The following is a 57,671-nucleotide window of genomic DNA, read 5'->3' on the forward strand; positions in this document are numbered from 1 at the left end:
CCAACATTAATTATGGCGCATAATAAAACGCTGGCGGCGCAGCTGTACGGCGAGATGAAAGAGTTTTTTCCGCATAATTCGGTTGAGTACTTTGTGTCGTACTACGACTATTACCAGCCTGAGGCCTATGTGCCCTCAACCGATACCTTTATTGAAAAAGATGCCTCTATTAATGAGCATATTGAACAAATGCGGTTGTCGGCCACTAAAGCACTGATGGAACGACGCGACGTCGTAATTATCGCCTCGGTATCTGCTATTTATGGTTTGGGCGATCCCGAATCGTATATGAAGATGCTGTTGCATCTTAAAGTTGGCGATATTATTGACCAGCGCGCTATTTTGCGCCGTTTAGCTGAGTTGCAATATAGCCGCAACGATATTGATTTTTCCCGTGCTACCTATCGGGTGCGCGGTGATGTGATTGATATCTTTCCGGCTGAATCGGACGATATTGCACTACGTGTTGAACTGTTTGACGAAGAGATAGAGCGCCTTAGTCTGTTTGACCCGCTTACCGGCACAGTGGAAAAAGTACTGACACGCTACACTATTTACCCGAAAACCCACTATGTGACACCGCGGGAAAAAATCCTGGCCGCTACCGAACACATCAAGCAGGAGCTAAAGCTGCGCCGCGAGCAGCTGCTTAGTGCCAATAAATTGGTAGAAGAGCAACGTTTAAGCCAGCGCACCTTGTTTGACATTGAGATGATGGTAGAACTGGGCTATTGCTCGGGTATTGAAAACTACTCGCGTTATTTATCCGGCCGTGCCAATGGCGAGCCACCGCCAACGTTATTAGATTATTTCCCTGCAGATGGGCTGATGTTTATCGATGAATCGCATGTGACCATTTCACAAATTGGCGCTATGTATAAGGGCGACCGTTCACGCAAAGAAAACCTGGTTAACTATGGTTTTCGCTTGCCATCTGCGCTGGATAACCGGCCACTAAAATTTGACGAGTTTGAAGCCATAGCACCGCAGCGTATTTATGTTTCAGCTACACCGGCTGCTTATGAACTGGAGCATTCTGCCGGCGAAGTAGTCGAGCAGGTCGTCCGCCCCACGGGCCTGGTTGATCCGGTAATTGAAATTCGCCCGGTAGCAAGCCAGGTTGATGACTTAATGTCGGAAGCGCTGCAAAAAGCCCGGCTGGGTGAGCGGGTACTGGTTACCACGCTAACCAAAAAAATGGCAGAAGATTTAAGCGAGTATCTGAACGAGCACGGTGTAAAAGTGCGGTATCTACACTCTGATATTGATACTGTCGAGCGGATGGAAATTATCCGTGACTTACGTCTGGGGGTATTTGATGTGCTGGTCGGCATTAACCTGTTGCGTGAAGGCCTGGATATACCGGAAGTATCGCTGGTGGCTATTCTGGATGCTGACAAAGAAGGTTTCTTACGCTCTGAGCGCTCGCTTATTCAAACCATTGGCCGGGCGGCGCGTAACCTGAGTGGTAAAGCCATCTTGTATGCCGACCGCATTACCGGCTCTATGCAACGGGCTATTGATGAAACCGACCGTCGCCGGGCGAAACAACAAGCCTTTAATACGTTGCATGGCATAGCGCCGCAGGCGATTAAGAAAAAAATAGCTGATGTAATGGACTTGGGCCAGGATGCCAGCCCGGCCTTGCCGATGGTGGCAGAGCGCGTGCGGTTGATAAAAGGTAAAACCGCCTATCAGGTTGAGGCTGAGATTAAACAGTTAGAGCAAAAAATGCTGCAGCATGCCCGTGATTTGGAGTTTGAGCAGGCGGCTAAATTACGTGATCAGGTGCATGCGCTGAAACAAGCGCTACTGGAAATTTAATAAAATCCGCCGCTTGCGGTGGATTTTTACCAGATGTCAGCAAAACTAACTGTCAGTAAGGCGGTTTTTAAGGTTAAATACTCTTACTGGTTATATGCGGCGCTGCTGCAGTGCGCATAAGTTTAATTGTTTCAGGATGAACCCTATGTTAGCTTTCCCGCCACGTGTTCTTATACCTATTGTTGCTGTTTTCTGTATTGCTGCCTGTTCTGATAGTAAACCAGAAGCGCTTTCTGAGCCTGAGCGGCCGGTTAAATTGCATACTGTCAGCGACAGCAGTGTCGGGGCGGTGCGGCAGTTTCCGGCGGTAGTCGAGCCGACAGAGCGTGCCAGCCTGACGTTTCGTGTCAGCGGCAAGTTGGTGCAGTTGTTGGCCAGGCCGGGGCAGATGGTACAAAAAGGCGACTTACTGGCCGCGTTGGATGACACCGATTTTCGCCTGAGGCTGGATCAGTCTGCCGCCCGCTATGAGCTGGCACAAACCCAGTTTGTCCGTGCTGAGCAACTTATTGCGCAAAAATTGGTATCGCAAGCCGCCTTCGATGAAGCCAAAGCCCAACTGCAGGTGGCACAGGCCGATTTATCCACCGCTGAGACCGCGCTGAGCTACACCCGGCTGCAGGCGCCGTTTGCCGGCAATATTTCCCGCCTGCTGGTTGAGAACCACGAAAATATTGCTGCCCAGCAACCCATTATGGAACTGCAGGTGCGCGATCAGGTCGATGTGGTTATTCAGGTGCCGGAAGATGTAATCTCCAATGTACGCAAAGACTTTGATTATCAACCTGAAGTGGTATTTGACTCGCATCCGCAGTATCGCTATCGCGCCCGTATCCGTGAGTGGGACACCCGCGCTGATCCTGCCACCAATAGCTTTAAAGTGGTGTTTAGTATGGCCACGCCGCAAGAATTTAATGTACTGGCCGGTATGACAGCCAATGTTATTGCTGAAGTCAGTAAAATCAGCATGGTGCACTCTAGCGCGGTGTTTATTCCGTCAACGGCCTTGTTTATGCCCGGTGAGCAGGCGCTTGCCAGCCAGCAAAGTTATGTCTGGGTATACCAGCCTGACAGCGGTACTGTGACTAAAAGAGCGATCAGTGTCAGCAGTTTAACCAGTGCCGGTGCAGCGGTTACCGCCGGGCTTAAAAGTGGTGAGCAAATTGTCACTGCCGGCGTACAGCAATTAACAGAAGGGCAAAAGGTCCGGCCCTGGGTGCGTGAGCGGGGGCTGTAAGCATGGATTTTGCCCGTTATTTTATCCAATATCGCACCTCTTCGTGGCTATTTGCCGCTATTTTGTTGCTGGGCGGCATTGTTTCCTATCTTGGGCTTGGCCGGCTCGAGGATCCACAGTTTACCCTGAAACAGGCGCTGGTAATAACCCAGTACCCAGGCGCATCACCTACCCAGGTCGAAGAAGAAGTGACCTATCCGCTGGAAAATGTAATCCAGCAGTTACCTTACGTTAAACACGTTACCTCGGTCTCGACCGCCGGTTTGTCACAGCTGATGGTAGAAATGCATGATACCTATCGCGCCAAAGAGTTAAAGCAAATCTGGGATGAGCTGCGGCATAAAATTACCGACTTGCAGCCGCAGTTGCCGCCAGGTGTGCAAGCGCCGCAGGTAAAAGATGATTTTGGTGATGTGTACGGCATTTTATATGCGGTAACCGGCGAAGGCTATGGTGATGATGAACTGCGCGATTACGTCGATTTTTTACGTCGCGAATTAGTCATGGTTTCCAGTGTTGGAAAAGTGACCGTCGGTGGCGTGCAGCAAGAGCAGGTGATCGTTGAAATTTCACGGCCGCGTTTAACTGCGCTGGGTATTGCACCACAAACGCTGGCAGCGTTGCTGCAAAGCCAAAACATGGTTGCCAATGCCGGGTCCATTAAAGTTGGGCCAGACCGGCTGCGAATCTACCCCACGGGTGAATTTCAGTCGGTGTCTGAACTTGAAAGCCTGATCATTTCCAGCCCGGATTCAAAAGAGCTGATTTATCTGGGCGATGTGGCGCGGGTGTACCGTGCTAACGCTGAAACCCCGGCACAGTTACTGCGTTTTGGCGGTGAGAATGCGCTGACACTGGGCGTGTCTTTTGGCAGTGGCGTTAACGTAGTTGAAGCCGGTGAGCAAATTGCCCAGCGTTTAGCCGAGCTGGAATACAACCGGCCGGTGGGTATTGAGCTGCACACTATTTATAACCAGCCTGATGAAGTTGCTCGTTCAGTTAGTGGTTTTATTATTAATCTGGCTGAAGCGGTCGCTATTGTAATAGTGGTGTTACTGATTTTTATGGGGCTGCGCAGCGGTATCTTAATTGGCCTTATTCTGCTGCTCACGGTGCTGGGCAGCTTTATTTTTATGCGCTACATGCAAATCGAGTTGCAGCGCGTGTCGCTTGGCGCCTTAATCATTGCTTTAGGTATGTTGGTAGACAATGCCATAGTCATTACAGAAGGTATTTTAATCGGTATGCAGCGCCGGCTAAAACTAGCTGATGCGGCCAGTTTAATCGTCAAACAAACGCAGTGGCCGTTACTGGGTGCCACTATTATTGCCATTGCAGCCTTCGCGCCTATCGGGCTATCCAGCGATGCCACCGGCGAGTTTGCCGGCAGTTTATTTTGGGTGTTGCTGGTGTCATTGTTACTCAGCTGGGTTACCGCTATCACCTTAACGCCGTTTTTTGCCAGCATCTTATTTAAAGACGCCGTGCAAACGGGTAACGGGCAAACCGCCAACGAACCAGCACAAAATGATGTTGCCTTGTATCAAGGTATTATTTTTACGCTGTATCGCAAACTGTTAAGTGCTGCGCTGCGTTATCGTATGGCAACCTATAGCATTACGTTACTGCTATTGGTGTGTGCTGTAGTGGGTTTTGCTAAGGTAAAACAGGTGTTTTTCCCGCCATCTAATACACCGATGTTTTTGGTGGATTTATGGCAGCCTGAGGGCTCGGATATTCGCCAGTCCGCAGAAGATGCAGTACAGCTGATGAATTTTTTGCTAGCGCAAGACGGCGTTAGCCATGTTACCAGCACCAGTGGCCGTGGTGCTGAGCGTTTTATGCTGACCTATCAGCCAGAGAAAAGTTTTAGCGCATACAGCCAGCTTATTGTGCGTGCCGACAGCCTGCAGCAGTTGCCAGGCATCATGCAGCTAACTCGCAGTTATGTAAACGAACAGTTACCGCGTTTGCAATACAAGTTGTTACGGCTGGAGGTTGGGCCCTCAACACCGGCTAAAATTGAAGCGCGTTTTAGTGGCGCAGATCCCGATGTGTTACGAAACCTGGCTGCACAGGCCAAAGCGATATTATTGGCCGATGGCCAGGCCGTGAGTATTCGCGATAACTGGCGTGAGCGCACTAAAGTCATCCGCCCGCATTTTAACGAAGCCATGGCACGCCGGGCAGGTATTAGTAAACAAGATATCGACGATGTGCTGTTAACCGCGATGTCAGGCCGTACTGTGGGCATTTACCGTGATGGCACCCATTTACTGCCGATCGTGGCCCGATCACCACTGGCTGAGCGTGACAACCTCGATGCGTTGTATGATCTACAAGTGTACAGTAACAAACTGCAGCGTTATGTGCCGATTACACAGGTGGTGACCGGTTTTGATCTGGTGTGGGAAGATGCGCAAATTCAGCGTCGCGACCGTAAACGTACCGTTACGGTAATGGCAGATCATGATAATTTGTCTGACGATACCGCCGCGGCGTTGTTAGCAAGGGTGAAAACCGATATTGAAGCGATAGAATTACCCACTGGCTATTTTCTTAACTGGGGTGGTGAGTTTGAGGCGCAGCAAAAGGCCCAAAGCGCACTGTTTAGCTCGTTACCTTTGGGTTATTTGTTTATGTTTATTATTACGGTATTGCTGTTTAACTCGCTACGCAGCGCCTTGGTTATTTGGGCTTGCGTGCCACTGGCCATTATTGGCGTAAGCTTTGGTTTGTTGCTGCTGGGCGCGCCCTTTGGCTTTATTGCGCTGCTTGGTTTTTTAAGTTTGTCGGGTATGCTGGTAAAAAACTGCATTGTACTGCTGGAGCAAATTAATCTGGAGTTGTCAGAGGGCAAAGCGGCTTTTAATGCGGTGTTTGACAGTGCGGTAAGCCGGGTGCGCCCGGTTTCGATGGCGGCGATTACCACCATTTTAGGTATGATACCGCTATTGAGTGACGTGTTTTTTGCCAGCCTGGCAGTGGTTGTTATGTTTGGCCTGGGCTTTGCTACCGTACTCACATTGGTATTTATGCCCGTGTTGTATTGCAGCGTTTTTAATATTAAAACTATGATAACAAAGGAATAAGCATGAAAGCGTTGCGTACCGCTTTGCTATTGGGCTGCAGCCTGTCAGTATTAGAGCTGCTTGCTAACGATCATCTGCCACCTTTGCCAGCCTGGCAGGGCAGTAGCGAAGCGCTGATGCAAACAAAAACCCAGCCCTGGGTCACGCCCGCTGAGTTAACCGGTCTTACCGATAGCCCGGATTACGCTGCAACGCTTAGCTATATCAGCAAATTGGTCGATAGCTCTGAGCTATTGGAATTAGAGCAATTTGGTGTCAGCGCGCAGGGCAGGTCATTAATGCTGGTTAAAGCCAGCAAAGCATTGCACAAAATTGCCCAAAACCCGGCGCGGCCGTTATTATTGGTACAGGCAGGTATTCATAGCGGTGAAATTGACGGTAAAGATGCCGGTTTAATGTTGCTGCGCGATATTGCTCATGGCGATAAAGCAGCGCTGCTGGCAAATGTCGATTTGCTGTTTATTCCGGTGTTGTCACCCGATGGCCACGAGCGTCGCTCACGTTTTAACCGGATGAACCAGCGCGGCCCTGTGCAGCAGGGCTGGCGTGCTACAGCCCAAAACCTGAATTTAAATCGTGATTATACCAAAGCCGATGCGCCGGAAATGCAAGCGCTGTTGGCGGTTATTAACCGTTATCAACCCGATTTATATATCGACGTGCATGTAACCGATGGCGAAAACTATCAGTACGACATTACCTATGGTTTTAACGAGCCCTTTGCTGCTGTCAGTGTGAACTCAGCCAGCTGGCTCAGCAAGTTGTACCGTCCTGCTATAAATGCCGCACTGGAGCATGCCGGCCATATTCCGGGGCCGCTGGTATTTGGCGTTGACCGCAGCGATTTTAGTAAAGGCATTAGTGGCTGGACAGCCAGTCCGCGTTTTTCTAACGGCTACGGCGATGTGCGGCATTTACCCACCATCCTGGTAGAAAACCATAGCCTTAAACCATACCGCCAGCGTGTGCTGGGCACCTATGTGCTGCTGGAACACAGCCTTAAACTGCTAAACGAGCAGGGTAAGGCGCTTATCATGGCGCGCCAGGCGGATATGAATGCCCGGCCGCAGCATATGGTATTAAGTTACAAAGCCAATGAGCAGCCAGACCATATTGATTTTAAAGGCATGCGCTATGAGGTAAAGCAGTCTGATATCAGCGGGGCAAGTTATGTGCACTGGACAGGCGAGCCAAAATTGTACCCTCAGTTGCCATTATATTGGGACAATGTAGCTGATAAAGACGTGGCTATCCCAACAGCATACTGGCTTGGGCCAGAACAACAGGCGGTATTGGCCCGGTTAAAGTTGCATGGCATCGAGTTTACTGCGCTGGACAAGCCGCAAAAACTCAATCTGCAGCAACTGAGTGTCACAGCTTATCAATTTGCCGATAAGCTGTTTGAAGGCCGTTTTATGCTGCGCTCTGCCAGCTTTAACCGCAGTAATCTAAGCCGTACTTTGCCTGCTGGCTGGGTTAAAGTTAGCACCGATCAACCTTTAGGCCGCTTGGCCGTTGCGTTATTAGAGCCCACTGCACCCGACTCGTTCTTTAGCTGGGGCTTTTTTCCCGGCATGTTTGAACGCACCGAATACTTTGAGCCCTATGCCATCGAGCCGTTAATTGCGCAAATGCTATCTCAGCAGCCAGAGTTACAACAGCAATTTGAGCAGGCCTTAGCGAAAGATGAAGCGCTGCGGAATAACCCGCGCGAGCGCTACAATTGGTTTTACCGCCAGATGCCGTATTATGACCAGCACTACCTGAAATATCCGGTACTGCTGCAGCCGTAATACGTTTAAAAGCGTTATAGTTTTAGCCCCCAGTCATGCCAGGCTTGTTCGCACAGGCTGGCGCGAAACTGCGGTGCAGAAATGTCTATCAGCGCGCGGGCACGCTCGGTCAGGCTTTTGGCGCGCAAGTTGGCAATACCGTACTCGGTAACAATATAGTGAACATGGGCGCGCGTGGTTACCACGCCGGCGCCGGGACTTAATAGCGAGCTGATACGTGACATCTTACCTGCCGCTGCCGTTGCGGGCAGGGCGATAATGGCACGCCCGCCTTCTGATAGCGCCGCGCCACGCACGAAGTCCATCTGGCCGCCAACACCAGAATAAATTTTCGTTCCCAACGAGTCGGCACAAACCTGACCACTTAAATCAACTTGTAGTGCACTGTTAATTGAGACTACCTGTGGGTTTTGCCGGATCACCGCAGTGTCGTTAGTGTATTCGACATCCAGAAATACCACTTGTGGGTTATCATCGACAAAGTCATAGAGCTTTTGGCTGCCCATGGCAAAGGTAGTGACAATTTTACCGCGGTGTTTGCGTTTATTCTGGTTGGTTATTACACCTTGTTCAATCAGCGGCAGCACACCATCAGAGAACATTTCGGTGTGGATCCCGAGATTTTTTCTGTCTTTAAGATAACCCAGGGTGGCATCCGGGATTGCACCGATACCCATTTGCAGGCAGTCACCATCGCGGATCAAACTGGCTACATTGCGACCGATCTGATCGGTTATCGCATCTTGTAAGGCCGCCCGGTGTTGCGGTAATGGCGCAGCATATTCGACATAACGGTCTATCTGGCTTAAATGAATAAAAGAGTCACCATGGGTGCGGGGCAGGAGTGGGTTAACCCAGGCTATCACTTTCTTTGCCATCTGTAGTGCTGCACGGGTCGCCTCTACTGATACGCCGAGGCTGCAAAAACCGTGTTTGTCAGGTGGCGATACCTGAATTAAGGCCGCATCTAATCTTTGTTCACCGCTGCGGAATAATTTAGGAATTTCCGATAAAAACATCGGTACGTAGTCGGCACTGCCGTTGTTAACCGCGGCACGGGTGGTACTGCCAACAAAGAAACAACGTTGGCGCAGATGTCCTTCAAGTGCAGGGTCGCTCAGCACGTCACAGTGTTCGGTATGCAATTGCAATAACGTCAGATTACGTCGTTCAACTGCGACGCTTGCTAGCGCTTGCAGCAGGTAGTAAGGCGTGGCAGCCATTGAATGGCACCATATAGTGTCGTTGTCCTGAATAATACTCAGAGCCTGAGCTGCGCTGTTCACTTGCATTTAAATACACGGCCTTTATTCGTTATGGTGTGAGCATAGCCTAGCAGGGTCGGTGGATGAAAATATGACGAAGATCAAGTTGCAGTTGTAGACGCGGAGATATTAGACAAAAGCGTAAAGTATAAAAAAGCCCCGCAGGTAAACCGGCGGGGCTTTTTATCAGCTGATTACTGCTTAGTTTTTAGCAGCAGCGGCTTTCTTTTCTTTTTCTTTAGCAATAACGGCTTCAGATACGTTTGACGGACATGGTGAGTAGTGCGAGAACTCCATAGAGAACTGACCACGGCCTGACGTCATAGTACGCAGAGTACTGATGTAACCGAACATTTCTGACAGTGGTACGTCAGCTTTGATACGTACGCCAGTAACGCCAGCTTCCTGACCAGAGATCATGCCGCGACGACGGTTTAAGTCACCGATAACATCACCTACGTGATCTTCTGGGGTGAACACGTCAACTTTCATGATTGGCTCAAGTAACTGGGCGCCAGCTTTTGGAATTGACTGACGGAAAGCGCCTTTAGCAGCGATTTCGAACGCGATGGCTGATGAGTCAACGGCGTGGAAACCACCGTCGAATACTTCAACTTCAACGTCTAATACCGGGAAGCCAGCCAAAGTACCGGTTGACATCATAGACTCGAAGCCTTTCTCGATAGCAGGCATAAACTCTTTTGGTACGCTACCACCAACTACCGTTGATTTGAACGTGAAACCAGAGTTTTGCTCGCCCGGACGAATGCGGTAATCAATTTTACCGTACTGGCCTGAACCACCAGATTGTTTCTTGTGCGTGTAGCTGTCTTCAACTTCACGGGTAATGGTTTCGCGGTAAGCAACCTGTGGCTGGCCTACAACTAATTCTACGCCGTAAGTACGCTTTAAGATGTCTACTTTGATATCTAAGTGCAATTCACCCATACCACGCAGGATGGTTTCGCCTGAGTCAACGTCAGTTTCAACACGGAACGTTGGATCTTCGGCAACCATCTTACCGATAGCGATACCCATTTTTTCCACTGAACCTTTATCTTTTGGTGTAACAGAGATAGAGATTACCGGCTCTGGGAATACCATTGGCTCAAGTGTACAAGGGTGCTTAGGATCACACAGGGTGTGGCCTGTTTGCGTGTTGTTCTTCATACCTACCAGGGCAATGATGTCACCGGCCTGTGCAGTAGTAAGATCGATACGGTCGTTAGCATACATTTCAACCATACGGCCGATACGTTCGGTTTTGCCAGTGAACGAGTTCAGGATGGTATCACCCTTGTTCAGTACACCAGAGTAGATACGCACGAACGTCAGGGCGCCGAAACGGTCATCCATGATTTTAAACGCTAAGGCGCGGAATGGCTCATCAGCAGAAACTACTGCGAACTGACCGTTTTCGTTACCTTCTTCGTCAGTTAATGGCTGCGGAAGAACTTCAGTTGGGCTTGGCAGATAATCTACAACCGCATCTAACAGTAATTGCATACCTTTGTTTTTAAAGGCTGAACCACAGTAAGTTGGGAAGAATGCCAGGTCACGGGTACCTTTACGGATACAACGCTTGATGTCTTCGATTGAAGGCTCTTCACCTTCCATGTATGCCATTAACAGGTCGTCATCTTGCTCTACAGCAGTTTCGATCATCTGTTGACGGTACATTTCAACATCGTCAGCCATATCGGCAGGGATATCAGTTACGGTGTAGTTTTCTGGCTGGCCAGTTTCGTCCCAGATGTAAGCTTTCTGGGTTAACAGGTCAACTACGCCAGAGAAAGTATCTTCACGGCCGATTGGTAACGTCATGATCAATGGGTTAGCGCCCAGAACTTTCTTCACCTGCTCAGTTACGCGGATAAAGTCAGCACCGATACGGTCCAGCTTGTTAACGAAGATCAGACGTGATACTTCAGCGTCGTTCGCATAGCGCCAGTTAGTTTCTGACTGAGGTTCAACACCGCCAGAACCACAGAATACGCCGATACCGCCGTCTAATACTTTCAGTGAACGGTAAACTTCAACAGTGAAGTCAACGTGGCCCGGGGTATCGATAACGTTGAAACGGTAGCCTTTCCAAAAACAGCTAACCGCTGCTGACTGGATAGTAATACCGCGCTCGGCTTCCTGTTCCATGAAGTCGGTAGTTGATTCACCTTCGTGAACTTCACCCAACTTATGGATTTTACCCGTCAGTTTCAGGATACGCTCTGTTGTAGTGGTTTTACCGGCATCAACGTGCGCGAAGATACCAATGTTTCTGTATAAGGATAAATCTGCTGACATAGTAGTCTCTATAAGCTAGGGTTTGAAAATAGTGCCGTAATATACAGGATTTCAAAACGTTTTGCAGGAAAAAAAATGTTGTCGACGGCTAATTTTTTATTCATGCTGTCAAAGCAGACATACAAACTGCAGCAACAACTTGGTTGGCGCTGCTCTACCCATATATTCTGACAACAGCGAATGTAACTAACCATGAAAATTATTCCCGGCCGGCTAGACTCGGCGGCAGTCAGGCAGTTATTGCAAGGCCATTTAGACGATATGTATGCCACCTCACCGCCAGAGAGTGTGCATGCGCTGGACATCAGTAAACTACAGGCGCCGGATATCCGCTTCTGGGGCGCCTGGCAGGGCGATACCTTACTGGGCTGCGTGGCGCTTAAACAACATAGCAACGACGTGGCTGAAATTAAATCGATGCGTGCCGCGCCCGAAGCACGTGGGCAAGGTATAGGCCGCGCTTTGTTGCAGTTTTTACTAACAGAGGCCAGCCACAGCGGCATTAAGCAGCTTTATCTGGAAACCGGCTCGATGGATTTTTTCCTGCCGGCCCGCACATTGTACCAAAGCGCCGGCTTTAACTACTGCGGCCCTTTTGCTGATTACCCGGAAGACCCGAATAGTATGTTTATGTGCAAAACGCTGGAATAAGGCTGTCACTTTATGGCTAACGATATGAATAACGAACAAACGCTACTGCCGGTACAACGCCAGCTGGATGCATACAATGCTAAAGATCTCGCTGTTTTTATCGCTTGCTACCATGCGGATATTGCCATTTACCGCATGCCTGCAACAGAACCTGCTTTAAAAGGCCGCGAAGCACTGGAAGCGTTTTACAAAACCGAACGCTTTACCATCGCCGCACTGCGCGCCGAAGTGTTGCAGCGAATGGTGGTAGGTAATAAGGTTATCGACCACGAAAAAGTATACGGCATGGCCGAACAGCCATATGAAGTAGTAGTGGTGTATGAAGTACAAGACGGCTTAATAACAAACGCCTGGTTTTATCCGGTTGGGTGAATAGCGTTGTAAACGGCAGCTTCACTTTCGGTATCTTGAAGCGCAACGTCTTTGACTGCATTAAGTGCATCTCTAAGTATATTAATCCATACATCGTTTCCTAATGCATTCAGATGTAAGCCGTCCCCAATGTGATATTGATCAGCTAGGTTGCCTGATGAGTCTATAAGTTTAGAACCCGCATCTACAAAGTAAATGTGGTCATTGATTTTGGCAAACGCCTTTAAGCCTGAGTTTACTTCTTTAATACGTAACAGCCGCATCCCTTGCCATTGATCTCTCGCTTCTTCGTCAATAGGAAGAATGGCACTAATAACAATTGGAACAGCCTTTGGAATCTGGCCAATAATAGCTCGGTAATTTTCAAGGATCTCCTCGTTTGAACGCTGTTTCATGTCATTTATACCAATAGCTAACACAACAGCACTGGCACTATTAATGGAACTGTAAGCAGCAAGACGATGCCGAACACCTTCAGTCGTATCACCACCTATTCCATAATTAACTGAAGGGTAAGCAATCACCGAAACATATAATCCTTGTATAAGGCTATCACCGATAAAAATTACCGCTCCTTGCGGCACATTGCCGTCCATTCGCTGGTGGTATCGCAGCATACGTTTAAAGTGTGCGCTTCTTTCCGACGACTGCTCGAAACTTGGGTATTTATTTCCCGATGAAGTCATCTCGGTACCATCGAAGCATTCAGCAAACTCAACCCAACTTAACGCTAAAAAAAAACTAGCGGCAAATTTATTCATAATGTAAGGGGCTCAGTTGTCACTATGATGAGGTTAAAACGTGAAAAGTGTAACCAGTTATTCATGTTGACTAACCTTTTGTTCAGCTTCTCTATGAATAAAATCGTGAGCAACAGCCAAAAATGGCATGTCACTGGCTTCGGTAAGCTCGCCGTCAAAATCTAAATCTGACCAGTGAAAAGCGATCTGTAGCGTTTGTTCAAGTTGACTAATATCAATCTCTTTGAAAATATGACTGGCGATTTCTTCCTCAATTACTTGATTAAGTCTGTAGAGCTCTTGCTGTGCCTGCGATAGAGCATATGAATGCGCTATATCATCGTCTGTTTTACCTCTAAGCAACTGAGCAACATCTTGATATTCTTTGCTGTGCAGAGTAATAGATTCGTTTTCAATGGGAATAAATTTATTAGCTAAAAATATCAAAAATGGTGCTTCATGCTCAGAGATGACTTTATCGTTATTGGTGTCAAAGATGTCTAATGCTGACTTGGCAACCTCATAAATATCTCTCTCTAAGGTGATATCTGAAAAACGTACAATAAATTCAATTTGTTTTTCATTGATATTATGTGAAGGCTTAATAGTCAACTCTTGTTCGAGCATTGAAGGAAGACTTGATGAACTTTCAGGCTCGACACGGGATGGTTTTACGGCGGTTTCATTTAACTGACTAATATTTACCTTGTCATCATGAACAGCGCTCTGCTGCCAGAGATCAAATAAAACCATAAAAAAAGCAATGGATATGAATAGTAAAACACACTTTATAAAATTTTTCATGATGTTAGCGCTCTATGTTAAAAACAGCTTAACTCAGTGGTTAAGCTGTTTATTTAAGGAGTGGTGTTATTTTTTTGTAAAGTACTGCTGTATTTGAGAACGACCTTTTATTGTGTTTAAGATGTAGTAAGTTCTATCATCTTTCTTCGTCAAGTTCTTATAACTATTCGCCCAAACATTTGCTTCCCGTCTGCTCTTAAGAAACGTAAGTACTATAGACTTGTTATTACCGCATAATAACTCAACCTCTCGAGCCTCATCCCAGTCAACGTTGCCGTTACGTAAATAAGCATCGACAATAATATAGTCAAAATCTGGATTATTAGCATAGGCGTTTCGTTCAGAGTATATATCTGATGTGTAGAAACTTATTCTTCCTGAATCATCACCTTTATAGTTATACATAAAACAGCGTTCTTCACTCTGAGTGTTAGATGCCTCACCCCTCGCGGTATATAACTTTCTATCATCAGGTCGGGAACCAATGGAAATTAGTTTTTTTCCATTTCGGTTAGCGTTAAACCACGTCAATTGACGATTCAATGTATTGTTTATGGCAGTTCGGTAGGAAACAGATGTATCAGGATAAATAGGCGGCGCACTCAAAGCTACACCCGCTACGTGCTGGATCTGCATGATTTTTTTTCTGAAATCAGCTATTTTAACAATTTTAGATGCACTGCCATCGCTTAGTTTTAAATCGCAGTCAATAAAACCATTGTTGCAGGTGCTGGTATTAAAAGCTCCATTATTAAATTGAAAATATATATCAAACCTGTTTGTACGGTTATTGTAGTAATTCACAACAGCCTGCGGAATATTCTCAGCAGTAGTTGCACTATTAATAATGCTCGCAGGAACCGTTTGGTGTACAAATAATTTTAACGAAACTCGAGAGGAGTACTTTAGTTGGCTAGATCCTATTTTGGGGCATAAATTGTTCCCAACAATATTTGCTGCTACATTCGCAACGTCAACACTTTGAACATCTAAAATTATTTTTGGGCCACTTTGATACTTGCATATTGTCTCAAGAAGAAACTGATTTAATAGCAAAGGCTTGTCATTTGTTGAGTTCTGATCTCCGTTTCCGGCATTTCTTTTTAGTGTAAGCGCATTAAAAGTAGCGCTTGTTATATTGGTTGTAAGTTTATTAGTGGTAAGATTCTCTGCGACAAACTGCTTATGTCCCCAGTTACCTCCATTGCTATTGTAATTAGCTGCTCTGTTCCAATAATTATCGTGAAAAACGACCACTTGATTTACATTGTTAATTCTAGCCATGCGCAGATCTATTTCAATAAATTCAACGCCTTTATCTTTTGCACGTATATAGCTACTTACACTGTTTTCCGCAACGTCATTCCCACTGTAGTTCTTCCAAAGACCTCTATGCGGAATAATAATTTGCGAGGCAAAAGCTTGCCCGATTAAACAGGCAATTGCTAGCGAAGCTGCAGTCACTGACCATCCTAATTTATATAATTTCATAACATTACCTTATCTTAATTATGCCAACTTACGTCACCCGGAGGTTTACAGGATTGATTAAAACCAGCAACGCTGGTTAAATTTCAGCTCACTAAATTCTTTACATCTCGAACAAAGTTCGCACTTGCGCTAAGTTTTACATTCAGGCAGCTAGGATAGTGACTTGATATCATCCACTAAAGATTCAGAAATCAGGAAACAACAACTGGCTATACACTTCAGCGCACTACTATATTATTTAATTACATTACGTAAGTAAATTTCAGGCGCGTTAAACTTTTATGAACTATGCTGATATTGAAATTAAAAAAGGGATTGACGCTATGCGACAATCCCTTCAGTCAATCGGTACATTGTTAAAATTTTGCGCGCACACCAAGTGAGAATTGACGGCCCGGCTTTATATAGCTATTAAGGCGTGAGGGCTCTCCATCGAAAATAAACTCAGCTTCGTTGGTAAGATTAATAGCCTCAAAGGTTAATTTGATATTTTCTGTCAGGTTGTAATAAGCAGACGCATCCAACAAACCCGCAGAGTCACGCTGTTCCAAAAAGCCGGTATTATCAGTTACGGCACTGCTTTGCACATAGTCACTGCGCCAGTTGTATGCTAAGCGACCACCAAATAGGTCGTTTTCATAATAAACAACCAGGTTATAGGTGTTTTGTGACAAACCAGGAATATTGCCATCCAGCACGCTTTTACCATTTGCAAACGTAGTACCATCAGTTCTTGAAGCAAATTCGGTTTTTGAATTAGCATAAGTATAGTTAGCAATAACGCCTAAACCGTCTAACAGGTAATCCATAGGTTGTTGATAACTCAACTCTACACCACGCAAGTCGGCTCCCTTACCGTTAATGGGGCGGCGGAATGTGAAAGATGTATTATTGTTCACGCCATTATCAAGAGCTGTCTGATCTAATACTTCAAGCGGTATACCTAAACTACCATATGGCACTTGAGAGTTTTCAGTGACAATAAAAGACTTAATATCTTTATAAAAAAATGTTAGTGATAACAGAGCATCCTCATCAAAGTACCATTCAGCCGCAACATCTAACTGATCAGCTTCAAATGGTTTCAGTTTAGGGTTTCCGCCGCTAGCTGAACGATTATTGCCGTTTACACTGATGGCAGGCAACAAATTTCCTAAAGAAGGTCTTGTAATAGACCTAGACGCCGAGGCTCTCAACTTAAGGTCATAATTCACATTGATATCAAAATTAATTGATGGTAAAAAATTGTCATACTTATTGTCAAAATCAACGGTAATTCCCGCCACGGAGCCTTGCGAAATTTGCTCAGTACTGACAAAACGCCCTCCTAGATTTAATAATGCAGGTAGATCTCCGGCGTTAAATTTAATGTCAGTTTCGACATAAAAACCTGATGTATTTTCAGAAATAGTGCCACTGGATCCGGTTACCACCCGCCCAGAGGATGCACGAGCAATTGAACCGAATATACTTTCCGCTTTGTCAAAATCAGCGACTAAAAACTGGCTAGGAAACCCCTTAGGAGCCTTAATATTATCGAAGTTTGTTATCATTTTACTGTATGCAGATACTGGTATTAGCCTTTGGCTCGGATCGTTGAAACCATCATTGTTCTTAAATATCCGTTCTTTTTCGTATTGGTTGATGAACATACCTGTCTTCAACGTAACACTATCTAAGGCTTGGTAAGAGATATCGAACTTTGCTGTAATTGCTGTATCTTGGATATTTTCGGCACGAATACGTGGGCTTAAGGTTACACAATTAGCCGGATCGATTAAATCCACAGGTGTTTTAATAGAAGGTAGGATATCGGTGTAATCGAAACTGATTCTGGAGTTTTCCACCTGAAAAAGGTGGCTAATTGTAAATGGATTATCGAATTCCGACATTGAACTACCCAGTACACCAGATACGGTGAGTTTTTCGCTGGGTTGCCACTCAACATTTAATGCCATTTGGATCAAGTCAGTTTCATCATACATAATACGGTTTTCTGAAATGCGCTCCACGCCATCCAATGTGCCTTTAACCAGATTTCCTGCCGCATCAATTTGCCACTCCGCCTCAGGCACGGCAATGATGGCATTTTTACCTTTTTGCCCTCGGATAACCGTATTGAGATTATAGCGTTTTCCATCATTTTTCAGCTTGGCATGCAGTCCATCAAGCGTGATATCAAGGCTATCGGAAGGTTGCCACTGTAAAGTCATGCTCATAGCAATGCGTTGACGCTCAGTTTCTGCAAAATCTGGACGAGCTAAACGTGGCAAAAAAGCGTCATTTAATTGCGCTTCAGAAAACCCCTCAGGCGCTCCATTTGGAAAAGAGAATTCAAAACCATTACTTGGTGCACTTGCACGAGTCCAGCCAACAGTGGATGCACCCTCTACATGTGCAGTGCGCTCAGACAACGCAAGTTGAAAGTTAGCACCAAAATCGCCAAAGGTATTACTGACAATAAGATGCGCGCGGGGATTTGTATCACCAGCTAAGTCACTGTAATTCGCTTGTACTGACGCTGAAGCATGAAAACCGGCATTGCTAAAGGGTCTAGGTAAACTGAGGCCCACAGTTCCGCCCATCCCTCCTTCTTCTAAACTAGCCTTAGAGGTTTTATAAGCATCAAGCCTAGAAAATAGCTCTGAAGGCAATAAATCGAAATTAAATTCTCGGCCACGGTTTGCAGTTGAAATAACCATGCCATTGAGGGTTGTCAGAGTGAATTCCGGTGCTAAACCTCTGATTGACACGCGAGAGCCTTCGCCATTATTTCGGCTAATAGCAACGCCCGTGATCCTCTGAAGTGCTTCAGCTAGGTTGAGATCTGGGAATTTACCGATATCTTCGGCCACAATGGAATCTTGAATACCGATCGCATTTCTTTTTTCATCCACATTTTTAGCTAAAGATGCTTTATAGCTACCAGTAACCACGATCCTTTCAATTGAATTTTCCGCGACCGCGTGTGTTGATAACAGCGCGAAAGCTATACCGTATGTGAAACGACTGGTTTTAAATGAGTTTAGAGTTAATGATTTTTGACGCGATAGCATGTTTTTATCCTATGTCCTTGTTTGTGTCACCACCTACGTTGGGAATAAGCGGCATTTGTAATCAAAACGCAGTCTTAATTTAGAGCAAAGACATCTTATTTAGTTACATGGTGTAAGTAAATTACAGGAGGGTGAACCTTTTGTGAAAGGGGAGCCGCTATGACGTTTGCCCATGACAGTCATGGGAAATAGAAATACGGTATAAAGCCATAAAAATGGCTAGAATGAGGTCGCAATGCCTTCATAATAGTGATTAAATTAAATAGAGAGGCTGAGGCCTGCATTTTGCAATGCGTTATGCATGGCAATAGGTTGATTGGAGACGATAGCGTTAATCGCTTTATTTTTGAGGTCTAGTAAAATATCTCGTGTTGAGCCTAGTTCTATTTTTGCATCCAGTGGATCGTCGCCTAAATAGCTACCTACTGTAATGCAGTGCTGAGCAAGCTCTGGAATACGAAAGTGAGCTGCTGGCAGATGACTATCGCCCATTAGTGCCATCAAGGGTGTACTTGCGAGCTGCAGAGCAGAAATTTGAGCAAGCTGTGTAGCATTATTTACACCCAATGCAAGAACCGCATGGCAATCCATTTGCCGAATTCGTTGAGCTTGTTCGAGACTATACGCAATAAACACTGTCGCCTTGAGCATGTCGTGCTGTTTGATGCGAGCAACAATCGATTGATAAGATGTAGGTGCTTTCATATCCAGTATGAGAAAAGTTTTCTTAGCAACAGCGGTTAAAAAATCATCGAAACGAACCAACCCCATGTTCATGATCCTGTTTGATTGGTCTTTCAATTGAACTTGGCTCATTTCGCGCCATGTTAATTGACATGCGGAGCCAAACCCTGTTGTTGTTCGCTCTAGATAATTGTCATGATGTAACACATCGACGCCATCTGCGGTGGTCATGATGTCTACTTCCAAAAGGACCGGCACCGCATTGAGAGTTCTTTGGATTGTTGCCATCGAATTTTCAGGGTAGCCAGCTGAGATCCCCCCACGATGTGCAATAGTGATTATTTGTTTTTTTAACTTTAATGTATTGAAAAGTAGTGAGATGTCTCCTTTGAAGTGCTGGTGAAGCTGGTAGCTGTTTTGCATGAGAAGTTGGCCTATACAAAGATAGATGACAATAAAATAAACATTAAAAATAACGGCAATATGACGATATTGCCGATTTTAAGAGGTTTGATTGTGTACAGCTTACCGGAGTTTAGTGACGATTGATCTGCTGTAAATAAGTCAGTAATGCTGCTGGATGGTCTGTTTGGATCATGGAAACACCCATCTCAAGCAGTGATCCCCACACAGCCGTCGGATCGTGTAAAGCATGTTTATCCACTAAACCAGCTGATTTGTTTGGCGATTGAGATAAGGTATTGATCCAAAGCCTATAGTTGTATTTTTTTGATAATTCAGCCATTTGCTGAATAAAACTCTGATCTTCTGCTTTGATTTCTAATGCAAAGGCTGGGTACTGAAGAATGAACATCTCAGCATCCACAGTGGAGATTTCATGCTGAGTAAATTTGATCATAAATAAGGATGTCTTTAAAAAATCATGGGCATACCAAAGTTGTAGGTCTTGCGGCAGTTCAAGTTTAAAGATGATTTGTCTGGATACCCCCATCTGCAATGCGAGCTGATGCACCGCAGCAAAAACATCCTCTTTTGCATCGATATTGATCAATATTTTATCTTTTGTAAGCTGAAAAACCTCCTCTAAGGTTGGAATTCTCTGTTCGGTCAGCACCGGCTTGCCATGTTTTAGCTCGGTTAGTTGCAATTTTTTGAGTTGGGATATCGTGAAATCTGCAACTAATCCAGCTCCATTCGTGGTTCGATCAAGTGTTTTGTCGTGAATGACGACCAATACACCATCTTTGGATTTACGGATATCTAACTCGACAATATCAATTCCGAGTGCTATGCAGTCTGCAATGGATATGAGAGAGTTCTCGGGCGCTTTGCTCCAGCAAGCGCGATGTGCCGCAATGATGACCTTATTTGGATCCTGCAGCGCCGTTTGAGCGCGCTCGTCAAATGTCTGTGCGCTAGTACTGAAGCAAATGACACAGGAAATGAACTGCAATAACCGAAAAAATTTGTTGGGGACAGTGATGAAGATGAGTTGCATGACGACTTACTCGTGTTGATTATTTAGTTCGACTATAAGGATCTTAGGTTTCAAATAAATTACATTATGTAAGTAATTTTAGTGTAAAATAAGACCTGTTATGCTAGTCACTTTAAACACTCACGAATTTTCAGCGAAAACAAAGTAGAAATTACATGGAAATAAGAAGCTTATATAGCGAGTTATACAATTTAAAACAGAACGAAAGAAAACTATTAGAGCTGATTTGGCGAAAGCAGTCTGTTGCGAGGAAGGAGCTAGCAGATATCACAGGTTTAACCGGTGCTTCAGCGACACGCCTCACAAAAAAAGTGATGGACCTTTTATTAGTTGAGGAATCGGTAGAAAAGCAAGGGCGGCGCGGTTCGCCAAATAAACCGTTAACATTGAATTTTGCGCGGTATTACTCTGTTGGCGTTAGTTTCGATAAGCATCAAGTCACCGTCGTTTTAACTAACTTACATGGTGAAATTTTAGATAAAAACGTTCAAATTGTTGACGTTGTATCGGTCAATGCATTAGAGAGCATCTTAAAACGCTTTATTAAAAATAGTGCGAGTCTCGCACAAGATGATGCCACCATTATCGGCATTGGTATAGCGATCCCAGGATACCGCGCTGTGAATGAACAGCAATGGGCAGTACATTGGGATTTTCCTGCTTTGTTAAAAACAGATATTCAATTAGAACTAACGAAACGTCTGCAAATTCCTGTTACGGTGGAACGTGATGCCGTTGCGTCAATGTGGGCGGAACGCTTGCAAGGGCAAGCTAGAGAGCAAGATAATTTCTTTTTATTTTATCTGGCACAAGGGGTTGGCGGCTGTGCCATGCTGGCTGGGGTACCCGTACTTGGTGCTAGTGGCAATGCTGGTGGTATGGGGATTTTGTTCCCCTATGAACGATCGAGACCATCAGCCCGCGATCTCCATGAGTTTTTAGCGAAACAAGATGCCAATTGCACTATTCAACGCGAGATCCCACAGGACCTGATTGAAAGTTGGATTAGCCATGTCTTCGCTGATTTTAGACGAGCGATTGATATTGTGACACGGCTGTACGACCCAGGCTTGGTGATCATTGGCGGAGATCTACCACAGCAAGTTATTGATAGTATGATGAAAAAACTAGCATGCTACAGTATAAAAACTGGCTATACCGCAGATATAGCTGTACCTAAATTATCAGCTAGCAGTTTTCAACAATCGCTAGTGATGGTCGGTGCTGCAACTCTGCCTGTGGTATCCATCTTAACGGGTCACCTTCATAATGAAATCACACTCCTTGACTAAATTCACCTACAGTTTGACTGGGTATGGAGCATCGCACTTAGGCAAATCTTTGCTTTGGAGTTTTTTTAATACCTTTTTCTTGTTTTATGCAGTTTATGCTTTAGATGTTCCACCGATCAACGCTGGTTTTTTGTTATTTGCGTTTGCACTGACGGATGCATTATTTGATTTTCCAGCAGCAAATATCATGTATAAACATCGGAATAAAAGGAGTTTAGCTTTTTGGGTGAATTGGGGAACTCCGTTCAGTGCAATGATTCTGGTGTTTGTATTTGGCTCCGTAGCATTGTTGGATATTGAGCCCACCTTCGTGTATTGCGCAATTGCGGGTGTTTTATTTCGGTTCGCATTTACCTTATTAGATGTGCCATTAAATGCGTCCGTAGGTCGTATAGATGCAGATCCAACCCGAAGAAATTATATCGCTGCCAGCCGAAGTGTTGCCGCAACTGGCGCTAAAGTAATCATTGCTGTACTGGTCTATTTATATGCAGAAACAGACAAGACAATTGTGCCAGCCGATCTGTGGGTGGTCGCTTTAATTGTCGCAGTCCTTTCGGTTGTGATTGTCATCCCATCTTTTTCTTATGTCGATAAACAAGCCAAACAACTTGATCATCGTTATGAGAAACGGTGTGATATGCCTATGTTGACGATGCGACACTTATTTCCAAATAACCTCATCTTTTTATACCTTGCCAATCTGTTTGTAATTCTTTTTATCAATCAGTTTTCTAATGCCTTGATATTTATGATTAATAATAATTCTGACTTATCCCTTTCTTTTAGTGTTGTTTGGCAAGTGATGTCGTTGGTTTCAGCGTTCACTGTGATTATTTGGAGTATTTTCGCTAAGAACTATGGCAAAAAAGCGACCGCACAAATTGGTCTGATGGCTTTATTTATCATCACCCCATGTTATTTTTTTTCCAAAACTTCGGAGCTATCCCTACTCATATTTTTGGTCACCTTTGCCGGTTTACATCATATAAATACGCATATTTGGTCATTATTACCTGATATCGTGGATCAGATTTCCAAGGTCGTAAAATCGAATGTGCAAGTGCTGATTATTGGTTGGTTTGCAGCCATTGGTAAAGTGATGATTGGATTGAGTAGTTTAGTTACCGGGTTTTTACTTGAAATCAGTGGCTTTCCAAAAAGCCCAGCCATGGACAGCTATGAATTAACCGTAGTATCACTTGTGATGCTCGGAATTGCGGGTGCTTTGTTTGCACTGTTATTGATCCCACCAGCTAAACTAAGCGACTCTTAAACGCAGCTTTTCAAGGTAGTTGTCCGATTTTCCTGTTTTATGCTGCTTCCTGAGTCGGTACGATTTCGCATTTACTGGCCCTATGGGGTTCCAGTTTCTTGTGGCTCTGCCAGACCACCGTTGTGGCTAGTCTGACTTAGCTTGTTCATATACAACTTTAAGCTTGTTCAGCAGAACTGCATCTTGATGCTGATGCCGCTGCGCCGGGGTCACAAATCTTATACCGCTATGGCGATGTTCGTGGTTGTAGAAGCGTATAAATTCCAGCATCTACTCTCTAGCACAGCCAACTGTTGCAAAGCCACCTTTGGGCCATTGCGGACAGTACTTCACTGCGTAAAGTGAGAGAGCACGGCTTAACTAACGAAGATGCCATCAAAAAACTAGACAAGCTTGAGGAAGAGCTTGCAGGTAGTTTACCTAGTATTAATTATCCCACCAGCAAAGAAAAGTAGCGCTTAGGTAGCCAACGTTACGCTTAAAATGAGCAAAAACACGGAAATACAACGGCATAATATGCTAATTTTACTGCCTCAAAACAGTAGGCCTGGTTATGTTAAATTCTGCAGCAATAGGTATTTTTGACTCTGGCATTGGTGGGCTGTCGGTGGCCAGGGCAGTGCGTGAACTGCTGCCTGATGAGCAGTTTATCTATGTTGCCGACAGCGGCCATGCGCCTTATGGCGAAAAAACGGATCAGTATATTTATCAGCGCATGCAGGCTATTACGCAGCATTTAGTGGCCTGCGGTGTTAAGGCGATAGTGGTGGCGTGTAACACTGCAACTACAGCGGCGATTACAGAGCTAAGAGCACAGTATGTGCTACCTATTATCGGTGTTGAGCCTGGGGTAAAACCTGCGGTACTGGCCAGTAAAACCGGTGTAGTGGGGGTGTTGGCAACGCCGCGCACTTTGTTAACACCGGCGTTTGCGCATTTAGCCGAGCGTTATGCCGGCCAGGCAAAAATAATATTGCAACCATGCCCAAAACTGGTGCCAATGATAGAGATGCTTGAGCTACATGGCGCAGCCATGCGCGAGTTAGTAACCGGCTATATTCAGCCGCTGTTGGCACAGGGTGCTGATACGCTGGTGCTGGGCTGCACGCATTACAACTTTATTGCTAATGTTATCGCTGATGTTGCCGGGCCCGGGGTAACCATAGTGCGCACCGAAACAGCGGTGGTAAACCAGTTGCAACAACGGCTGGCACAGGCGCAGTTGCTAAACACCGCTGCTAAAGTTGGCGCAGACAGCTTTTATACCAGTGGTGATCCTGGCTTATTTAACCGCCAGTTGTTGCACTTATGGCCTGCTGCTGTCACCGCCAATCTGCTTAACTGCTGATAAAAAAACAGGCGGCCTAAGCCACCTGTTGCGGTTGTTGCTTAAAAGGCGTCAGGTTATTCCGCCACAGATGCCCATAAGTCATACTCATCGGCTTCATCGATCACGGCATCGATAATATCGCCCGCTTTAACATCAGTTAAGCCGTTTAAGTATACCGCACCGTCAATTTCCGGCGCGTCGGCAAAGCTTCGGCCAATGGCGCCTTCTTCATCTACTTCGTCTATCAGCACTTCAATGGTTTTGCCAATTTTCGCCTGCAGGCGGGCGGTACTGATAGCTTGCTGGGTTTGCATAAAGCGGTGGTAGCGCTCTTCCATTACCTCATCCGCTACCGGATCGGGTAAGTCGTTGGCTTTAGCGCCCTCTACCGGGCTATATCTAAAGCAGCCGACGCGGTCCAGCTGGGCTTCTTGCAGCCAGTCGAGCAGCATCTGGAAATCTTCTTCGGTTTCACCCGGGAAGCCAACAATAAAGGTAGAGCGGATACTCAGCTCAGGGCAAATCTCACGCCATTTTTTAATGCGCTCTAATACGCGATCGGCCTGACCCGGGCGTTTCATCAGCTTTAAAATGCGCGGGCTGGCATGCTGAAACGGAATATCTAAATACGGCAGTACCTTGCCCTGCGCCATCAGGGGAATAATGTCATCCACATGCGGGTAGGGGTAAACATAGTGCAGACGTACCCAAATGCCCATCTCGCCTAAGGCTTCACACAGTGACTGCATGGAGGTTTTTACCGGCTGGCCATTCCAAAAGCCAGTGCGGTGTTTTACATCAACGCCATAGGCGCTGGTGTCTTGCGAGATAATAAGCAGCTCTTTAACGCCGGCGTTTTTCAGCCTTTGTGCTTCATCTAATACTTCGCCCACCGGACGGCTGACTAAATCGCCACGCATCGACGGGATAATGCAGAAGGTACAACGGTGGTTACAACCTTCAGAGATTTTTAAATAGGCATAGTGCTTCGGCGTTAATTTAACGCCGTGATCCGGCACCAGCATGGTAAACGGGTCATATTTGGGCTTGGGTACATATTCATGCACCTGCCTTAATACGTTTTCATAACTGTGCGGGCCGGTAATACCCAGTACATTCGGGTGCACCTGACGAATTTCGTCTTCGCGGGCGCCCAGGCAGCCGGTGACGATAACTTTGCCGTTTTCAGCTAAAGCTTCACCGATAGTTTCCAGCGACTCCTGCACGGCGCTATCGATAAAGCCGCAGGTGTTAACTATAACCAACTCGGCATCATCGTAGGTTGGCACTATGTTATAACCCTCGGCTTTTAGCTGGGTTAGAATGCGTTCTGAATCAACCAGATTTTTCGGACAACCCAGACTGACAAAACCAATGGTATTGCCTTTACTACTGCCGGCTGTTGTTTGTTGATTTAAGCTTTTGGCGGCGGTATCCAAAGTGGTGGTTTGTGTCGGGTCAAAGGTCTGTACTGTCATAGTGTCTCTTAAAGTCGGCTTAGCCTGAAAAAAGTCGGCGGATTATACCTGAAAGCGGCAGAAGAAACAGGTTCTGCTGATTAAAAAGTAAACAAGTCAGATTATTTCGCTGCAGAGTTACCGATCTGGTTAATACTGTTAGCTGTATAGCTAACCGTAATGGATAAATTAACCACGCAGGAGAGATTATGATCAACGCTTATGCAGCACTGGAAGCCGGCGGTAAATTACTGCCCTGGCAATATGAACCGGCGGCACTGGGCCGTGATGAAGTGGAAATAGAGGTCGATTACTGCGGGATCTGCCACTCTGATGTGTCAATGCTAAATAATGAGTGGGGCATGTCGGCTTATCCATTGGTGGCGGGGCATGAAGTGGTTGGCCGCATTGGCAGCGTGGGTACTGGCGTCAGTCATCTGAAACCCGGCCAGTTGGTGGGGCTGGGCTGGCACTCTGATTACTGCAAGGTGTGCTCAAGCTGCGGCAGTGGCGATCATAACCTGTGTGCTACAGCACAAGGCACCATAGTGGGCCGTCATGGTGGTTTTGCCGATAAAGTGCGGGCCAATGCTTCAAGTGTGGTGCCGCTACCCGAGGGGATGGACGCTAAAACTGCCGGACCACTGTTTTGTGGTGGCATTACCGTATTTAACCCGCTGGTACAGTTTGATGTTAAACCCACTGACAAAGTAGCCGTGATTGGCATCGGTGGCTTGGGCCATATTGCGCTGCAGTTTTTAGGCGCTTGGGGTTGTGAAGTCACCGCCTTTACCTCCAGTGATAGCAAAGCCGCTGAAGCAAAAGCGATGGGCGCGCATCATTGTATTAATTCGCGTAATAGCAGTGAGATTGAGCAGGCGGCAGGGCAGTTTGATTTTATTATTTCTACTGTTAATGTGACGCTGGACTGGAATTTGTATTTATCGACGTTAAAGCCAAAGGGCCGGTTGCATTTTGTTGGTGCCACTTTAGAGCCGTTAAATATTGGCGTATTTGGCTTGATTATGGCCCAGCGCAGCGTGTCAGGCTCGCCGGTTGGTAGCCCGGCTACCATTGCTAAAATGCTGGAATTTGCCGTGCAGCATAATATTAAACCAGTGGTAGAAACCTTTAAATTTAGCCAGATAAATGAAGCGTTAGCGCATTTAAAAAGCGGCAACGCCCGTTACCGCATAGTGTTGGAACGGTAAACCCTGATAAGAACAGGCCGGTGTTATGCCGGCCTGTTGTTAGGTTGCATAGCGGTAGTGGTATATTATTACTCTTTGTATGGCATAGCACCCAAATAATCTTTTTTACCTACATCTACTCCGTTGTGGCGCAAGATGGCATAGGCGGTAGTGATATGAAAATAGATATTAGGCAATACGTGCTGGATTAAAAACTCTTCACCGGTTAAATATTTGCCCTGCCAGCGTGGCTGGCTTATTTTCTGTGTTGCCGCGTTGGCAAAATCAGCCTGGCTGAAGCTGGCCAGATAAGCTTGTGTATCTGTAATGCGCTGTTTTAACTGCTCCAGTGTGGTTTCGTCATCGGCATGTTTGGGGGCATTGTCTGTGTTGTCGGTTAAACGGGCAGCACCCAGCTTGGCCGTATCGCAGGCAATTTGCACCTGACGAATAAGGTTAAACTGGTCTGGTGCTAATCTGGCATTTAACAACACTGCCATCTCAACTTTTTTAGTGTCGGCAAAGGCGGCGCCTTTATCTAAAATATGCTGCAGGTTTTGCAACATTTTACTCATTTGTTCAATGCTAAGTTGATAAAACATAGTGCGTGCCCTCTGGCTTTGTTGGTAAAAATCTTGTAACAGAGTTTGGGGTGCATGTGGTCACTAACAATGGCAGCTGCAGATTATATTTTTGTGGTATTGCTTTTATAGCAGCTTGCTAATATAACTGGTATTAAACTTAGTGCGCTATTGTTGTAAACGCTGTTATCGCAAGGATGTCAAGTATAGTTATGGAGCAGGAAGAGCTAACTGCGTTAGATAAACTTAATGTGCTTATTATTGACGACCAGATTCTGGTGCAAAATGTCATTAAGTCTGCTTTATTTGAGTTGGGTATTGAAAACGTTAAGTGCGCGGAAAACGCATACTACGCCTTACGGCTTTGCGAACACGCGCAGTTTCATGTGGTGATATGCGCTTTTAATGTCAAAAGTGATAAAGACGGCTTCCATTTGCTGGAAGAGTTGAAGTTCAAACGTCATGTGACCAAATGCACCGTTTTAATATTTCTCAGCGCAGAGACCAGTGAAGAACTGGTTAATAGCATTGTTGAACTGCAACCTGATGATTTTTGGGTTAAGCCGTTAAACATTAAACAAGTGCAAACCCGGCTGCCATTAACGCTGGAAGTAAAACGTACGCTGTTTAATGTGTATCAGGCATTAGACAGGCAAGATTACAGTAAAGCCATTTACTATGCTGAGCGGCATTTACTGAATCCGGCGCTAAGTAAATACCATCTGCAAATGAAACGCCTCAAAGGTGAGTGTTTGTTGCAGCTGCGCGAGTTTGTCGATGCGGCAAGGTATTACGATAATTTGTTACAAAACCATAAGACCTCATGGGCTAATCTGGGCTATATCAAAGCACTGCTGGAACAAGACAGGTTAGCTGAGATCCAACTGTTGCTAGAGCAATTAGCCGATAAATCAGACACCCGTTTTGCTACCTACGATATGCTGGCGCATTATTATATTGGTAAGCATGATTATGCCAAAGCCTATGAAGAAATTAAGAAAGCCAGCCGTCTGGCTCCGCGCAATATCGAGCGCAATAAACGTCTGCTCGATCTGGCCAGACTAAACCATGATCATCTGGGGCAATACCAGGCCACCATTGCAATGGCCAAGTACGCCAAAAACTCTATTCATGATTCGCCCTTGCTGCGCCTAAACGTAGTGCGTGCTGGTATTGACTACGCCACCACTCTGGAAAAAGCCGATGCAGTAAAGGTGCTTAACCAGTCTGATATCTTGTTAACTGAGCTGGAAAAGCAGACAACTCTGGCGTCTCAGCTTAAAGATCAGTTGTTGGTTGTGCGTGCCAGAGTGCATACAGCCAGAGAGGAGCGGCAAAAAGCCGAGAGTATCGTCGAAAACCATATCAGTTTGCGCCCGGGCACATCGGTGGAAGATAATCTGGATAAAGTAAAAGCGTTACATGAATTAGGCCGGCGAGAAGACGCAGTGTCATTGCTTGATGCGATTAAACGGCAAATTAGCGGCAGCGGCCTGACCAATCAGGTGGTTAGTAAATATATTGAGCAGGAAGCTGCTGAACGCTCTGCAGTGCACTTTACACCACAGCAGTTAAACCGGATGGCGGTAGAGTTTTTTAAACGCAATAAATTTCATGCTGCGCTAAATTCACTGGAGCAGGCATTTTCACTTACGCCAAATAATATGAGTGTGGCACTGAATATTCTTAAAGTGTTGGTGGCTTTGCAGCAACAAGAACCGCTTGATCCGGGTCATATTGCACTGGCAAAAAATTTACTGTTGCAGTTGCAGCATAATAAGCTAGATAATGAACAGCTGGAAAAATGCGCCAGTTACCAGCAGCATTTCTCTGATCTTTAGCCGTACATCTTTCGCCGCATATTTTCAGGCAACAACGGCCTTAACGATATTTACGTTGGGCTTTGCGTTTACGCTCGGCTTCGCGCTCGGCTTTTTCTTTCGCTTTGGCCGCTTCTTCCGCTTTGGCTGCGGTAAGCTCTGCACTGACCATTTCGGGGGTTTCCAGGGTCAGCGGCCCCAGGTTACCTGCGCGCAGCTCAGTGATCAGAATGCTGCCGGCTTTTTCCAAGTCAACAATACCGCCTTTGCGCATAGCGCCACGCTTAACACCAATGGCGTCCATCAGTGCTAAATCGTTTTCTGGTTGCTCAGTTAAACCAAAACGTTGCATGACTGCCGTCGGGTATACTTGCAACAGATAATCAGCGGCAAACATGGCAATGTCGGCATAATCAAACACGGTGTCTTTAATGGCACCGGTTACCGCCAGTCGATAACCACAGGTGGGCGGGTTAAGTTTTGGCCATAGAAAGCCCGGTGTATCGGTAAGAATAACGTTGTTGTCCAGCTTAATCCGCTGTTGCATTTTGGTAACGCCTGCTTCGTTGCCGGTTTTGGCAATGGTGCGCCCAGCCAGGGTGTTAATTAACGTCGACTTGCCGACATTAGGAATGCCCATAATCATCGCCCGTGCTGCGCGAATGTCCAGATTACGCTCAGGCAGCATATCGTTACACAGTTGCAACAAAGCACGGATTTGTTCCGGGTTTTGCTGACTAATAGGAATGGCTTTAACACCGGACTGTTGCTCAAAGTGCTCAACCCAACGGGCGGTTAACACCGGGTCTGCAAGATCGGCTTTATTTAACACTTTAATGCAGGGGGTATTGCCCCGTAGCTGCGGTACCAGTGGGTTTTCGCTGGAAAATGGGATTCGGGCGTCGAGCATTTCGATAATAATATCGACCTGCGGCATCACTTCGGCAATTTCTTTGCGGGCCTTGTGCATGTGACCCGGGAACCAGTTAATAGACATCCGTACTACCTTAATTTTACCTGTGCCGGCTAAGCGTTAACGCTTAGTCGTTGCTATATTAGCGCTATAATACCGCAAAACAGCTAACAGGTGTGCTAGTGCAACACAAACTGGTAAATACTTACAACTGACAGGGGGGCTAACAGCGCAGAATAGCATGCGGCACTGGGTAGTCTGATGACGCCGAGGTTGCGAAACAGCAACAACAGGAAATACATGCCAATCAAAGGTGGTAGCAAATTAAGCCACAAGGTGCCTGACAAGGCCGGGAATAACCAGCTTAACAACGGATTACAACTGCTGGCCATTACCAGTAGGACAAGCAACAGCACATATTGTGCAGGGCTAAGTTCTGGTATTGGTGTCAGATCGTCCATAATTCTCTGTAATTAATTGATGCAATGCGGTAATTCTAAAAAAGTAACAGCCGGTTTACCCGTATTGTTTTGTATTAAAGTGTAAAACGCCGCAAGCTTATGCAGTTATTGGTAATTTTGCAAGTAAATTGGGTAAAAATTACGGCTGTTCTGGTAAATCCTCTGTGACATTTTCATCGTCACTCTGCGGCTCTGTCGGTTGGTAGCGGCGGATTTGCAGCACAATACCCAAATATGGGTGGTCCAGATAATGTATTTCGCCGCTTATTACCCGCCGGCTTTGCCGCACATAGATGGTTTGTAATTTATCAGCATGCGGTACGCGCAAATTAAACTCAGCATTGACGAATAAATAATGATCCAGGTGCAACTTAAATAAGCCATCCAGCTGCCAAACCTGCTGTGGCAGTGTATTAATGGTTAGAGTGTTGTTGCCGTTATTGGCGATATCAGCGGTATCGGTGCTGGCTAACTCTGGCAACGCGCGATCAGCAGCCAGCAATTGCAACAATTGCTCTATATGTTGCAGCATGTCATTGTCGCTTGACGGTTTATCGGCTTCAAACTCTGCTGTTTGCGTATCAGACGACATTGGGTTGATGTGGTCCTCTGCTAAAGCCGGCACGCCCTGGCCCCAGTAATCGAACTCAGCTGAATAATTGCTACCGCTGTACCAGCGCGTTGCAATAGCCAGCCGCTCTGTTACCGGTGCCTGACGCCAGGCAGTATGTAGCAGCAGTTGTTTATCGCTTTGCCGCGTTATCCTGCTGGCGACATCTGTTAGTTGTAATGCGTTTGCATCGGCTAAATAGGGCACCTGCTGGTGTTGGCCGTTACCCGTAATTACCGGTTGCAATTGATTTTGATACGGCACATTGCGCATTAGTTGGCGCGTTTCAAACAGGCTGCTCTGTGCCCACGCCGGCAACTGTTGCTCAATAATACATAGTTCTGTCATATAAGCCGGTGTAAAGCTATCTGCTGCCAGCGCCGGGCTTTGTTGTAAGCACAGTGGTAGCGTTAAAAGCAATGCACTAATATCGGGCTGATAACGGGCCGTTAGTAAATCTATAGCGCGGCCAGACTTTATTGGCGTTATGCTGTCGACGAAGCTTTCCTGCAGGTTATCAGCCGGGTTCTGGCTAAATACGATAAGCTCTATCTCAAACCAACGCTGTTCTTGCGCAGCAGGCTGTTGTGCAAATAGCGGCTGGCTCAGTACCATGCCTGCCAGTAAACACAATGCTAGGGTTTTACTCATGTTGTTACCTTATATCGGGCAAAATCTGACAGCATATTGGCTATCAGAGCTAAACGTGCGGCGTAATCGTCTGATGCTATCGTAAAACGCAATTTTTGTCCGCCTTCCAGTTTGAAAATGCGCGACTGCTTTTGGATCAGTTCAATAATATAGGCCGGTGATACCGACGTTTTATCGGCAAACTCGACCACGCCACCTTTAGCATTGGCTTCAATGCGCCGAATACCAAGTTGTGCAGCTTGCAGCTTGAATTCACTAATGGCCACCAGGTTTTTGGCTGCGTCAGGCAACAGACCAAAGCGGTCAATTAGCTCTACCTGCACCTCGTCTAACTCGTCGTTACTGCGTGCTGATGCCAGTTTTTTATAGCAAGACAAACGCAGGTTTACATCGGGAATATAGCTGTCGGGCAGTAGTGCCGGAATGCGCAGTTCAATTTCGGTTTGTTGATTTAACATGGCGTCCAGGCTGGGCTCTCGGCCGTTCTTAAGTGCCTGTACGGCTTGTTCCAGCATATCCATATAAAGACTAAAACCAACAGATTCTATCTGACCGCTTTGTTCATCACCTAACAGCTCGCCGGCTCCACGAATCTCTAAATCATGGGTGGCCAGTGCAAAACCAGCACCCAAATCTTCCAGGCTGGCGATGGCGTCGAGACGTTTTTCGGCGTCTTTACTTAAGCGTTTTGGCGGCGGCGTTAACAGGTAGGCATAGGCCTGATGGTGCGAGCGACCTACCCGGCCGCGCAGCTGATGCAATTGTGCCAGGCCAAAGTTATCGGCGCGGTTAATAATAATAGTGTTAGCGGTCGGAACGTCGATACCGGTTTCAATAATGGTAGAGCACAGCAGCAGGTTAAAACGCTGATGGTAGAAATCAGACATCACCTGTTCTAACTCACGTTCACGCATCTGGCCGTGGGCAATGGCAATCCGTGCCTCTGGCAACAGCTCAGCTAAATCGGTCGCGGTTTTTTCAATGCTGGCAACGTCGTTGTGCAAAAAGTACACCTGGCCACCGCGCAATATTTCCCGCATTACTGCTTCGCGCACCAGGCCATGTTCATATTCGCGGACAAAGGTTTTTACTGCCAGACGCCGCGCCGGAGGCGTTGCGATAATTGACAGGTCGCGCATACCGGACATTGACATATTTAATGTGCGCGGAATAGGGGTTGCGGTGAGGGTTAAAATATCAATATTGGCGCGCAGCGCTTTGATTTTCTCTTTTTGCCGCACCCCAAAACGGTGTTCTTCATCGACAATCAGCAAGCCTAAATCATGCAGTTTAATATCGTCTTGCAGTAGCTTATGCGTACCAATCAGGATGTCAACTTTGCCATTTTCGGTATCCGCCAGTATGGCTTTTTGCTCTTTGGCGCTGACAAAGCGCGATAGCACTTCTACCCGCACCGGCCAGTTGGCAAAGCGGTCTTTAAAGTTTTCAAAATGTTGTTGTGCCAGTAAGGTGGTGGGTACCAGTATTGCCACTTGTTTGCCATCATTTACGGCGACAAAAGCGGCGCGCATGGCCACTTCCGTTTTACCAAAGCCAACATCGCCGCACACCAGCCGGTCCATTGGCTGAGGTGTTTGCATATCGCGCAGCACTGCATCAATAGCATCTTGCTGGTCGGCTGTTTCTTCGAAAGGAAAGCTGTCGGCAAAGGCCAGGTAAGCCTCGTCATCCAACTTGAAGGCGTAGCCCTGATGCGCCGCGCGTTGCGCGTAGACATCCAGTAGCTCGGCGGCAACATCGCGCACTTTTTCCGCCGCTTTACGCCGTGATTTCTCCCAGCTGTCGTTGCCCAGTTTGTGCAGCGGGGCATGTTCGGCATCGTTGCCGCTGTATCGGCTAAGCAGGTGCAAAGACGTTACTGGCACGTATAACTTACTGCCGCCGGCGTACTCAATTGTGACAAATTCGGCGCTGATGCCGCTGGCATCGAGCAATTGCAGCCCCTGATAGCGGCCGATACCATGTTGCAAATGCACAATTGGCTGGCCGGTATTTAACTCGGCCAGATTGCGGATCACGGTATCGCTGGAGACTTGCTGGCTGCGTTTACGCCGCCGGCGCTGGCTGATTTTTTGGCCAAATAATTCGTTTTCGCTGATTAATGCTAACAAGCCTGGTTGTTGCAGCAATACGCCCTGTTCCAGTGCGCCGACAATAATGCCCAAATCGTCCTTGCTGTGAACAAAGGCATTAAGATCGGCAAACTGCGAAATATGAATACTGGCTTTGTGCAGTAGTTGCAGCAGGCTTTCGCGGCGGCCTTCACTTTCAACGAAAAATGCCGCCCGGCCCTGTTGCTGCTTCAACGTTAAAATAAACTGTTGCAGGGCCTGCAACGGGTTTTTTAGCTGATGATTTACGCCCAGCTCAGGTAATTGGCTGACAACTAAATTGCTGACGCCACTGCGCTCAGGTAGCTGTGCCTGGCTTAAGCGGATACGGCCATGCGTTTTTAGGGCGGCAAACAGCTGGTCGACGCTCAGGTATAATTCAGTTGGTGGTAGTATTGGTCGCAGTAAGTCTATTGCCCTGTCGTCATAGCGCCGGCGCAGTTCATGCCAGAACTTGTCGGCACTGTGCTCAGTGTCACCCAATAGCAAACAACGGCTGTTCGGTGGCAGGTAATCAAATAAGGTAGCGGTGCTTTGAGCAAATAGCGGCAGATAATACTCAATGCCTGCCGGTAACATGCCCTGGCTTACCTGTTGGTACAATGACTCTTTTTCATTGCGGGCGGCAAAGCGCTCGCGATAGGCCAGCCTGAACCGCTCAATAGCGGCCTGATCTGTAGGAAATTCGTGTGCCGGTAATAATTCTATGGCATCTACAGGCGCCAGGCTGCGTTGATTGTCGGGGTCAAAGGTGCGAATGCCATCAACGTCATTGTCAAAAAAATCAATGCGGTAAGGAGAGGTAGCCCCCATTGGATACAAGTCTAAAATAGAGCCTCTGGCTGAAAACTCGCCGTGTTCCATCACTTGTTCGACACTGCGATAACCCACAGCCGCAAGTTGGCGTTTTAGTGCGGCTAAATCAACCTGCTGGCCTTTTTTAATGATAAAGCTGTTTTGTTCCAGATGATCGCGGTTACAAATCCGCAGCAAAGCGGTGCTTACCGGCACGATCACCAGCGCACGGCTTAACCTTGGTAAGTGATACAGGGTTTTTAACCGCTGTGAAATGATGTCCTGATGCGGTGAAAATACATCGTAGGGCAGGGTTTCCCAGTCGGGTAGCGTTAACAGCGGGCAGCTGTCGTCGGTTAAAAATACCGCCAGCTCTTGTTCCAGCCGCAGTGCCGTTGGCGTATCGGCGACCAGCAATAAATAAAAACCGCTTTGTTGCCTGACAAGATTAGCGATGCTCAGTGGCAATGCTGCACCTTTGAGATTGCCCCAGTGCAGCTGATCTGCGGTGTGTTTCAATTGTGGTAAAACGGAGATCAAATCCATGTAAAACGACAAACCTTTAAATTAATGCTGATTATCTACCGACGCCCGTTGCCGCTGTTCGGCTTTTTGTTTTAACAACCGCGATTGCTGATGCAAACTGGCGCGTACCAGCAGCTCCCGGTCTTCGTCACGGATACGGTTAAATACCAGCTGCAGCACATAGCCATCAGCATGCGCCTGGCAACTTAACACCTGGCCGTAGCAAAATACTGCACCGTCGTTATTATCCAAAAACAGTTTTATTTCAACAACCTGCAATGGCTGTAGCGCTGCATTGGAGATATAACTGCAGCCACTGCCGCCATAACTTATTGTGGTGTAACGGCTGGCAGCATTATCTTGCTGGCGCAATACGTAGTGCAGCAGCAAATCGATCTTCTTTGCCTGTTGCTGCAAATAAGTTGCCAGCTCATCTGCCATCTCGCCCAGACGGTTTAATGAACGCAGTGCTGAGCTGTTAAGGCCATTGACATCGGATGCCAGAAGAAAGGGCGCCGGGATAGCCGTTAGTAACGCCTGCTGATCGGGCAGGGCGCCTGCAAAAGGTTGCACATTGACACTGATACTGTGCTCAACACTGAAATAATCCTGATAAAGCTCGGCTAGTTGCTGTACTGTTAACTCACTCATGGCGTTACCTTTGCAAGCTGCTTGTCACCACTGACAATAATCTCTATGATCGACGCCACTTTACCATCTCAAGTGGGCCTTGTCCTGAATATTAGGATGCAGTTACCAATCAGTTTATTTATTGGCATACGTTATAGCCAAAGCCGTAAAGGTAATGCCTTTATTTCTTTTATCAGCTTGTTCTCCGTAGCAGGAATTTTTCTTGGCGTGCTGGCGTTGACGGTTGTCAGCTCCGTGATGAACGGCTTTGAAGGCGAGCTGAAAAAGCGCATTCTGGGTGTTATTCCACATATTATTGTTAGCAGCGACGGCCAGCATCCAACAGACTGGCAGGCCGCATTGTTGCAAAATAACCAGGTGCAGCAAATTACGCCGTTTATACAGGCTGAAGCGCTGGTGCAAGCACCCAGACAGCTCACCGGCGTTTTAATGCAGGGCGTGACAATTAATGCACTGCCCGATTTTATGCGTCAGTCATTGATAGTGGGTGACTGGCAGCAATTTGCGCAAACACGTTACAGCGTGGTGTTGGGCCGGGAATTGGCCGAACAGCTTGAAGTGTCGGTTGGTGACAAATTACGTTTTATGTTGCCTCAGGCGGGCAGTTACACCCCGATGGGCTGGGTGCCGCGGCAGCGTGTGTTTACTGTGGCAGGAATGTTGGATACCGGCTCTGATGTCGATAAGCTCATTGTGGTAACAGCATTGGATGATTTGCGGCGTTTACTTAGCCTGCAAGCTGATACTGCACAGTGGCGCCTGACCTTAGCAGAGCCTTTTGCTGCACCGCAGCTGGCAGCAAAACTGCAACAGCAGTTCGCCGGCACTGACGTGTCAGTGTTGGACTGGCGCCAAAGCCATGGCAAGTTGTTTGACGCTGTAGCGATGGAAAAAGCCATGATGTCGTTGATGTTGCTGCTTATCATAGCGGTAGCGGCGTTTAATATTGTTTCAGCATTGGTAATGATGGTGACCGACAAACAGGCCGAAATTGCTATTTTAAAGACGCTGGGCATGACAGACCGTCAGCTGTTTCAGGTGTTTGCAGTACAAGGCTTAAGCAATGGTGTAAGTGGTGCATTGCTCGGCCTGGTAGCTGGCGTGCTGCTGGCCAGCCAGCTAAATAGCTTATTGGCGCTAGCCGGTTTACAACTGGCACCTGGCATAAATTTACCTATAGATATTCAGCCAAGCCAGCTTGGTATCATTTTTCTCAGTGCCGTTGGCCTGACGTTGGCGGTGGTGTGGTACCCGGCCAAACGCGCGGTCAGCATTAATCCGGCGGAAATTTTACGAGATGAGTAACCTGTTGCATGCAGAGCAAATCTGCAAAAGTTATCGTGATGGACAAAACGTCACGCCGGTATTACATGATGTAAACCTTAGCGTTAACCGTGGTGAAATGCTGGCGATTGTTGGCAGTTCAGGCTCGGGTAAAAGTACGTTATTACATATTTTAGGTACTTTGGACGTAGCTGACAGCGGCAGCATGCAACTGTTGGGGCAAGATATCAGTCGTTTATCTGCGACAGAAAAAGCCCGTCTGCGTAATCAACAACTGGGTTTTATCTACCAGTTTCATCACCTGCTGATGGACTTTACTGCGCTGGAAAACGTTGCTATGCCACTGTTTATTCGAGGTTTGTCGCCAGCAGATGCTAAAGCGAAGGCCCAGTTGATGCTGGAAAAAGTGGGTCTGGCCCATCGGGTAAGCCACCGTCCGGCAGAGCTGAGCGGCGGCGAGCGTCAGCGTGTGGCCATTGCCCGCGCCCTGGTGGGTGAACCGGCGTTGGTACTGGCGGATGAGCCTACCGGTAACCTGGATCAACACACGGCAGATACGATATATCAACTACTGCGTAGTCTGAATCGTGATTTGGGCACCAGTTTTGTCGTGGTAACCCATGATCAGGCGTTGGCAGCCAAGCTAGACCGGTTTTTGCTGATGCGCGATGGTCACCTGGAAGTTCCCCCGGAAGTACCACCTTTGATAATACAATTTTAATGAGCGTGAAGTGGTTGGAGTGCACAATGAATAATTTGGCCTGGCAACTGGCACGACGTTATCGTGGCACTGCCCACACTAGTGGTTTTATCCGCTTTATTTCTGCCAGTTCTACCCTGGGTATTGCGCTGGGGGTGGCGATTTTAATTTTGGCTTTGTCGGTGATGAATGGCTTTGAGCAGGCATTGGAGCAACGTCTGTTGTCAGTTATTCCGCATGTGGAGCTTGAAGCAGTGCAGCAGCAGATCGACAACTGGCAGCCCAAGCTGGCCGCGCTGACAACCGTTGCCGGCGTGCAGGCCGGTGCGCCCTATATTAAAACTAACGGCATGCTGCGTTTTAACAACAAGGTGAAAGCGGCGCAAGTTCGTGGCATCGAATGTGAATCAGAACGTGGTATCAGTGATTTTGCCAGCTATGTTGTTGATGGCCAGTTAGATCATCTGCGTAGCAACGAGGTTGCACTGGGTAAAGGTATTGCAGATGCACTAGGCGTAACAGTAGGAGAGCAACTGCAGCTGCTACTACCCAAACTAAGCGACGATGGCCGGCTGGCCAGCCACAGTACCGTTAGCCTGACCGTATCAGCGATTGTCGCGGTAGGTGGCCAGTTAGATTACAGCCAGATTTGGCTGGATTTAACCGCACTTGGCGCTTTACTGGCGTTACCGGCTGACACAGTGCAGGGTTTTGCTTTTAAAATTGACGATATTTTTGCTGCACCGCAGATGGCGCGAGAGCTGGGGCGGGTTTCAGAAGATTATGTTTATCAGCTAGATTGGTTTCGCACCCAGGGCCATGTGTATCAGGATATTCAGATGGTGCGCACTATTTTGTATCTGGTGCTGGCGCTGGTAATTGCAGTAGCCTGTTTTAATATTATTGCCACTTTGGTTATGGCTGTGCGGGAAAAAGAGGGCGATATCGCCATTTTGCTTACCATGGGAACACCGGCATCAACCATCGTGCTGGCGTTTATGTGGCTGGGTTGGCTAAACGGCTTGATTGGTGCCGTGTTTGGTGCCTTGGGCGGTACCTTGTTGGCCTGGTATATCGAGCCGTTGTTTGCTGCTGTGACACGGCTGCTAGGTCACTCATTGCTGGACCCAAGTATCTATTTTATTAACTACGTGCCGTCGTTACTGCGCTGGCAGGATGTAGCGTTTACCTTCAGTGTGGCACTGTTGATGAGCTTACTGGCGACCTTGTACCCGGCCTGGCGGGCCAGCAAAGTTCAGCCTGCGGCTGTGCTGGGACAACGCTGATTTAGTCTTTAGGTTGTCGTGTTACTCTGCGAAGCTTGAGTTTGCGGCCTATTTGGGCCTTACGCACCGACAAGCGCCACAACCAATCTATAACAAAGTAGCCGGCGATTGCCGAGCATATTCCCATCAACAAACAACCGGTTAAAAACGGTTTACCAATACTGCTAATACTGTGTTGTAACCAGGCCCAGCTGGCTTCAAAAGCAAAAGGCTCCAGCGGCGTGCGCAGCACTACCGAACCAACCAAATAGGCAATATAAAATAGTATTGGCATCGTTAACGGGTTGGTGATCCAGACCAATGCGACTGACAGCGGTAAATTTACCCGTAATGGAATAGCCACCGCAGCCGATGCCACCATTTGAAATGGCATTGGGATCCAGGCAAAAAATAACCCAACAGCAAAAGCCCCGCGGGCTGAGCGACGGTTCAAATGCCATAAATTGCCATCATGCAACAAACTACCAAACAACTTTAATAGCTTTTGTTGCTTGATTTTTTCTGGTGATGGTAAATATTTCTTAATAAAGTTCTTTGGCATTACAACCTGCTAACAAAAAACAAACATGAAATCTTTTTGTATCGGTGTGCTCGCTGGCTGCCTATTGTCGTTATTTTTGCCAATAGTGCCACCTTTTTTCGCAGTTTTTCTACTGCTGTCGTTGTTTTTCGTTTTGCCTGGCTATATTCGCTGGTTTTATCTCGGTGTACTGGCCTATTTACTGAGTCTAAGTTGGCAATATCAACACTACCTCAATGCGCAACAGGCACTGCTAAGTTCGGATATGATGATCAGCGGGGTGGTTATAGGTACGCCCCGCAACTCTGCTGAGTATAGTCAATTTGAACTCAAACTGGATTATGGCAAGGCTAAAGGCTACACGGTGGCACTTGGCTGGCATTATAACATCGGGCAAAACGTTGGTACTGACTATACCCGGCCGATACCCGAGATCCAGAACGGCCAACGTTGGCGCTTCAGCACCAAACTTCGCCCGGTAGCGGGCACGGCAAACCCTGGCGGTATCAATCGCGAAGCCCAGGCGCTGTTAAATGGGATAGTGGCGCAGGGCAGCGTTGTAGCTCAGTCAACACCAGCGCTACTGCAATTTAGCGCCAGTTTTCGCCACTATTTACTTTCGTTGGTGGAGCGGCAGTTGCAGGGGTTAGCTACGGCCGATATTTTGCGCGCGCTGACCGTGGGTGAGAAACATTTTAGTGCTGGGCAATGGTTGGGCTTGCAAAATTCCGGGCTGGCACATTTATTGGCGATATCGGGTTTGCATATTGGCTTGGTGTTCGGCTGGAGTCTACTGTTGCTGCGGACACTGCCTTGGCCAGTACGCGGCTTGCCACTGCGCAGTGTCGCTACCTTAACCAGCGCATTTCTGGTTGCATGGGCCTATGCCTGGCTTGCCGGCTTTGCTATTCCGACAATACGTGCGTTGGCGGCATTGTTTATTGTAGCCATAACGATGTTGTTGAAGCGCCGTCTGAATTACAGCCAGTATTGGTTGATACTCTGTGCCAGTTTATTGCTGCTACAACCGTTTTATCTGCTAAGTAAAAGTTTTTGGCTGTCTGTACTGGCGGTAGCGGCCATTTTTTTGTTGCTTTGGCTTTCGCCCGTCAGTGCGGGGAACTGGCGGCAAAAATTTGGCTTGTTTCTTCGTTTTCATTTGTTGTTAACGCTGGCAATGACCTTACTTAGCATTATGCTGTTTAATGGCAGTGCGACTGTCGCTTTATTGTCGAACATACTATTTGTGCCCTGGTGCAGCCTGCTGGCACTGCCGTTGTTGTTGGTTACGCTCGTTCTTAGCCTGCTGGCAGTGCCGGGTGCGCAGTATTTATGGCAATTAGCGGATCTGACATTTTTGCCGTTGCAGTGGTGGTTGTCGGTATGTGCCCAAAGCAACAGCTGGCTGGCGCTGCCAGACTGGCCGGTATGGCTTGCTGTGGTCAGTATCTTGCTGTTGCTGTTATGGCTGCTAAGCCGGCAGCAATGGTTGTATCCTGTACTGACAATGCTATTGGTGTCGTTGATATTAAGTGTACTGCGTCCGGCGCAGTGGCAATTGCATGTTATTGACGTAGGGCAGGGGCTGGCGGTATTACTGCAAAAAGGCGGACGCGGCTTATTATATGATGCTGGCCCGCGCTATGGTGATCACAGTGCTACCGCTGCGGTGGTACTGCCTTATCTGCGCCAGCGTGGCATCCGCCAGTTGGATTATCTGATTCTAAGTCATGATGATAGTGATCATACCGGCGACTGGCCTCTGTTACAGGCGCGGTATCCAACAGTACAAATTATTAGTGATATTAGTCATATTGAGCAGGCAAAACCCTGTCATGCGTTACCATCAGAGTATCTTGGTGCACAGCTGACGATGTTGCAGCCCAACATCGCTTTTAGCAGTAAAAATGACGCATCCTGTGTACTGTTGCTAAATGTGCATGGTTGGAAGATCCTGCTGCCTGGCGATATAGGCAGAATGGTAGAAAAGCAGCTGCTGGTGCAATACCCGCAACTACGGGCCCATGTTTTACTATTGGCCCATCATGGTAGCAACAGCTCAAGTGATTTTGTTTTTCTGCATCAACTGGCACCGCAACTAGCACTAAACAGTGCCAGTTTATATAACAGGCATCAGCATCCGGTTTCAGATGTGCGCATGCGGCTACAACTATTGGGTATTGCATTGTTAAATACTGCCCAAAGTGGTGCTATCAGCTTACATATTGCGGACGAGACGCTGCATTTTCAGGCATATCGTGACAACCGGTTACCTTTTTGGCTGCAAAAGCCAGTTGTAAATGCTGAAACCTTAGTAACAACACGTTAGAATACGCCAAATTTTTTTAGTAGGACCTTACTTTGACAAAGCCAACTCCTGTTTCGTCGGCGGTAGCGCGACGTCTGCTCAGCTATGTCAAACCATTCCGCTTGGGCTTCGTGGTAGCAGCGTTGGGTATGTTAGGCTACGCGCTGATAGATGTATATTTTATTTCCAAGTTACCCGGCTTTATTGACGAGGGTATCAATGCCAAAAATACTGACTATCTGCGTTATGCGCCGTTTTTTGTCATTGCAGTCTTTGTTATGCGTGGCTTTTGTAATTTTATTGCCAGTTACTGTTTGAACTGGGTTGGTACCCATGTAGTACAGGCGCTGCGGCAGCAGTTGTTCGAGCATTATATGAAACTGCCGGTGAGTTATCATGATCAGCACTCAACCGGCGAGCTAATTTCAAAAGTAACCTACAACACAGAGCAGATTAAACAAACCACCTCCAGAGCGCTGGCGGTAGTGGTGCGCGAAGGTGCTTTTGTCACCGGCCTGGTGGTAATGATGTTTTATCATAGCTGGCAGCTATCGGCGATTTTTTTGCTGATCGCACCGGTAATCGCCGTTGTGGTGCGCTTTGTGTCTAAACGCTTTCGGTTACTGAGCAGGAATATTCAGACCGCAATGGGCGATGTGACGACCAGCTCAGAGCAAATGCTAAACGGACATAAAGTCATTTTGTCCTTTGGCGGACAAAAGGTGGAGAGCGAGCGCTTTGCCCGCGTTAATAACATTACCCGCCGCCAAGATGTCAAAATGGAAGCGACCCGGGCTATCAGTGTGTCTACCATCCAGATAATCGCGTCTTTTGCCCTGGCTTTTGTGGTGTATATGGCAAGCTTTCCGGAGATGCTGGATAGTTTGTCGGCCGGTGTTTTTACCACTATTGTCGGTTCAATGATGATGCTGCTTCGGCCATTAAAGCAGCTGACCACGGTAAACAGCGAGTTTCAGCGCGGTTTAGCCGCCGCCAAGAGCGTATTTGACGTGTTGGACCAACCGGTAGAACAAGATACCGGTAGCCTGGTGCTGGATAAAATTCGCGGCGAAATTCGGTTTGATAAGGTTAACTTTACCTACCCAGGCCACGAGAAACAGGTGTTGTTTGATATCAGTTTTTGCGCCGAGCAAGGTAAAACCATCGCTTTGGTTGGTCGCTCCGGTAGCGGTAAAACCACTATTTCCAGTTTGTTACCGCGTTTTTATGAGCTTAGCAGCGGTAATATTTATATTGATGAACATAACATCCGCGATTGCACGTTAGCGTCATTACGCCACCAGTTAGCCGTGGTGTCACAGCATGTCACCTTGTTTAATGACAGCATTGCCAACAATATTTGCTATGGTTGTACTGAACCTGTGTCGCAACAGCGCTTACTGGACGTAGCAGAAAAAGCCCACGTACTGGAGTTTGCCAGTCAGCTAGCCGATGGCCTGAATACGGTGATAGGCGAGAATGGCGTAAGTTTATCCGGCGGCCAGCGCCAGCGTATCGCCATTGCTCGTGCGTTGTTGCGTGAAGCACCGATACTGATCCTTGATGAAGCCACCTCGGCGCTGGATACGGAGTCAGAGCGTAAAATTCAGGCCGCCTTGAATGAGCTGCTAAAAGGCCGTACCAGCATAGTGATCGCGCACCGCTTATCTACTATAGAGAATGCCGATGTTATTATCGTGATGGATCAGGGACGGATAGTTGAACAGGGCGATCATACCAGCTTACTGGCACAAAACGGTGCCTATGCGCAATTGTATAAGCTGCAATTTGGCGAGTTGCAGTGAGTTTTATCGAGCGTGTCTGGTATCAGGGCCATAAAGCGTACTGGCTATTATTGCCACTGACCTGGTTATATGCAGCTGTCAGCGCGCTGCGTCGGTTACTCTACCGGTTGAATATAAAACCGCAGCATAAGCTGCCGGTGCCCGTTATTGTAGTGGGTAATATTAGCATTGGCGGTACCGGTAAAACGCCCTTTACATTGATGCTGTGTTCTGAACTGCGGGCCCGCGGTTGGACACCAGGTATTGTCAGTCGCGGCTATGGTGCCAATATAAGCGCGCCACTGTTGGTGAAAGCTGATGCGTTGTCCACGGCCGTCGGCGATGAGCCGCTCTTATTGGCACAGCGCAGCGGATGTCCGGTTGTGGTGTGTCCGGATAGGGTGGCGGCAGCGAAATTTCTGCTTGCCAATACCAATGTCGATATTATTGTGAGTGATGATGGTCTGCAGCATTACCGTCTGGCGCGGGATATTGAAATTGTGTTGGTTGATGGTAGCCGGGGCCTGGGTAATGGGCATTTGCTGCCGGCCGGGCCGCTGCGCGAGGGCGTCTGGCGTTTAGCGCAGGTAAATTTGGTGGTGGCTAACAGCCAACCGTTTGCTCTGGCAGACGGTGTGATGACATTGCTGCCGACAGCGGCAAAACAGCTCACGGGTGATGCACTACTGCCGCCTTGTAAGGTGAACCTGGTAGCTGGTATCGGTAACCCGGCGCGGTTTGAGCGCACAGTGGTTGCTGCCGGTTTTACGATAAATCAACGGTATTATTTTGCTGATCACTACAAATTTAGCGCAACAGATTTTGCTGAGATTAGCGGGCCTGTCTTGATGACTGAAAAAGATGCTGTGAAGTGTCGCGTTTTTGCCCGTGATAACTGGTTTAGTTTGAGCGTAGATGCCCAGTTAGATGAACAACTTACAACTAAAATACAGACTATTTTAACTAATTTGCGGAGCAGTTATGGCACTTAAAGTAGCATTAACCGAAATATTGGCCTGTCCGCTGTGTAAAGGCAAGCTGAAGTATGATCAAGCATCGCAGCAGCTGATTTGTACCTTCGATCGGCTGGCGTATCCGGTGCAAGACAACATTCCTGTGCTACTGGCCGATGAAGCCCGCGAGTTGACGCTGGAAGAGGTGGAACAATGGCGTTCATAGTGGTGATACCGGCGCGTTTCGCCAGTAGCCGTTTGCCCGGCAAACCGCTGTGTGATATTGGCGGAAAGACCATGATTGAGCGCGTGTATCAGCAGGCATTACAAAGCGGCGCAGCACGCGTGATAGTTGCCACGGATGACGAGCGGGTGGCCGCAGCCGTTGATAGCTTTGGTGGCGAAGTGTGTTTTACCAGTGCTGCGCATAACTCGGGTACCGAGCGTTTGGCTGAGGTCGTGCAAAAGTTAGGCTTAGCTGCCGATATGGTGGTGGTAAATGTGCAGGGCGACGAGCCTTTTATTCCTCCGCTGATTATTCGTCAGGTTGCAGACAATCTGGCATCACAACAAAAGGCGCAGATGGCTACGCTGGCAGTGCCATTGTCTGATGCAACGGAAATTGCTAACCCGAATATTGTCAAAGTGGTGAGTGACAAAGATGGCTATGCGCTGTATTTCAGCCGCAGTGTTATCCCGTTTGACCGCGATGGCATCACCAATTCTGCATTGGCGCAGCATTACCGGCGTCATATTGGTATTTATGCGTATCGTGCCGGTTTTATTCAGCAGTATGTCAACTGGCCGGCATCAACGCTGGAGCAAATCGAAAGTTTAGAGCAACTGCGGGTGCTGTGGCATGGCCAGGCAATACACGTGGATACGGCGCTGGAGACGCCGGCAGTGGGTGTCGATACACCGGCCGACTTGGAACACGCCCGACGCTATGCGGCCAGTCTGAATTGATGCAACCGGCCTTTAGTCTGGTAGCCGAAACGGCCGAGTTTGTGCTGTTAAATAAAGCCGCCGGAACCAGTTTTCACTCTGATGATGGCCCGGGGTTAGTGGTACTGGCTGAACAACAGCTTGGCTACAAACTGTACCCGGTACACCGACTTGATAAGGTCACCTCTGGTTTAATTTTGCTGGCCCGCAGCAATGCCGCAGCGGCAGAACTAACGCAGTTGTTTGCTACGCATCAGATAGAGAAATACTATCTGGCACTGAGCTTAACCAAGCCGGCAAAAAAGCAGGGCTGGGTAAAAGGCGATATGGCGCCCTCGCGACGCGGCGCGTGGAAATTACTTAGCACACAGCTAAACCCGGCGGTGACTTATTTTATTAGCCGTGGCTTTGAGCAACTGCCATTTCGGGCGTTTTTAGTTAAGCCCTACACTGGTAAAACGCATCAGATCCGCGTTGCACTAAAAAGTGCCGGCGCTGCTATTGCCGGTGATGTGTTGTATCAGGGCGGCGGGGCCGACCGTGTTTATTTGCATGCTTATGCTTTGCGATTCTGTTTGTACAATACCGAATATTATTATGTGCAGCCACCGGCACAAGGCGTCTTGCACCAGCAATTAAACCAGAGCAATGCTTTAGCAGACTGGGAGCAGCCCTGGCTATTGCAGTGGCCACACTACACTTTACCTAAACAGGTTAATGAATAACGATGTCCGATTATCAATTACGTTTTGCTGGCATTGCCCGTTTGTATGGCGTTACCGCACTGGAAAAATTTCGTCAGGCCCATGTTTGTGTGATCGGTGTTGGTGGCGTTGGCAGCTGGGCGGCGGAAGCACTGGCCCGCTCAGGTATTGGCAGGATTACTCTGATTGATTTAGATGATGTCTGTATCAGCAATATCAATCGTCAGCTACACGCAACTACAGCAACGGTCGGCCAGGATAAAGTGGCGGTAATGGCACAGCGTATTGGCGCTATTAACCCTGACTGTGTTGTGCATCAGATAGAGGATTTTGTCACTACCGATAACCTGAGGCAGTTGATCACAACCGATATGGATTATGTGGTTGATGCTATAGATTCCATTAAAGCCAAAGTAGCCCTGCTGGCGCATTGTAAGCGTAATAAAATTAAACTGATCAGTACCGGCGGAGCAGGCGGCCAAACTGATCCGACACAAATACAGATCGCCGATCTCACCCAAACTATTAATGACCCGCTACTGGCAAAGGTACGCAACAGTTTGCGGCGTGATTATAACTACAGCCGTAACCCGAAACGCCGTTTTGGCATCGATTGTGTATATTCAACTGAACAGTTGGTGTATCCGAAACCGGATGGCAGCGTGTGTCAGCAGAAAACCGCGCAAGTTACTGCAGATGGCGAGGTAAGCAGTATGCGGCTCGATTGCAGCGGCGGTTTCGGCGCTGTTACTGTGGTAACGGCCAGTTTTGGTTTTGCTGCCGTATCCAGAGTGCTGAAAAAGCTAGCTACTTAGCAGGGCAGCAAGCTTTAATCCGCTGGGCCATTGCTGTTAAGCCATTACCGCGTGACTGGCTTAAATACGGTTTTAAATTCAGTTGATCAAACTTATGACACAAATCAAATTTTGCCAGCTCAGCGCTGGTCATACCGTTAACAAGACACAGCATTATAGCCATTAAGCCTTTAACAATGCGGGCGTCGCTGTCGAGGACAAAAAAATGTTTATCGGCGCTTTTGTCATGATAATGCATTAACCAGGCCCGGCTCTCACAGCCTTTTACTAATAAGTGCGGTTGCTTGATTTTTTCTGGTACTGGCGGTAGCTTTTTGCCAAGTTGCATTAAAATGCGGTATTTACTTTGCCAGTCTTTTTCTTGTTGGAGCTGTGGTAAGTCGGTGGTGCTAATCTCCTGCAGAACAGGGGAGGTATCTGCTAGTAGTTGTTCTATATTCATGCAGTTAGGATCTCCATGGCCTGCTCCAATGCGAACAGACACCGGTCAACGTCATCCAGCGTATTGTAAGCGGCAAACGAAAATCTTACCGCACCGTGCAATTGTAAATTGCTAAATAATGGCATAGCGCAATGTTGGCCGGCACGCACTGCAACCTGTTGTTGGCTAAGCAGTTCGGCGACATCTGCCGGGTGCTCATTACCAACATTCAATGCCACTATACCGGCATTATGCACAGGTGACGATAAAATATCTATGGCTTTTAGTTGGCTAAGTCCCTGATAAAATTCGTGTAGTAGTGTGGCTTTATGTTTCTGAATAAGTTTATTGTCAAAATTTTGTAGCCATGTTATTGCCGCAGCCAGGCCGATGGCCCCGGCAATATTGGGCGTACCGGCTTCTAATCTGAACGGCAGAGTGTTAAAGGTGGTATTTTCAAAGCTGACCTGTTCTATCATTTCTCCGCCACCCAGTAGCGGCGTTAGTAGTTCCAGTGCTGATGTTTTGCCATATAACACACCTGTGCCTGTGGGGCCGTATAACTTGTGTCCGGAGAATACATAAAAATCACAGTTCAATTGTTGCATATCGGGTTGCTGATACACTACAGCCTGAGCACCATCAATTACTGTTATCGCCCCGGCGGCTTTTGCCAGTGCAACCATCTGTTGTGCTGGCTGAATATGCCCCAGCACGTTAGAAACATGACTAAAGCTTACCAGCTTAGGCTTGAGTTTAAGCAACGCCTTGTAGGCGTTAAGGTCAAGTTGGTGATCTGCAGTTAGCGGTACCACGTCAATAATTACACCATAACGCTGACAATGTAGTTGCCAGGGCACAATATTGGCGTGGTGTTCCAGTGTAGTCAGTAAAATGCGATCCCCCGGGGATAGCAGGGTATGCATTAAACCAAACGCCAGTTGGTTTAATGCAGCGGTAGTACCGGCAGTAAATATTATCTCCTGCCGTGAGTTTGCGTTTATAAATGCTGCTACTGTGTCTCTTGCCGTTTCAAACAGTATGGTCGCGTGCTGGCTAAGGCGGTGGGCACCGCGATGTACATTACTATTTGTCGTTTGATAGAACGCTAATTCCGCATCAATTACAGTCTGCGGTTTATGCATGGTGGCTGCATTATCCAGATAAACCCAATCTGGCTGCTGCTGAAAAAACGCAAATTGCTGGCGAAATTGTTGTATGTCGAAACCGGGCATAGGGGCTGGGGTCCTGATGAAGATGGCGCGATTTTGCCTTTTTTCGCGCTCAGGCGCAAATCAGATGCCAGATGACAGGCAAGAAAAAAGCGGCCGCAGCCGCTTTTTTACTACTAACTAAGCAGCAGCGAAACTAACGCTTGTTCAGCGGTTTAAAATCACGATTAGTGTAGCCGGTATACAGCTGACGCGGACGTCCGATTTTGTGGCCTTTTTCGCCGAGCATTTCATCCCAGTGTGAGATCCAGCCAACGGTACGTGACATAGCAAAAATCACCGTAAACATGCTGGTTGGAATACCGATAGCTTTAAGGATAATGCCACTGTAGAAATCCACGTTCGGATACAGTTTTTTCTCGATAAAGTACGGATCAGACAGCGCAATACGCTCTAATTCCATTGCCACATCTAACAATGGGTCTTTAACATTCAGCTCTTTTAACACTTCATGGCAGGTGTCACGCATTACTTTGGCTCGTGGGTCAAAGTTTTTGTAAACCCTGTGGCCAAAGCCCATTAAACGGAAGCTGTCGTTTTTATCTTTAGCGCGTTCAACAAATTCAGGAATACGGTCGACAGAGCCAATTTGCTGCAACATCTTCAGGCAGGCTTCGTTGGCGCCACCATGTGCCGGGCCCCATAGCGATGCTACGCCAGCGGCGATACAAGCATAAGGGTTGGCACCGGATGAACCGGCTAAACGAACAGTAGAGGTAGAAGCATTTTGCTCGTGGTCCGCATGTAACATAAAGATACGGTCCATCGCTTTGGCCAGAATAGGGCTGACTTTATAATCTTCTGCCGGCACAGAGAACATCATGTGCAGGAAGTTAGCTGAATAGCTCAGGTCATTGCGTGGGTAAACAAACGGCTGGCCTACAGTGTATTTGTACGCCATCGCAGAGATAGTAGGTAACTTGGCAATTAAGCGGTGTGCGCTACGCTTGCGTTGCTCCGGGTCGTTGATATCTAAATCCGAGTGATAAAACGAGGATAAAGCGCCAACGACACCACATAACATCGCCATAGGGTGCGCATCTACGCGGAAGCCCTGAAAGAAAGAGGCAATTTTTTCATGCACCATAGTGTGGCGCGTGATGGTGTTTTTAAACTGGTTATATTGCTCAGCCTGCGGTAATTCACCTTCTAATAACAGGTAGCACAGCTCCAGGTAGTCTGAATGATCTGCAAGTTGTTCAATAGGATAACCACGGTGTAATAACACACCATTGTCGCCATCAATGTAGGTAATTTTTGACTCGCACGAACCAGTAGACATAAAACCTGGATCGAACGTGAAATAACCATGCTGACCCAAGGCGCGAACATCAATTACGTCTGTGCCGGCAGTGCCAGAGTAAATTGGCAACTCAAACGATTTTCCATCGACCTGCACGACGGCCTTTTTATCTGCCATTGGATTTCTCCTGTTGTTGTAGTATCGGGTTTAAGGAATTTAGCAAATTGGCCGCTATTCTACCTACAAACGACCCCATAAAGTCAATTTTAATGCGTTTCTGCGTAATAAGTATTCGACTCTAGTATTATTGCTCTACCGAGCAAAGTGTGTAATGTTCCAGATACGGATTTTTTATAGTAAAACCAAACAAAAATTGTAATAGCCAGTTGTGAAATATATACTATTGCGGTTTTTAAACGGTTCACTCAGCAAGCGCTTTTTGCTGATCTGGCAGCACTGATCCAGCTGACGCAAAAAGGTGTATTGGTTTTGGGTGTTGACTGTTTATACAGCAATGACAACGACAATGACAACAAGAGCTCGATTATGGGCATCGATGGGCAAGCACTGTGAAAAAACAAAGACCAGTAAATCTAGACCTCTCTACCATATCGTTTCCGGCACCAGCCATAGCGTCAATTTTGCACCGGGTTACCGGCGTGGCATTGTTTTTCGCTTTGGTGTTCGTTATTTGGGCCTGGGCATATTCGCTGCAGGACCAACAGAGCTTTGATTTTGTTGAAGCACTGATGACGTCGCACCTGGCTAAGTTTATTGCCTGGGGCACTATCACTGTTCTTATCTATCACTTGGTTGGCGGTGTCCGTCACCTGATCATGGATATGGGACATTGGGAAGAGCTTAAATCCGGTAACTTAAGCGCTAAAGTAACAATTGCGCTGTGGTTAGTATTAGCAGTATTAGCAGGAGTATGGTTATGGTTTTAAACCAGGCAAGCTTAAAACGCGATGGCGTGCAGGATTACGTGTCGCTGCGCGCAACAGCCATCGTGCTGGCGCTGTACAGCGTTTTTATTCTGGGTTTCTTCCTTGTTACGCCGGAAGTGACCTTTGAAGTGTGGCAAGCCCTGTTTGCCAACACCCTGGTAAAAGTGTTTACCTTGTTAGCCTTAGTGTCTATTGCCGTGCACACCCGCATTGGTTTGTGGCAGGTGCTGACTGATTACATCAAATCAGCGGCTCTGCGCGCAGTATTACAATTCTTCCTTTATGCGCTGGCTTTCGCTTATGTAGCGGTTGGCTTGTTTGTTTTGTGGGGTGCTTAAGTGAATATTCCTGTAAGAGAGTTTGATGCCATCGTAATTGGCGCAGGTGGTGCCGGTATGCGTGCTGCCCTGCAAATTACGCAGTCTGGTTTAAGCTGTGCCTTGTTATCTAAAGTGTTCCCAACCCGTTCACATACCGTGTCTGCGCAGGGCGGTATTACTGTAGCCTTGGGTAACAGCCACCCGGATAATTGGGAATGGCACATGTTTGATACGGTAAAAGGGTCGGATTACATCGGCGACCAGGACGCTATCGAATATATGTGTAAAACCGGCCCGGAAGCGATTACCGAGTTGGAGAACATGGGCTTACCGTTTTCGCGTTTTGAAAACGGCCGCGTGTACCAGCGCCCTTTTGGTGGACAATCGAAGAATTTCGGCGGTGAGCAAGCTGCTCGTACCGCCGCAGCGGCTGACCGTACCGGTCATGCCTTACTGCACTTGTTGTATCAGCAAAACGTAAAGAACAAAACTCAGGTATTTTCTGAGTGGTATGCGCTTGACCTGGTAAAAAATCAGGACGGTGCTGTAGTAGGTTGTACTGCTATTGATATTGAAACCGGCGAAATTGTCTATTTCAAAGCCAAGGCTACAGTGCTGGCTACCGGTGGTGCGGGCCGTATTTATGCCTCGACCACTAACGCCCATATTAACACTGGTGACGGTGTGGGTATGGCGCTGCGTGCTGGTGTGCCACTGCAGGATATGGAAATGTGGCAGTTCCACCCAACGGGTATTGCCGGTGCCGGTACGTTAGTGACCGAAGGATGTCGTGGAGAAGGCGGTTATCTGCTGAATAAAGATGGCGAACGCTTTATGGAGCGTTATGCGCCCAATGCTAAAGACTTAGCTGGTCGTGACGTCGTTGCACGTTCAATGATGACGGAAATCCGCGAAGGTCGCGGTTGTGAAGGCCCTTGGGGCGTTCACATTAAACTGAAATTAGACCATTTAGGCGCCGAAGTATTAGAAAGCCGCTTACCTGGGGTTTGTGAGCTGTCTAAAACTTTTGCCCACGTTGATCCGGTAAAAGAGCCCATCCCGGTAATTCCAACCTGTCACTACATGATGGGTGGTATTCCTACCAACGTACACGGTCAGGTTATTAAACCAACGGCTGACGGTGGTGAATCTATTGTTGCGGGCTTATTTGCCTGTGGCGAAATCGCCTGTGTGTCGGTACACGGTGCTAACCGTTTAGGCGGTAACTCACTGCTGGACTTAGTCGTCTTTGGCCGTGCTACCGGCCTGCATTTAGGCGAAGCGCTGGCTGCGACTACAGAAGGCCGTGCAGCGTCACAGTCAGATCTGGACGCTGCTTTAGCGCGCACCCAGCGCTGGGAAGATACTAAGCCTGGTCAGGGTGAAGACCCGGTGCAAATTAAGAAAGACCTGCAAAAATGCATGCAGCTTAACTTCTCGGTATTCCGCGAAGGCGCTGCCATGGCTGAAGGTTTGGCTGAGTTAAAAGAAATTCGTGAACGGTTAAAGTTTGCCCGTCTGGATGATAAGAGCTCAGACTTTAACACCGCGCGTATTGAATGTTTAGAGCTGGATAACCTGATGGAAACGGCGTTTTCAACTGCGGTAGCGGCTAATTTCCGTACCGAAAGCCGTGGTGCACATGCCCGTTTTGACTTCCCGGATCGCGATGACGAGAACTGGTTATGCCATAGCGTGTACACACCGGAATCTGAATCAATGTTTAAGCGTAAAGTGAATCTGGAACCCAAATTCCGTGAAGCTTTTGCGCCTAAAGCACGTACGTACTAAGAGGGCACAGCGATGAAGAAGTTGGTATTCTCAATCTATCGTTACAACCCTGATGTCGACAAAGCGCCGCGCATGCAGGATTACACGCTGGATAACCCGGAAGGCCGGGACATGATGGTGCTGGACGCGCTAATCAAGTTAAAAGAGCAGGACGCAGGTTTATCGTTTCGTCGCAGCTGCCGTGAAGGCGTTTGTGGTTCAGACGGTTTGAATATTAACGGTAAGAACGGCTTGGCTTGTATTACACCATTATCAGCTGCGGGTTTAAAAGGCGGCAAAATTGTGGTGCGGCCACTGCCAGGGTTGCCGGTAGTGCGCGATCTGGTTGTCGACATGAGCCAGTTTTACACTCAGTACGAAAAAGTTAAGCCGTATCTGATTAACGACAGCAAATTACCACCAGCCGGTGAGTTTTTGCAGTCGCCGGAAGAACGCGCCAAGCTGGACGGTTTATACGAGTGTATCCTATGCGCCTGTTGCTCCACCTCATGCCCGTCATTTTGGTGGAATCCGGACAAGTTTATCGGCCCGGCCGGTTTACTGCATGCGTACCGTTTTCTGGCCGACAGCCGAGATACAGCGACTGAGCAACGGTTAAATGATCTGGACGATGCGTTCAGCGTATTCCGCTGTCATGGCATTATGAACTGCGTTAACGTATGTCCAAAAGGGCTTAACCCTACCAAGGCAATTGGTGAAATTAAATCAATGTTGTTAAACCGGGCGCTGTAATGCGCCCTTTTTTGGTATCTGAACAAAAAGCCACCGTTTGTTAAGCGGCGGTTTTTTTGCTACTTTTTCCAGGTGCGCGGAAATTAAGGGAAACTAAATGCACGAAGGTGTAATGAAGGCGTGGTTAGAGTCTTCTCATCTTGGCGGTGGCAACATGGCCTACGTCGATGAGCTCTATGAATCCTACTTAGCTGAACCAACTAGTGTCAGCGATGAATGGCGTGAGTTTTTCTCTAAACTGCCCAAGATCGACGGTGTTGACTTGGAAGTTCGTCATGCTGATATCAGACAACAATTTGCCGACTTGGCCCGCAATAAACACCGCGAAGTGGTGGTGGTAAATAGCGGCGCAGCGGCAGATAGTCGTCAGGTCAAAGTGTTGCAACTGATTAACTCCTATCGTTTTCGTGGCCATCAGCAGGCTAATCTTGACCCACTAGGCCTGTGGAAGCGCGCCCGGGTTCGTGATTTAGAGTTGTCTTATCACGACCTGTCAGAAACAGATTACGATACCGAGTTCAACATTGGATCATTTGCCATTGGCAAAGAAACGATGAAACTGGGTGATTTGCACAAAGCATTAGAGAAAACCTACTGTGGCTCTATCGGCGCTGAGTACATGCATATTGTCTCAACCGATGAGAAACGCTGGATCCAGCAACGGTTAGAGTCTATTCAGTCTGCGCCTTCTTATGACAAAAGCGTCAAAACCGGCATTTTGAAAGGCCTGGTTGCTGCAGATGGTTTAGAAAAATACCTGTCTTCCAAGTTTCCGGGCGCTAAACGTTTTGGCCTGGAAGGCGGCGATGCCATGGTGCCAATGCTCAAAGCGATGATACATCGTGCTGGTGAGCAGGGCGCTAAAGATTGTGTTATTGGTATGGCACACCGTGGTCGGTTAAATACGCTAATTAACGTACTGGGTAAGAACCCGTCAAAATTATTTGACGAATTTGCCGGCAAGTACGAGGTTGTGGGTGCGGGTGACGTAAAATACCATATGGGTTTCTCGTCTGATTTTGCCACTAGTGGTGGCAATGTGCATTTGGCGTTGGCGTTTAACCCCTCGCATTTAGAAATTGTAAACCCGGTAGTTATCGGCTCAGTGCGGGCGCGTTTAGACCGTCGTGGCTGTTCTGATGGCTCATTAGCGTTGCCTGTCACTATTCATGGTGATTCTGCTTTTGCCGGTCAGGGTGTTGTTGCGGAAACCTTTAATATTTCACAAACCCGTGCTTTTAAAGTGGGTGGTACCATTCGTCTGGTTATTAATAATCAGGTGGGTTTCACCACGTCTAACCCGGAAGACACCCGCTCAACAGAATACTGTACCGACATTGCTAAAATGGTGCAGGCGCCTATTTTCCATGTTAACGGTGATGATCCTGAAGCGGTGGTGTTTGTCGCTCAATTAGCAGTTGATTATCGCAATACCTTTAAACGTGATGTGGTAATTGACCTGGTGTGTTATCGCCGTAACGGCCATAACGAAGCGGATGAACCAAATGCTACCCAGCCGCTAATGTACCAAAAAATTAAGAAGCATCCTACGCCGCGCGAATTATATGCACAAAAGCTTATTGCCGAAGGTTTGTTCAGTAAAGAGCAAATAGATCAGTTAATTGAGCAATACCGCGATGCCTTAGATAAAGGTGATTGTGTGGTGGATGAATGGCGGCCGATGACAGAATCATCTGTTGATTGGACACCGTTTATTGGCCACGATTGGGATGCTACTTACGATGCCAGCTTGTCGGTTGAAAAACTGGTTGAGTTGGGTAAAAAAGCGACGGCTATTCCATCGTCACATGCCTTGCAACGTCAGGTAGGTAAGGTTTACGAAGACCGCGCGCTAATGCTGGCCGGTGAGAAAAAAATTGATTGGGGCTTTGCCGAAATTCTTGCCTATGCCGCAACAGTAGCAGATGGCAGTCGTATTCGTATCGTCGGTCAGGATTCTGGTCGTGGTACCTTCTTCCATCGCCATGCGGTATTGCATAATCAGGCTGATGGTTCCACCTACACGCCACTTGAACACATCAGTGACGACCAAGGTCCGTTCCAGGTGTATGATTCTGCCTTGTCAGAAGAGGCGGTGATGGCTTTTGAATACGGCTACGCCACGGCAGAGCCGCGTGCAATGGTAATTTGGGAAGGCCAGTTTGGCGACTTTGCTAACGGCGCCCAGGTTGTTATTGATCAGTTCTTAAGCTCAGGCGAGCAGAAGTGGGGCCGTCTGTGTGGTTTGACGCTGTTACTGCCACATGGCTATGAAGGCCAAGGGCCTGAGCATTCATCAGCCCGCTTAGAGCGTTTCTTGCAACTATGTGCTGATCACAATATGCAAGTGTGTGTGCCGACTACGCCAGCGCAGGTTTTTAACATGCTGCGCCGGCAAATGGTAAGGCCAATGCGTAGGCCGTTGATTGTTATGTCTCCTAAGTCGCTGTTACGCCACCCGCTGGCAACGTCGACGCTGGAAGAGCTGGCTGACGGCAAGTTCCACAATGTTATTGGCGAGATAGATGATATTAAGCCAGCGGATGTTAAACGTGTGGTGTTCTGCAGCGGCAAGGTATATTACGAACTGTTGGAAGAGCGGCGCAAGCGCGAGCAGAAAGATCTTGCTATTGTGCGGGTAGAGCAGTTGTACCCCTTCCCACACGATGAACTGGCAGAAGTATTAAGCCAGTACCAGCATGTAACGGATTTTGTCTGGTGTCAGGAAGAGCCGCAAAACCAAGGTGCGTGGTACTGTAGTCAACACCATTTCCGCTCTGCGATTCCTAAAGCTGGCTACCTGGCTTACGCAGGTCGCGAAGCGTCATCATCGCCGGCAGTGGGTTATCTGTCTGTACATAATAAACAGCAGCAGGCGTTAGTAAACGACGCATTGACGATAAAATAATTTATGGTCCGGCGCCAGTCGAGGCGCCGGCTGAACGAAATAAGACTAACCGGTAAAAGGTGAAAAAGTGGAAATTAAAGTACCCGTACTTCCAGAATCCGTTGCAGATGCAACCATCGCGACCTGGCACGTAAAAACTGGCGAAGCCGTTACACGCGATCAGGTATTAGTTGATATTGAAACCGACAAAGTGGTACTTGAAGTGGTTGCTCAGGCCGATGGCGTAATGGGCGAAATCATTCATGACACCGGTGCTACGGTAACGGCAGAAGAAGTAATTGGCAAAATGGAAGCCGGTGGCGCGCCAGCGGCGAAAAAAGATGAC

Annotated in this window: 46 protein-coding genes (2 of these 46 only partly in view); 27 read left to right on the forward strand and 19 right to left on the reverse strand. The window is 47.5% G+C overall.

Annotation, left to right across the window (positions count from 1 at the left end; translation table 11 throughout):
* From uvrB to ACYVIC_RS12195, 4 genes are all read left to right on the forward strand, one after another.
* A protein-coding gene (uvrB, locus tag ACYVIC_RS12180; RefSeq protein ID WP_460860295.1) for an excinuclease ABC subunit UvrB crosses the window boundary here: on the forward strand, positions 1-1,824 show its 3' portion. 174 nt of this gene lie to the left of the window's left edge; only the last 1,824 of its 1,998 coding nucleotides appear in the window; its start codon lies off the left edge, out of view; its stop codon occupies positions 1,822-1,824.
* Between the two features lie 145 nt (positions 1,825-1,969).
* Positions 1,970-3,061: an efflux RND transporter periplasmic adaptor subunit gene (locus ACYVIC_RS12185; RefSeq protein ID WP_460860296.1), complete on the forward strand. Its 1,092-nt coding sequence runs from the start codon at positions 1,970-1,972 to the stop codon at positions 3,059-3,061.
* Positions 3,062-3,063: 2 nt separating this feature from the next.
* Positions 3,064-6,153, forward strand: coding sequence for an efflux RND transporter permease subunit (locus ACYVIC_RS12190; RefSeq protein WP_460860298.1), 3,090 nt, complete (start codon positions 3,064-3,066; stop codon positions 6,151-6,153).
* A gap of 2 nt (positions 6,154-6,155) precedes the next feature.
* On the forward strand, positions 6,156-7,946 hold the full coding sequence (locus tag ACYVIC_RS12195; RefSeq protein ID WP_460860300.1) for a M14 family metallopeptidase: 1,791 nt from the start codon (positions 6,156-6,158) through the stop codon (positions 7,944-7,946).
* 14 nt (positions 7,947-7,960) lie between these two features.
* Here ACYVIC_RS12195 and ACYVIC_RS12200 read toward each other — a convergent pair whose 3' ends face one another.
* Positions 7,961-9,238 (reverse strand): acetyl-CoA hydrolase/transferase family protein, encoded by a 1,278-nt coding sequence (locus ACYVIC_RS12200; RefSeq protein ID WP_460860302.1) that lies wholly within the window; start codon positions 9,236-9,238, stop codon positions 7,961-7,963.
* 174 nt (positions 9,239-9,412) lie between these two features.
* Positions 9,413-11,512, reverse strand: coding sequence for an elongation factor G (gene fusA / locus ACYVIC_RS12205; protein WP_460860304.1), 2,100 nt, complete (start codon positions 11,510-11,512; stop codon positions 9,413-9,415).
* Positions 11,513-11,704: 192 nt separating this feature from the next.
* Here fusA and ACYVIC_RS12210 point away from each other — a divergent pair, with 192 nt between their 5' ends.
* Both ACYVIC_RS12210 and ACYVIC_RS12215 read left to right on the forward strand, forming a co-directional pair.
* Positions 11,705-12,163 carry a GNAT family N-acetyltransferase gene (locus ACYVIC_RS12210; protein ID WP_460860306.1) on the forward strand — a complete coding sequence of 153 codons (459 nt, stop codon included), beginning with the start codon at positions 11,705-11,707 and terminating at the stop codon, positions 12,161-12,163.
* A 24-nt stretch (positions 12,164-12,187) separates the two neighbouring features.
* Positions 12,188-12,535, forward strand: coding sequence for a nuclear transport factor 2 family protein (locus ACYVIC_RS12215; protein WP_460860308.1), 348 nt, complete (start codon positions 12,188-12,190; stop codon positions 12,533-12,535).
* On the opposite strand, the gene ACYVIC_RS12220 is transcribed toward ACYVIC_RS12215, so the two are convergent.
* From ACYVIC_RS12220 to ACYVIC_RS12245, 6 genes are all read right to left on the reverse strand, one after another.
* On the reverse strand, positions 12,520-13,296 hold the full coding sequence (locus ACYVIC_RS12220; protein WP_460860311.1) for a GDSL-type esterase/lipase family protein: 777 nt from the start codon (positions 13,294-13,296) through the stop codon (positions 12,520-12,522). The genes ACYVIC_RS12215 and ACYVIC_RS12220 overlap by 16 nt on opposite strands.
* Positions 13,297-13,353: 57 nt before the next feature.
* The gene (locus tag ACYVIC_RS12225; RefSeq protein ID WP_460860313.1) at positions 13,354-14,079 is read right to left on the reverse strand and encodes a hypothetical protein; all 726 of its coding nucleotides are present in this window, start codon (positions 14,077-14,079) and stop codon (positions 13,354-13,356) included.
* 66 nt (positions 14,080-14,145) lie between these two features.
* Positions 14,146-15,570, reverse strand: coding sequence for a glycerophosphodiester phosphodiesterase family protein (locus ACYVIC_RS12230; RefSeq protein ID WP_460860315.1), 1,425 nt, complete (start codon positions 15,568-15,570; stop codon positions 14,146-14,148).
* A 356-nt stretch (positions 15,571-15,926) separates the two neighbouring features.
* Entirely contained in the window at positions 15,927-18,626 is a 2,700-nt protein-coding gene (locus tag ACYVIC_RS12235; protein WP_460860316.1) for a TonB-dependent receptor, read from the reverse strand.
* 258 nt (positions 18,627-18,884) lie between these two features.
* Positions 18,885-19,733 carry a glycerophosphodiester phosphodiesterase family protein gene (locus tag ACYVIC_RS12240; protein ID WP_460860318.1) on the reverse strand — a complete coding sequence of 283 codons (849 nt, stop codon included), beginning with the start codon at positions 19,731-19,733 and terminating at the stop codon, positions 18,885-18,887.
* A 112-nt stretch (positions 19,734-19,845) separates the two neighbouring features.
* Positions 19,846-20,769: a glycerophosphodiester phosphodiesterase family protein gene (locus ACYVIC_RS12245; RefSeq protein ID WP_460860319.1), complete on the reverse strand. Its 924-nt coding sequence runs from the start codon at positions 20,767-20,769 to the stop codon at positions 19,846-19,848.
* Between the two features lie 155 nt (positions 20,770-20,924).
* Between ACYVIC_RS12245 and ACYVIC_RS12250 the strand changes: the two genes are divergently transcribed.
* The 3 genes from ACYVIC_RS12250 (at position 20,925) to murI (ending at position 24,685) form a co-directional block, all read left to right on the forward strand.
* Positions 20,925-22,061: an ROK family protein gene (locus ACYVIC_RS12250; RefSeq protein ID WP_460860321.1), complete on the forward strand. Its 1,137-nt coding sequence runs from the start codon at positions 20,925-20,927 to the stop codon at positions 22,059-22,061.
* Positions 22,039-23,337 (forward strand): MFS transporter, encoded by a 1,299-nt coding sequence (locus tag ACYVIC_RS12255; RefSeq protein WP_460860323.1) that lies wholly within the window; start codon positions 22,039-22,041, stop codon positions 23,335-23,337. The genes ACYVIC_RS12250 and ACYVIC_RS12255 overlap by 23 nt, the downstream gene beginning before the upstream one ends.
* Positions 23,338-23,890: 553 nt before the next feature.
* Positions 23,891-24,685: a glutamate racemase gene (gene murI / locus ACYVIC_RS12260; RefSeq protein ID WP_460860325.1), complete on the forward strand. Its 795-nt coding sequence runs from the start codon at positions 23,891-23,893 to the stop codon at positions 24,683-24,685.
* Between the two features lie 56 nt (positions 24,686-24,741).
* Here murI and rimO read toward each other — a convergent pair whose 3' ends face one another.
* A complete protein-coding gene (gene rimO, locus ACYVIC_RS12265) occupies positions 24,742-26,145 on the reverse strand; it encodes a 30S ribosomal protein S12 methylthiotransferase RimO (RefSeq protein WP_460860326.1) in 1,404 nt (467 codons plus the stop codon).
* 188 nt (positions 26,146-26,333) lie between these two features.
* Between rimO and ahr the strand changes: the two genes are divergently transcribed.
* Positions 26,334-27,335 carry an NADPH-dependent aldehyde reductase Ahr gene (gene ahr / locus ACYVIC_RS12270; RefSeq protein ID WP_460860328.1) on the forward strand — a complete coding sequence of 334 codons (1,002 nt, stop codon included), beginning with the start codon at positions 26,334-26,336 and terminating at the stop codon, positions 27,333-27,335.
* A 68-nt stretch (positions 27,336-27,403) separates the two neighbouring features.
* Here the strand turns inward: ahr and ACYVIC_RS12275 are convergent, their stop codons facing one another.
* Positions 27,404-27,916 (reverse strand): DUF1993 domain-containing protein, encoded by a 513-nt coding sequence (locus ACYVIC_RS12275; RefSeq protein ID WP_460860330.1) that lies wholly within the window; start codon positions 27,914-27,916, stop codon positions 27,404-27,406.
* Positions 27,917-28,092: 176 nt separating this feature from the next.
* Between ACYVIC_RS12275 and ACYVIC_RS12280 the strand changes: the two genes are divergently transcribed.
* Entirely contained in the window at positions 28,093-29,736 is a 1,644-nt protein-coding gene (locus tag ACYVIC_RS12280) for a response regulator (protein ID WP_460860332.1), read from the forward strand.
* Positions 29,737-29,776: 40 nt separating this feature from the next.
* Here the strand turns inward: ACYVIC_RS12280 and ylqF are convergent, their stop codons facing one another.
* From ylqF to ACYVIC_RS12305, 5 genes are all read right to left on the reverse strand, one after another.
* Positions 29,777-30,712: a ribosome biogenesis GTPase YlqF gene (ylqF, locus tag ACYVIC_RS12285; protein ID WP_460860334.1), complete on the reverse strand. Its 936-nt coding sequence runs from the start codon at positions 30,710-30,712 to the stop codon at positions 29,777-29,779.
* 95 nt (positions 30,713-30,807) lie between these two features.
* The gene (locus ACYVIC_RS12290; RefSeq protein WP_460860335.1) at positions 30,808-31,089 is read right to left on the reverse strand and encodes a hypothetical protein; all 282 of its coding nucleotides are present in this window, start codon (positions 31,087-31,089) and stop codon (positions 30,808-30,810) included.
* Positions 31,090-31,228: 139 nt separating this feature from the next.
* Positions 31,229-32,350, reverse strand: a complete 1,122-nt coding sequence (locus ACYVIC_RS12295) for a CsiV family protein (RefSeq protein WP_460860337.1) — start codon at positions 32,348-32,350, stop codon at positions 31,229-31,231.
* Positions 32,347-35,823 (reverse strand): transcription-repair coupling factor, encoded by a 3,477-nt coding sequence (mfd, locus tag ACYVIC_RS12300; protein ID WP_460860338.1) that lies wholly within the window; start codon positions 35,821-35,823, stop codon positions 32,347-32,349. Before mfd ends, ACYVIC_RS12295 begins: the two co-directional genes overlap by 4 nt.
* A gap of 21 nt (positions 35,824-35,844) precedes the next feature.
* Positions 35,845-36,453: a PilZ domain-containing protein gene (locus ACYVIC_RS12305; RefSeq protein ID WP_460860339.1), complete on the reverse strand. Its 609-nt coding sequence runs from the start codon at positions 36,451-36,453 to the stop codon at positions 35,845-35,847.
* A gap of 96 nt (positions 36,454-36,549) precedes the next feature.
* Between ACYVIC_RS12305 and ACYVIC_RS12310 the strand changes: the two genes are divergently transcribed.
* From ACYVIC_RS12310 to ACYVIC_RS12320, 3 genes are read left to right on the forward strand one after another with little or no spacing between them, the layout of a single operon-like run.
* Entirely contained in the window at positions 36,550-37,758 is a 1,209-nt protein-coding gene (locus ACYVIC_RS12310; RefSeq protein ID WP_460860341.1) for a lipoprotein-releasing ABC transporter permease subunit, read from the forward strand.
* The gene (gene lolD / locus ACYVIC_RS12315) at positions 37,751-38,458 is read left to right on the forward strand and encodes a lipoprotein-releasing ABC transporter ATP-binding protein LolD (protein WP_460860342.1); all 708 of its coding nucleotides are present in this window, start codon (positions 37,751-37,753) and stop codon (positions 38,456-38,458) included. The genes ACYVIC_RS12310 and lolD overlap by 8 nt, the downstream gene beginning before the upstream one ends.
* 26 nt (positions 38,459-38,484) lie before the next feature.
* Positions 38,485-39,723 (forward strand): lipoprotein-releasing ABC transporter permease subunit, encoded by a 1,239-nt coding sequence (locus ACYVIC_RS12320; RefSeq protein ID WP_460860343.1) that lies wholly within the window; start codon positions 38,485-38,487, stop codon positions 39,721-39,723.
* A 1-nt stretch (position 39,724) separates the two neighbouring features.
* On the opposite strand, the gene ACYVIC_RS12325 is transcribed toward ACYVIC_RS12320, so the two are convergent.
* Positions 39,725-40,264, reverse strand: coding sequence for a DUF2062 domain-containing protein (locus ACYVIC_RS12325; protein ID WP_460860345.1), 540 nt, complete (start codon positions 40,262-40,264; stop codon positions 39,725-39,727).
* Positions 40,265-40,328: 64 nt separating this feature from the next.
* Between ACYVIC_RS12325 and ACYVIC_RS12330 the strand changes: the two genes are divergently transcribed.
* The 7 genes from ACYVIC_RS12330 to tcdA are packed head-to-tail and all read left to right on the forward strand — an operon-like array spanning position 40,329 to position 47,752.
* Complete coding sequence (locus tag ACYVIC_RS12330; RefSeq protein WP_460860346.1) at positions 40,329-42,572, forward strand: DNA internalization-related competence protein ComEC/Rec2; 2,244 nt, start codon at positions 40,329-40,331, stop codon at positions 42,570-42,572.
* Between the two features lie 32 nt (positions 42,573-42,604).
* Positions 42,605-44,356, forward strand: a complete 1,752-nt coding sequence (gene msbA, locus ACYVIC_RS12335) for a lipid A export permease/ATP-binding protein MsbA (protein ID WP_460860348.1) — start codon at positions 42,605-42,607, stop codon at positions 44,354-44,356.
* A complete protein-coding gene (gene lpxK, locus ACYVIC_RS12340; protein ID WP_460860350.1) occupies positions 44,353-45,327 on the forward strand; it encodes a tetraacyldisaccharide 4'-kinase in 975 nt (324 codons plus the stop codon). The genes msbA and lpxK overlap by 4 nt, the downstream gene beginning before the upstream one ends.
* Complete coding sequence (locus ACYVIC_RS12345; protein ID WP_460860352.1) at positions 45,317-45,514, forward strand: Trm112 family protein; 198 nt, start codon at positions 45,317-45,319, stop codon at positions 45,512-45,514. The genes lpxK and ACYVIC_RS12345 overlap by 11 nt, the downstream gene beginning before the upstream one ends.
* Positions 45,502-46,254 (forward strand): 3-deoxy-manno-octulosonate cytidylyltransferase, encoded by a 753-nt coding sequence (kdsB, locus tag ACYVIC_RS12350; RefSeq protein WP_460860353.1) that lies wholly within the window; start codon positions 45,502-45,504, stop codon positions 46,252-46,254. Before ACYVIC_RS12345 ends, kdsB begins: the two co-directional genes overlap by 13 nt.
* Positions 46,254-46,958 carry a pseudouridine synthase gene (locus ACYVIC_RS12355; protein WP_460860354.1) on the forward strand — a complete coding sequence of 235 codons (705 nt, stop codon included), beginning with the start codon at positions 46,254-46,256 and terminating at the stop codon, positions 46,956-46,958. Before kdsB ends, ACYVIC_RS12355 begins: the two co-directional genes overlap by 1 nt.
* A gap of 2 nt (positions 46,959-46,960) precedes the next feature.
* Positions 46,961-47,752 carry a tRNA cyclic N6-threonylcarbamoyladenosine(37) synthase TcdA gene (tcdA, locus tag ACYVIC_RS12360; RefSeq protein WP_460860356.1) on the forward strand — a complete coding sequence of 264 codons (792 nt, stop codon included), beginning with the start codon at positions 46,961-46,963 and terminating at the stop codon, positions 47,750-47,752.
* On the opposite strand, the gene ACYVIC_RS12365 is transcribed toward tcdA, so the two are convergent.
* The 3 genes from ACYVIC_RS12365 to gltA form a co-directional block, all read right to left on the reverse strand.
* Complete coding sequence (locus ACYVIC_RS12365) at positions 47,745-48,194, reverse strand: SufE family protein (RefSeq protein ID WP_460860359.1); 450 nt, start codon at positions 48,192-48,194, stop codon at positions 47,745-47,747. The two genes, tcdA and ACYVIC_RS12365, sit on opposite strands and share 8 nt — an antisense overlap.
* Positions 48,191-49,408 carry an aminotransferase class V-fold PLP-dependent enzyme gene (locus ACYVIC_RS12370; protein WP_460860361.1) on the reverse strand — a complete coding sequence of 406 codons (1,218 nt, stop codon included), beginning with the start codon at positions 49,406-49,408 and terminating at the stop codon, positions 48,191-48,193. Before ACYVIC_RS12370 ends, ACYVIC_RS12365 begins: the two co-directional genes overlap by 4 nt.
* Before the next feature lie 133 nt (positions 49,409-49,541).
* On the reverse strand, positions 49,542-50,825 hold the full coding sequence (gene gltA / locus ACYVIC_RS12375) for a citrate synthase (RefSeq protein ID WP_460860363.1): 1,284 nt from the start codon (positions 50,823-50,825) through the stop codon (positions 49,542-49,544).
* 392 nt (positions 50,826-51,217) lie between these two features.
* Here gltA and sdhC point away from each other — a divergent pair, with 392 nt between their 5' ends.
* The 6 genes from sdhC to odhB form a co-directional block, all read left to right on the forward strand.
* Complete coding sequence (sdhC, locus tag ACYVIC_RS12380; RefSeq protein ID WP_460860365.1) at positions 51,218-51,595, forward strand: succinate dehydrogenase, cytochrome b556 subunit; 378 nt, start codon at positions 51,218-51,220, stop codon at positions 51,593-51,595.
* Positions 51,586-51,933 (forward strand): succinate dehydrogenase, hydrophobic membrane anchor protein, encoded by a 348-nt coding sequence (gene sdhD / locus ACYVIC_RS12385; protein ID WP_460860367.1) that lies wholly within the window; start codon positions 51,586-51,588, stop codon positions 51,931-51,933. Before sdhC ends, sdhD begins: the two co-directional genes overlap by 10 nt.
* Entirely contained in the window at positions 51,934-53,706 is a 1,773-nt protein-coding gene (sdhA, locus tag ACYVIC_RS12390; RefSeq protein ID WP_460860369.1) for a succinate dehydrogenase flavoprotein subunit, read from the forward strand.
* A gap of 12 nt (positions 53,707-53,718) precedes the next feature.
* The gene (locus ACYVIC_RS12395; RefSeq protein WP_460860371.1) at positions 53,719-54,438 is read left to right on the forward strand and encodes a succinate dehydrogenase iron-sulfur subunit; all 720 of its coding nucleotides are present in this window, start codon (positions 53,719-53,721) and stop codon (positions 54,436-54,438) included.
* A gap of 97 nt (positions 54,439-54,535) precedes the next feature.
* Entirely contained in the window at positions 54,536-57,346 is a 2,811-nt protein-coding gene (gene sucA, locus ACYVIC_RS12400) for a 2-oxoglutarate dehydrogenase E1 component (RefSeq protein WP_460860373.1), read from the forward strand.
* 67 nt (positions 57,347-57,413) lie between these two features.
* A protein-coding gene (gene odhB / locus ACYVIC_RS12405; RefSeq protein WP_460860376.1) for a 2-oxoglutarate dehydrogenase complex dihydrolipoyllysine-residue succinyltransferase crosses the window boundary here: on the forward strand, positions 57,414-57,671 show its 5' end (the start). 927 nt of this gene lie beyond the right edge of the window; only the first 258 of its 1,185 coding nucleotides appear in the window; its start codon is at positions 57,414-57,416; its stop codon lies off the right edge, out of view.

It is taken from the genome of Rheinheimera gaetbuli, assembly GCF_054781935.1.

Bases quoted from the DNA above. Each gene is read 5' to 3' on its own strand.
- ACYVIC_RS12295 (WP_460860337.1), bottom strand. From the start codon at position 32,350: ATGAGTAAAACCCTAGCATTGTGTTTACTGGCAGGCATGGTACTGAGC.
- ACYVIC_RS12245 (WP_460860319.1), bottom strand. From the start codon at position 20,769: ATGCAACTCATCTTCATCACTGTCCCCAACAAATTTTTTCGGTTATTG.
- ACYVIC_RS12195 (WP_460860300.1), top strand. From the start codon at position 6,156: ATGAAAGCGTTGCGTACCGCTTTGCTATTGGGCTGCAGCCTGTCAGTA.
- ACYVIC_RS12185 (WP_460860296.1), top strand. From the start codon at position 1,970: ATGTTAGCTTTCCCGCCACGTGTTCTTATACCTATTGTTGCTGTTTTC.
- ACYVIC_RS12320 (WP_460860343.1), top strand. From the start codon at position 38,485: ATGAATAATTTGGCCTGGCAACTGGCACGACGTTATCGTGGCACTGCC.
- ACYVIC_RS12220 (WP_460860311.1), bottom strand. From the start codon at position 13,296: ATGAATAAATTTGCCGCTAGTTTTTTTTTAGCGTTAAGTTGGGTTGAG.
- rimO (WP_460860326.1), bottom strand. From the start codon at position 26,145: ATGACAGTACAGACCTTTGACCCGACACAAACCACCACTTTGGATACC.
- ACYVIC_RS12235 (WP_460860316.1), bottom strand. From the start codon at position 18,626: ATGCTATCGCGTCAAAAATCATTAACTCTAAACTCATTTAAAACCAGT.
- kdsB (WP_460860353.1), top strand. From the start codon at position 45,502: ATGGCGTTCATAGTGGTGATACCGGCGCGTTTCGCCAGTAGCCGTTTG.
- mfd (WP_460860338.1), bottom strand. From the start codon at position 35,823: ATGGATTTGATCTCCGTTTTACCACAATTGAAACACACCGCAGATCAG.
- ACYVIC_RS12200 (WP_460860302.1), bottom strand. From the start codon at position 9,238: ATGCAAGTGAACAGCGCAGCTCAGGCTCTGAGTATTATTCAGGACAAC.
- ahr (WP_460860328.1), top strand. From the start codon at position 26,334: ATGATCAACGCTTATGCAGCACTGGAAGCCGGCGGTAAATTACTGCCC.
- ACYVIC_RS12355 (WP_460860354.1), top strand. From the start codon at position 46,254: ATGCAACCGGCCTTTAGTCTGGTAGCCGAAACGGCCGAGTTTGTGCTG.
- sucA (WP_460860373.1), top strand. From the start codon at position 54,536: ATGCACGAAGGTGTAATGAAGGCGTGGTTAGAGTCTTCTCATCTTGGC.
- ACYVIC_RS12395 (WP_460860371.1), top strand. From the start codon at position 53,719: ATGAAGAAGTTGGTATTCTCAATCTATCGTTACAACCCTGATGTCGAC.
- ACYVIC_RS12345 (WP_460860352.1), top strand. From the start codon at position 45,317: ATGGCACTTAAAGTAGCATTAACCGAAATATTGGCCTGTCCGCTGTGT.
- ACYVIC_RS12190 (WP_460860298.1), top strand. From the start codon at position 3,064: ATGGATTTTGCCCGTTATTTTATCCAATATCGCACCTCTTCGTGGCTA.
- ACYVIC_RS12310 (WP_460860341.1), top strand. From the start codon at position 36,550: ATGCAGTTACCAATCAGTTTATTTATTGGCATACGTTATAGCCAAAGC.
- ACYVIC_RS12275 (WP_460860330.1), bottom strand. From the start codon at position 27,916: ATGTTTTATCAACTTAGCATTGAACAAATGAGTAAAATGTTGCAAAAC.
- ACYVIC_RS12325 (WP_460860345.1), bottom strand. From the start codon at position 40,264: ATGCCAAAGAACTTTATTAAGAAATATTTACCATCACCAGAAAAAATC.
- ACYVIC_RS12370 (WP_460860361.1), bottom strand. From the start codon at position 49,408: ATGCCCGGTTTCGACATACAACAATTTCGCCAGCAATTTGCGTTTTTT.
- ACYVIC_RS12290 (WP_460860335.1), bottom strand. From the start codon at position 31,089: ATGGACGATCTGACACCAATACCAGAACTTAGCCCTGCACAATATGTG.
- lolD (WP_460860342.1), top strand. From the start codon at position 37,751: ATGAGTAACCTGTTGCATGCAGAGCAAATCTGCAAAAGTTATCGTGAT.
- ACYVIC_RS12305 (WP_460860339.1), bottom strand. From the start codon at position 36,453: ATGAGTGAGTTAACAGTACAGCAACTAGCCGAGCTTTATCAGGATTAT.
- fusA (WP_460860304.1), bottom strand. From the start codon at position 11,512: ATGTCAGCAGATTTATCCTTATACAGAAACATTGGTATCTTCGCGCAC.
- ACYVIC_RS12365 (WP_460860359.1), bottom strand. From the start codon at position 48,194: ATGAATATAGAACAACTACTAGCAGATACCTCCCCTGTTCTGCAGGAG.
- ACYVIC_RS12255 (WP_460860323.1), top strand. From the start codon at position 22,039: ATGAAATCACACTCCTTGACTAAATTCACCTACAGTTTGACTGGGTAT.
- gltA (WP_460860363.1), bottom strand. From the start codon at position 50,825: ATGGCAGATAAAAAGGCCGTCGTGCAGGTCGATGGAAAATCGTTTGAG.
- sdhD (WP_460860367.1), top strand. From the start codon at position 51,586: ATGGTTTTAAACCAGGCAAGCTTAAAACGCGATGGCGTGCAGGATTAC.
- tcdA (WP_460860356.1), top strand. From the start codon at position 46,961: ATGTCCGATTATCAATTACGTTTTGCTGGCATTGCCCGTTTGTATGGC.
- ACYVIC_RS12280 (WP_460860332.1), top strand. From the start codon at position 28,093: ATGTCAAGTATAGTTATGGAGCAGGAAGAGCTAACTGCGTTAGATAAA.
- ylqF (WP_460860334.1), bottom strand. From the start codon at position 30,712: ATGTCTATTAACTGGTTCCCGGGTCACATGCACAAGGCCCGCAAAGAA.
- murI (WP_460860325.1), top strand. From the start codon at position 23,891: ATGTTAAATTCTGCAGCAATAGGTATTTTTGACTCTGGCATTGGTGGG.
- ACYVIC_RS12210 (WP_460860306.1), top strand. From the start codon at position 11,705: ATGAAAATTATTCCCGGCCGGCTAGACTCGGCGGCAGTCAGGCAGTTA.
- ACYVIC_RS12215 (WP_460860308.1), top strand. From the start codon at position 12,188: ATGAATAACGAACAAACGCTACTGCCGGTACAACGCCAGCTGGATGCA.
- ACYVIC_RS12250 (WP_460860321.1), top strand. From the start codon at position 20,925: ATGGAAATAAGAAGCTTATATAGCGAGTTATACAATTTAAAACAGAAC.
- ACYVIC_RS12240 (WP_460860318.1), bottom strand. From the start codon at position 19,733: ATGCAAAACAGCTACCAGCTTCACCAGCACTTCAAAGGAGACATCTCA.
- ACYVIC_RS12230 (WP_460860315.1), bottom strand. From the start codon at position 15,570: ATGAAATTATATAAATTAGGATGGTCAGTGACTGCAGCTTCGCTAGCA.
- ACYVIC_RS12225 (WP_460860313.1), bottom strand. From the start codon at position 14,079: ATGAAAAATTTTATAAAGTGTGTTTTACTATTCATATCCATTGCTTTT.